At 71.6% G+C, this 57671-nt stretch carries 47 protein-coding genes and 2 pseudogenes (1 of these 49 running past the window's edge); 21 read left to right on the top strand and 28 right to left on the bottom strand.

The window, feature by feature from the left end; genetic code table 11:
• The 3 genes in view from V1633_RS33045 to V1633_RS33035 are tightly spaced (at most 4 nt apart) and all read left to right on the top strand, a layout consistent with a single transcriptional unit that may run on beyond the window.
• A protein-coding gene (locus tag V1633_RS33045) for an ABC transporter permease (RefSeq protein WP_331218249.1) crosses the window boundary here: on the top strand, positions 1 to 698 show its 3' portion. 220 nt of this gene lie to the left of the window's left edge; only the last 698 of its 918 coding nucleotides appear in the window; its start codon lies off the left edge, out of view; it ends in the stop codon at positions 696 to 698.
• A 4-nt stretch (positions 699 to 702) separates the two neighbouring features.
• Positions 703 to 1770, top strand: coding sequence for an ABC transporter ATP-binding protein (locus tag V1633_RS33040; protein ID WP_331218248.1), 1068 nt, complete (start codon positions 703 to 705; stop codon positions 1768 to 1770).
• Positions 1757 to 2818: an ABC transporter ATP-binding protein gene (locus V1633_RS33035; protein WP_331218247.1), complete on the top strand. Its 1062-nt coding sequence runs from the start codon at positions 1757 to 1759 to the stop codon at positions 2816 to 2818. The genes V1633_RS33040 and V1633_RS33035 overlap by 14 nt, the downstream gene beginning before the upstream one ends.
• 116 nt (positions 2819 to 2934) lie before the next feature.
• On the opposite strand, the gene purH is transcribed toward V1633_RS33035, so the two are convergent.
• On the bottom strand, positions 2935 to 4515 hold the full coding sequence (purH, locus tag V1633_RS33030) for a bifunctional phosphoribosylaminoimidazolecarboxamide formyltransferase/IMP cyclohydrolase (RefSeq protein ID WP_407952154.1): 1581 nt from the start codon (positions 4513 to 4515) through the stop codon (positions 2935 to 2937).
• Positions 4516 to 5133 (bottom strand): annotated as a pseudogene (purN, locus tag V1633_RS37100) (phosphoribosylglycinamide formyltransferase); the annotation flags it as partial.
• Positions 5134 to 5374: 241 nt separating this feature from the next.
• Between purN and V1633_RS33025 the strand changes: the two are divergent.
• Positions 5375 to 5680: a CD225/dispanin family protein gene (locus V1633_RS33025; protein ID WP_331218245.1), complete on the top strand. Its 306-nt coding sequence runs from the start codon at positions 5375 to 5377 to the stop codon at positions 5678 to 5680.
• A 27-nt stretch (positions 5681 to 5707) separates the two neighbouring features.
• Positions 5708 to 6334 carry a DUF4190 domain-containing protein gene (locus tag V1633_RS33020; RefSeq protein WP_331218244.1) on the top strand — a complete coding sequence of 209 codons (627 nt, stop codon included), beginning with the start codon at positions 5708 to 5710 and terminating at the stop codon, positions 6332 to 6334.
• A 151-nt stretch (positions 6335 to 6485) separates the two neighbouring features.
• Here V1633_RS33020 and V1633_RS33015 read toward each other — a convergent pair whose 3' ends face one another.
• The 4 genes from V1633_RS33015 to V1633_RS33000 all read right to left on the bottom strand — a co-directional run bounded on the left by V1633_RS33015 (position 6486) and on the right by V1633_RS33000 (position 10985).
• Positions 6486 to 7712 carry a cell division protein PerM gene (locus tag V1633_RS33015; protein WP_407952151.1) on the bottom strand — a complete coding sequence of 409 codons (1227 nt, stop codon included), beginning with the start codon at positions 7710 to 7712 and terminating at the stop codon, positions 6486 to 6488.
• A 417-nt stretch (positions 7713 to 8129) separates the two neighbouring features.
• Positions 8130 to 9017 (bottom strand): succinate--CoA ligase subunit alpha, encoded by an 888-nt coding sequence (sucD, locus tag V1633_RS33010; protein ID WP_331218243.1) that lies wholly within the window; start codon positions 9015 to 9017, stop codon positions 8130 to 8132.
• A 1-nt stretch (position 9018) separates the two neighbouring features.
• Entirely contained in the window at positions 9019 to 10197 is a 1179-nt protein-coding gene (sucC, locus tag V1633_RS33005) for an ADP-forming succinate--CoA ligase subunit beta (RefSeq protein ID WP_331218242.1), read from the bottom strand.
• Positions 10198 to 10577: 380 nt separating this feature from the next.
• Positions 10578 to 10985: a cobalamin B12-binding domain-containing protein gene (locus V1633_RS33000; RefSeq protein WP_331218241.1), complete on the bottom strand. Its 408-nt coding sequence runs from the start codon at positions 10983 to 10985 to the stop codon at positions 10578 to 10580.
• 446 nt (positions 10986 to 11431) lie between these two features.
• Between V1633_RS33000 and V1633_RS32995 the strand changes: the two genes are divergently transcribed.
• Together V1633_RS32995 and V1633_RS32990 are read left to right on the top strand one after the other, a co-directional pair.
• Positions 11432 to 12154: a M23 family metallopeptidase gene (locus V1633_RS32995; RefSeq protein WP_331218240.1), complete on the top strand. Its 723-nt coding sequence runs from the start codon at positions 11432 to 11434 to the stop codon at positions 12152 to 12154.
• A gap of 267 nt (positions 12155 to 12421) precedes the next feature.
• On the top strand, positions 12422 to 13300 hold the full coding sequence (locus V1633_RS32990) for a M23 family metallopeptidase (RefSeq protein WP_331218239.1): 879 nt from the start codon (positions 12422 to 12424) through the stop codon (positions 13298 to 13300).
• A 62-nt stretch (positions 13301 to 13362) separates the two neighbouring features.
• On the opposite strand, the gene V1633_RS32985 is transcribed toward V1633_RS32990, so the two are convergent.
• Positions 13363 to 14478, bottom strand: coding sequence for an FAD-dependent monooxygenase (locus V1633_RS32985; RefSeq protein WP_331218238.1), 1116 nt, complete (start codon positions 14476 to 14478; stop codon positions 13363 to 13365).
• A gap of 155 nt (positions 14479 to 14633) precedes the next feature.
• Here V1633_RS32985 and V1633_RS32980 point away from each other — a divergent pair, with 155 nt between their 5' ends.
• Positions 14634 to 15719, top strand: coding sequence for a GntR family transcriptional regulator (locus tag V1633_RS32980; RefSeq protein WP_331218237.1), 1086 nt, complete (start codon positions 14634 to 14636; stop codon positions 15717 to 15719).
• Positions 15720 to 15737: 18 nt separating this feature from the next.
• Here the strand turns inward: V1633_RS32980 and pcrA are convergent, their stop codons facing one another.
• Complete coding sequence (pcrA, locus tag V1633_RS32975; RefSeq protein WP_331218236.1) at positions 15738 to 18140, bottom strand: DNA helicase PcrA; 2403 nt, start codon at positions 18138 to 18140, stop codon at positions 15738 to 15740.
• A 404-nt stretch (positions 18141 to 18544) separates the two neighbouring features.
• Here pcrA and V1633_RS32970 point away from each other — a divergent pair, with 404 nt between their 5' ends.
• The gene (locus V1633_RS32970; RefSeq protein ID WP_331218235.1) at positions 18545 to 18874 is read left to right on the top strand and encodes a chorismate mutase; all 330 of its coding nucleotides are present in this window, start codon (positions 18545 to 18547) and stop codon (positions 18872 to 18874) included.
• Between the two features lie 158 nt (positions 18875 to 19032).
• Here the strand turns inward: V1633_RS32970 and V1633_RS32965 are convergent, their stop codons facing one another.
• The 7 genes from V1633_RS32965 to V1633_RS32935 all read right to left on the bottom strand — a co-directional run bounded on the left by V1633_RS32965 (position 19033) and on the right by V1633_RS32935 (position 27164).
• Positions 19033 to 20061, bottom strand: coding sequence for an ABC transporter ATP-binding protein (locus V1633_RS32965; protein ID WP_331218234.1), 1029 nt, complete (start codon positions 20059 to 20061; stop codon positions 19033 to 19035).
• The gene (locus V1633_RS32960; protein WP_331218233.1) at positions 20042 to 21088 is read right to left on the bottom strand and encodes an ABC transporter ATP-binding protein; all 1047 of its coding nucleotides are present in this window, start codon (positions 21086 to 21088) and stop codon (positions 20042 to 20044) included. Before V1633_RS32960 ends, V1633_RS32965 begins: the two co-directional genes overlap by 20 nt.
• 8 nt (positions 21089 to 21096) lie before the next feature.
• The gene (locus V1633_RS32955) at positions 21097 to 22026 is read right to left on the bottom strand and encodes an ABC transporter permease (protein WP_331218232.1); all 930 of its coding nucleotides are present in this window, start codon (positions 22024 to 22026) and stop codon (positions 21097 to 21099) included.
• An 81-nt stretch (positions 22027 to 22107) separates the two neighbouring features.
• Positions 22108 to 23034 (bottom strand): ABC transporter permease, encoded by a 927-nt coding sequence (locus tag V1633_RS32950; protein ID WP_331218231.1) that lies wholly within the window; start codon positions 23032 to 23034, stop codon positions 22108 to 22110.
• Positions 23035 to 23218: 184 nt separating this feature from the next.
• Entirely contained in the window at positions 23219 to 24850 is a 1632-nt protein-coding gene (locus V1633_RS32945) for a peptide ABC transporter substrate-binding protein (RefSeq protein WP_407952150.1), read from the bottom strand.
• Positions 24851 to 25158: 308 nt separating this feature from the next.
• Positions 25159 to 25839 (bottom strand): response regulator transcription factor, encoded by a 681-nt coding sequence (locus tag V1633_RS32940; RefSeq protein WP_331218230.1) that lies wholly within the window; start codon positions 25837 to 25839, stop codon positions 25159 to 25161.
• Between the two features lie 5 nt (positions 25840 to 25844).
• A complete protein-coding gene (locus V1633_RS32935; RefSeq protein WP_407952149.1) occupies positions 25845 to 27164 on the bottom strand; it encodes an ATP-binding protein in 1320 nt (439 codons plus the stop codon).
• A gap of 118 nt (positions 27165 to 27282) precedes the next feature.
• On the opposite strand from V1633_RS32935, the gene V1633_RS32930 reads away from it, so the two are divergent.
• From V1633_RS32930 to V1633_RS32920, 3 genes are all read left to right on the top strand, one after another.
• Entirely contained in the window at positions 27283 to 29031 is a 1749-nt protein-coding gene (locus V1633_RS32930; protein ID WP_331218229.1) for a PspC domain-containing protein, read from the top strand.
• Positions 29028 to 29471: a phage holin family protein gene (locus tag V1633_RS37095; protein WP_407952148.1), complete on the top strand. Its 444-nt coding sequence runs from the start codon at positions 29028 to 29030 to the stop codon at positions 29469 to 29471. Before V1633_RS32930 ends, V1633_RS37095 begins: the two co-directional genes overlap by 4 nt.
• Before the next feature lie 179 nt (positions 29472 to 29650).
• A complete protein-coding gene (locus V1633_RS32920) occupies positions 29651 to 30904 on the top strand; it encodes a phosphatidylserine decarboxylase (protein ID WP_331218228.1) in 1254 nt (417 codons plus the stop codon).
• A 161-nt stretch (positions 30905 to 31065) separates the two neighbouring features.
• Here V1633_RS32920 and V1633_RS32915 read toward each other — a convergent pair whose 3' ends face one another.
• The 3 genes from V1633_RS32915 to V1633_RS32905 all read right to left on the bottom strand — a co-directional run bounded on the left by V1633_RS32915 (position 31066) and on the right by V1633_RS32905 (position 34347).
• Positions 31066 to 31995: a CDP-alcohol phosphatidyltransferase family protein gene (locus tag V1633_RS32915; RefSeq protein ID WP_331218296.1), complete on the bottom strand. Its 930-nt coding sequence runs from the start codon at positions 31993 to 31995 to the stop codon at positions 31066 to 31068.
• 364 nt (positions 31996 to 32359) lie between these two features.
• Complete coding sequence (locus tag V1633_RS32910) at positions 32360 to 33277, bottom strand: NUDIX domain-containing protein (protein WP_331218227.1); 918 nt, start codon at positions 33275 to 33277, stop codon at positions 32360 to 32362.
• A gap of 98 nt (positions 33278 to 33375) precedes the next feature.
• On the bottom strand, positions 33376 to 34347 hold the full coding sequence (locus V1633_RS32905) for an NUDIX domain-containing protein (protein WP_331218226.1): 972 nt from the start codon (positions 34345 to 34347) through the stop codon (positions 33376 to 33378).
• Between the two features lie 210 nt (positions 34348 to 34557).
• Between V1633_RS32905 and V1633_RS32900 the strand changes: the two are divergent.
• A pseudogene (locus tag V1633_RS32900) lies at positions 34558 to 34860 on the top strand (PspC domain-containing protein); the annotation flags it as partial.
• A gap of 153 nt (positions 34861 to 35013) precedes the next feature.
• On the opposite strand, the gene guaA reads toward V1633_RS32900, so the two are convergent.
• Positions 35014 to 36567: a glutamine-hydrolyzing GMP synthase gene (guaA, locus tag V1633_RS32895; RefSeq protein WP_331218225.1), complete on the bottom strand. Its 1554-nt coding sequence runs from the start codon at positions 36565 to 36567 to the stop codon at positions 35014 to 35016.
• A gap of 102 nt (positions 36568 to 36669) precedes the next feature.
• Entirely contained in the window at positions 36670 to 38316 is a 1647-nt protein-coding gene (locus V1633_RS32890; RefSeq protein WP_331218224.1) for a GMC family oxidoreductase, read from the bottom strand.
• 173 nt (positions 38317 to 38489) lie between these two features.
• Here V1633_RS32890 and V1633_RS32885 point away from each other — a divergent pair, with 173 nt between their 5' ends.
• A complete protein-coding gene (locus tag V1633_RS32885) occupies positions 38490 to 39644 on the top strand; it encodes an LCP family protein (protein WP_331218223.1) in 1155 nt (384 codons plus the stop codon).
• Positions 39645 to 39696: 52 nt separating this feature from the next.
• On the opposite strand, the gene V1633_RS32880 is transcribed toward V1633_RS32885, so the two are convergent.
• Genes V1633_RS32880 through guaB form a run of 4 tightly spaced genes read right to left on the bottom strand, consistent with a single transcriptional unit; the run spans position 39697 to position 44467 of the window.
• Positions 39697 to 40251: a pyridoxamine 5'-phosphate oxidase family protein gene (locus V1633_RS32880; RefSeq protein WP_331218222.1), complete on the bottom strand. Its 555-nt coding sequence runs from the start codon at positions 40249 to 40251 to the stop codon at positions 39697 to 39699.
• Between the two features lie 44 nt (positions 40252 to 40295).
• A complete protein-coding gene (locus V1633_RS32875; RefSeq protein ID WP_331218221.1) occupies positions 40296 to 41711 on the bottom strand; it encodes a M1 family metallopeptidase in 1416 nt (471 codons plus the stop codon).
• Between the two features lie 21 nt (positions 41712 to 41732).
• Positions 41733 to 42851: a GuaB3 family IMP dehydrogenase-related protein gene (locus tag V1633_RS32870; RefSeq protein ID WP_331218220.1), complete on the bottom strand. Its 1119-nt coding sequence runs from the start codon at positions 42849 to 42851 to the stop codon at positions 41733 to 41735.
• A 53-nt stretch (positions 42852 to 42904) separates the two neighbouring features.
• A complete protein-coding gene (gene guaB / locus V1633_RS32865) occupies positions 42905 to 44467 on the bottom strand; it encodes an IMP dehydrogenase (RefSeq protein WP_407952147.1) in 1563 nt (520 codons plus the stop codon).
• Positions 44468 to 44733: 266 nt separating this feature from the next.
• Between guaB and V1633_RS32860 the strand changes: the two genes are divergently transcribed.
• Positions 44734 to 45153 carry a DUF5319 domain-containing protein gene (locus tag V1633_RS32860; protein ID WP_331218219.1) on the top strand — a complete coding sequence of 140 codons (420 nt, stop codon included), beginning with the start codon at positions 44734 to 44736 and terminating at the stop codon, positions 45151 to 45153.
• 71 nt (positions 45154 to 45224) lie between these two features.
• On the opposite strand, the gene V1633_RS32855 is transcribed toward V1633_RS32860, so the two are convergent.
• Positions 45225 to 46331, bottom strand: a complete 1107-nt coding sequence (locus V1633_RS32855; protein WP_331218218.1) for a response regulator transcription factor — start codon at positions 46329 to 46331, stop codon at positions 45225 to 45227.
• A gap of 259 nt (positions 46332 to 46590) precedes the next feature.
• Between V1633_RS32855 and V1633_RS32850 the strand changes: the two genes are divergently transcribed.
• Both V1633_RS32850 and V1633_RS32845 read left to right on the top strand, forming a co-directional pair.
• Positions 46591 to 46971: a WhiB family transcriptional regulator gene (locus V1633_RS32850; RefSeq protein ID WP_331218217.1), complete on the top strand. Its 381-nt coding sequence runs from the start codon at positions 46591 to 46593 to the stop codon at positions 46969 to 46971.
• A gap of 168 nt (positions 46972 to 47139) precedes the next feature.
• On the top strand, positions 47140 to 49335 hold the full coding sequence (locus V1633_RS32845; protein WP_331218216.1) for a peptidase M6 immune inhibitor A: 2196 nt from the start codon (positions 47140 to 47142) through the stop codon (positions 49333 to 49335).
• Positions 49336 to 49426: 91 nt separating this feature from the next.
• Here V1633_RS32845 and V1633_RS32840 read toward each other — a convergent pair whose 3' ends face one another.
• From V1633_RS32840 to groES, 3 genes are all read right to left on the bottom strand, one after another.
• Complete coding sequence (locus tag V1633_RS32840) at positions 49427 to 51034, bottom strand: molybdopterin-dependent oxidoreductase (protein WP_407952153.1); 1608 nt, start codon at positions 51032 to 51034, stop codon at positions 49427 to 49429.
• A gap of 333 nt (positions 51035 to 51367) precedes the next feature.
• Positions 51368 to 53014 (bottom strand): chaperonin GroEL, encoded by a 1647-nt coding sequence (gene groL / locus V1633_RS32835; protein WP_331218215.1) that lies wholly within the window; start codon positions 53012 to 53014, stop codon positions 51368 to 51370.
• A 79-nt stretch (positions 53015 to 53093) separates the two neighbouring features.
• A complete protein-coding gene (groES, locus tag V1633_RS32830) occupies positions 53094 to 53408 on the bottom strand; it encodes a co-chaperone GroES (RefSeq protein ID WP_089012574.1) in 315 nt (104 codons plus the stop codon).
• A gap of 260 nt (positions 53409 to 53668) precedes the next feature.
• Between groES and V1633_RS32825 the strand changes: the two genes are divergently transcribed.
• The 4 genes from V1633_RS32825 to V1633_RS32810 all read left to right on the top strand — a co-directional run bounded on the left by V1633_RS32825 (position 53669) and on the right by V1633_RS32810 (position 57642).
• Positions 53669 to 54868 (top strand): class I SAM-dependent methyltransferase, encoded by a 1200-nt coding sequence (locus V1633_RS32825; RefSeq protein ID WP_331218214.1) that lies wholly within the window; start codon positions 53669 to 53671, stop codon positions 54866 to 54868.
• Between the two features lie 195 nt (positions 54869 to 55063).
• Positions 55064 to 55666, top strand: a complete 603-nt coding sequence (locus tag V1633_RS32820) for a VOC family protein (protein WP_331218213.1) — start codon at positions 55064 to 55066, stop codon at positions 55664 to 55666.
• Positions 55667 to 55771: 105 nt separating this feature from the next.
• Positions 55772 to 56254 carry a Cys-tRNA(Pro) deacylase gene (gene ybaK / locus V1633_RS32815; RefSeq protein WP_331218212.1) on the top strand — a complete coding sequence of 161 codons (483 nt, stop codon included), beginning with the start codon at positions 55772 to 55774 and terminating at the stop codon, positions 56252 to 56254.
• A gap of 299 nt (positions 56255 to 56553) precedes the next feature.
• Positions 56554 to 57642 carry a sugar ABC transporter substrate-binding protein gene (locus V1633_RS32810; RefSeq protein ID WP_331218211.1) on the top strand — a complete coding sequence of 363 codons (1089 nt, stop codon included), beginning with the start codon at positions 56554 to 56556 and terminating at the stop codon, positions 57640 to 57642.
• The last annotated feature ends 29 nt before the right edge of the window (positions 57643 to 57671 follow it).

Genomic DNA, 57671 nt, shown 5'->3' with positions numbered 1-57671 from the left:
CCGGCCCCGGCAACGGCGCCCTCTTCGGTTACGACTTCCAGGGCTGCGACGTCTACGCCCGGTCCGTCTACGGCGCCCGCGCCTCCCTGCTGGTCGGCGCGCTCTCCGCGGTGCTCACCGGCGTGATCGCCGTGGTGGTCGGCATGCTCGCCGGCTACTTCGGCCGCTGGATCGACGCCGCGCTGTCCCGGGTGATCGACATCGTCCTCGGCATCCCGCTGCTGCTCGCCGCGATCGTGCTGCTCAAGCGGATCAGCAGCGACAGCCCCAGCGTCCGGATCGCGGCCGTGATCTTCGTACTGGCGGTCCTGGGCTGGACCACCGCCGCCCGGGTCATCCGCTCCTCGGTGATCAGCGCCAAGCAGCAGGACTACGTGGCCGCGGCCCGGATGCTCGGCGCCGGCAACGGCCGGACGATGTGGCGGCACATCCTGCCGAACTCGCTGGCCCCGGTCATCGTGGTGCTCACCATCGGGCTCGGCTCGTTCATCGCCGCCGAGGCGACCCTCTCCTTCCTCGGCATCGGCCTCAAGGCCCCGACCATCTCCTGGGGCATCGACATCGACAGCGGCCGCACCCACATGCGCGAGTCGGCGGTCCCGCTGATCGTCCCCTCGACCTTCCTCGCGCTGACCGTACTGGCCTTCATCATGCTGGGCGACGCGATCCGCGACGCCTTCGACCCGAAGCTGCGGTGATCACATGAGCAAGCACAGTGCCGGCAACGGCGTGCGGGTGACCGAGCGGGCCAGCCGGCCCGAGTGGCAGGGTTCCGGCGACGACGGCGGCCACCTGCTGGAACTGCGGGACCTCTTCGTCGAGTTCCACACCCGGGACGGGGTCGCCAAGGTGATCAACGGCGTCTCGTACCACCTGGACGCCGGGGAGACCCTGGCCGTACTCGGCGAGTCCGGCTCCGGCAAGTCCGTCACCGCCCAGGCGATCATGGGCATCCTGGACATGCCGCCGGCGGTCATCCCGTCCGGCCAGATCCTGTACCGCGGCACCGACCTGCTGAAGCTCTCCGAGGACGAACGGCGCAAGATCCGCGGCAAGCAGATCGCGATGATCTTTCAGGACGCGCTCTCCGCGCTGAACCCGGTCTTCCCGGTCGGCTGGCAGATCGGTGAGACGCTGCGGCTGCGCGAGGGACTCTCCCGGGCCGACTCCCGACGCCGGGCCATCGAACTGATGGAACTGGTCAAGATCCCGGCGGCCCGGCAGCGGGTACGCGACTACCCGCACCAGTTCTCCGGCGGTATGCGGCAGCGCGTCATGATCGCGATGGCGCTGGCGCAGGACCCGGCGGTGCTGATCGCCGACGAGCCGACCACCGCGCTCGACGTGACCGTGCAGGCGCAGATCATGGACCTGCTCGGCGAACTGCGCCGGGAACTCAACATGGCGATGATCCTGATCACCCACGACCTCGGCGTGGTCGCCGACGTGGCCGACCGGATCGCCGTCATGTACGCCGGCCGGATCGTCGAACACGCCGACGTGCACTCGCTGTACGAGGCGCCCGCGCACCCGTACACCAAGGGGCTGCTGGAGTCGATCCCGCGCCTGGACCACAAGGGCCAGCAGCTCACCACCATCAAGGGGCTGCCGCCGAACCTGATGCGCATCCCCAGCGGATGTCCGTTCCACCCGCGCTGCCCGTTCGCCCGGCAGGAGTGCGTCGACGTCGTGCCGACCGTGCACCAGCTCGGCAACGACCGGACCAGCGCGTGCCACTTCGCCGAGGAGGTCCTCGATGGCCGCATCTGAGCGGAACACGTCCACACCGGCCGCCGGCACCGCGACCAAGCAGCGCGGCGAAACCGTGCTGCAGGTCGAGAACGTCGTCAAGCACTTCCCGATCACCCAGGGCATCGTCTTCAAGCGGCAGATCGGCGCGGTGAAGGCCGTCGACGGGGTCAGCTTCGACCTGAAGCGGGGCGAGACCCTCGGCATCGTCGGCGAGTCCGGCTGTGGCAAGTCCACCCTGGCCAAGCTGCTGATGCGGCTGGAGACCCCGACCTCCGGCCGCGCCGTGCTGGAGGGTCGGGACATGTTCTCGCTCTCCGGTTCCGCACTGCGGCGGATGCGCCGCAACGTGCAGATGGTGATGCAGGACCCGTACACCTCGCTGAACCCGCGGATGACGGTCGGCGACATCATCGGTGAGCCGTTCGACATCCACCCCGACGCGGCACCGCGCGGCGCCCGCCGGCAGCGGGTGCAGGAGCTGCTCGAACTGGTGGGCCTGAACCCGGAGCACATCAACCGGTACCCGCACCAGTTCTCGGGTGGCCAGCGGCAGCGGATCGGGATCGCCCGGGCGTTGGCGTTGAAGCCGGAGATCATCGTCTGTGACGAACCGGTGTCGGCGCTGGACGTGTCGATCCAGGCCCAGGTGATCAACCTGCTGGAGAACCTGCAGGACGAGCTGGGGCTGTCGTACATCTTCATCGCGCACGACCTGTCGGTGGTGCGGCACATCGCCGACCGGGTGGCGGTGATGTACCTCGGGAAGATCGTGGAGATCGGTACCGAGGACGAGATCTACGAGCGGCCGACGCATCCGTACACCCAGGCGCTGCTCTCGGCGGTGCCGGTGCCGGACCCGAAGGCCCGCGCCCACCGCGAGATCATCCGGCTGGACGGCGACGTGCCGTCACCGGCGAACCCGCCGTCGGGCTGCCGGTTCCGGACCCGTTGCTGGAAGGCGCAGGACATCTGCGCCACCGAGGAGCCGAAGCTGGAGCTGCGGGCCGCCGACCCGCACCTGTCGGCCTGCCACTTCGCGGAGCAGAAGACGCACGTCGTCGCCTGACCACACCCCAGCCGTGGGCGGGGGGGGGGGCCCCCCCCCCCCCCGGGCCCGGGCGCCCCCGCCACGGCGTACCGGCCATCGGTGCCGGCACGGACGTCGGTGCGACGTCGAGGACGTCAGTGGAAGAAGTGCCGGGTACCGGTGAGGTACATGGTGATGCCGGCGTCCCGGGCCGCCGCGACGACCTCCTCGTCGCGTACCGAGCCGCCGGGCTGGACCACGGCCCGCACCCCGGCCTCGGCCAGCACCTGCAGCCCGTCCGGGAACGGGAAGAACGCGTCCGAGGCCGCCACCGCCCCCCGGGCCCGGTCGGCGCCGGCCCGGTTCACCGCGAGGTGTGCCGAGTCGACCCGGTTGACCTGCCCCATCCCGACCCCCACGGTCGCCCCGTCGGAGGCGAGCAGGATCGCGTTGCTCTTCACCGCGCGCACCGCCCGCCAGGCGAAGACGAGGTCACGCAGCACCTCGTCACTCGCCGGCGTACCGGTGGCGAGCTGCCACGCGGCCGGGTCGTCGCCGGGCGCGTCGACCCGGTCGGCCATCTGCACCAGTACGCCCCCGCTGACCTGACGCCACTCGGCCGGCAGCGGTGCCCACCCGGGCGCCCGGAGCAGGCGGATGTTCTTCTTCCCGGACAGTACGTCGACCGCGCCCGGCTCGAAGTCCGGCGCCACGACCACCTCGGTGAAGATCTCCGCGACCTGCTCGGCCAGCTCCACCGAGACCGGCCGGTTCACCGCGATCACGCCGCCGAACGCGGAGACCGGGTCACAGGCGTGCGCCTTGCGGTGCGCCTCGGCGACGTCGGCGCCGACCGCGATGCCACACGGGTTGGCGTGCTTGATGATCGCCACCGCGGGCTGGTCGGCGAAGTCGTTCGCGGCCCGCCAGGCCGCGTCCGCGTCGACGTAGTTGTTGTACGACATCTCCTTGCCGTGCAGCTGCTCGGCCTGGGCCAGCCCGGCCGGCGCCGCCGGGTCGACGTATAGCGCGGCCTGCTGGTGCGGGTTCTCGCCGTACCGCAGCGGGGTGCTGACGTTCAGCGCCAGGCCCGCGAACGGCGGCCACTGCTGGTCGGCCGGCCCGGCCTGCACCGCGAACCAGTTCGCCACCGCCACGTCGTACTCGGCGATGTCGGCGAAGGCACGGGCGGCCAGGGCGCGCCGCTGGGCGAGGGTGAAGCCACCGTCGGCCAGCGCCGCGAGCACCGTCGGGTACGCCGACACCGAGGTCGCCACCGCCACCGAGGCGTGGTTCTTCGCCGCCGCCCGGACCATCGCCGGCCCGCCGATGTCGATCTGCTCGACGCACTGGTCGAAGTCGGCGCCGGAGGCGACCGTCTCGGTGAACGGGTAGAGGTTCGACACCAGCAGGTCGAACGGCGCGATGCCGAGCTCGTCGAGCTGGCTGACGTGCCGGTCGGACCGCAGGTCGGCCAGGAGCCCGGCGTGCACCTTCGGGTGCAGCGTCTTGACCCGGCCGTCCAGCGTCTCGGGGAACCCGGTCAGCGCCTCGACCGGGGTGACCGGCACGCCGGCCTTCTCGATGGTCGAGGCGGTGCTGCCGGTCGAGACGATCTCGACCCCGGCGGCGTGCAGCGCCTGGGCCAGCTCGGTCAGCCCGGTCTTGTCGTAGACGCTGACCAGGGCGCGCCGAACCGGGCGCCGGCCCTCCGCCGCGGAACTCGTGTCGCTCACTCCGATCGTGACCTTCCTTCCAGTGATCTTCCAGCCCTCGCGGACCAGCCGGCCGACGTACGTGACGAGCTGCTGCCGCTCGGCCACCTTGATCCGTTCGGTGAGGGAGTCCTCGTTGTCGTCGTCCAGCACCGGCACCGCCACCTGGGCGATGATCGGGCCGGTGTCCACCCCGGCGTCGACGAAGAACAGTGTGGCGCCGGCGAGGCGTACCCCGTAGGTGAGCGCGTCGCGCGGGCCGTGGATGCCGGGGAAGGCCGGCAGCAGCGAGTTGTGGGTGTTGACGTACCGGTCACCGAAGGCGGCCAGGAAGTGCGGGCCGACGAGCTTCAGGAAACCGGCGGAGACCACCAGGTCGGGTCGGTGCTCGGCGACCCGGGCGGTGAGCGCCCGGTCCCACTCCTCCCGGCTCGGATGCGCCGGGACCCGTTCGACGAACGTGGGTACGCCAGCGGCGGCGGCGCGGTCGAGCCCGGCGATGTTGTCCCGGTCGGCACCGACGGCCACCACCTGGACGCCGTACCCCGGGTCGGCGCACGCGTCGAGCAGCGCCTGCAGGTTGCTGCCGGAACCGGAAAGGAGGACGACGACGCGGGCCGGCGACACAGGCTCAGTCACCCCCGCACCCTATCGGGCACCTGACGCCGACTTTCCCGGGGCGCGGCCGGAATCCCGCAGGTCACACCGGAGCGGGACGACCGGAGTTCGCCGCGCGGCATGTCGGAGAAGGGAAAGACCCCCCGACGTTGCGTTGATTAGGTACGCTCCCGGTCGCTCGCGGCGCTGACGAGCTGCGGAAATTCCACCCCCAGTAACCGCTCCACTGCGGTACGTGCAATGATCGAGGAGTTCGGACTCAATGCAACCTGGCTACCCCTCACAGCCACCGCAACAGATCGATAACAACATGACGATGTCGATCGTCTCGATCTTCCTCTTCTGGCCGCTGGCGATCCCCGCCATCATGGCCGCCTCGAAGGTCAACCCGCTGCTGCAGCAGGGCGACTTCGCCGGGGCGCAGGCCGCGGCCGCCGAGTCGAAGAAGTGGTCGAAGCTCGCGATCATCATCGGTTGTGTCTGGATCGGGCTGTGGCTGATCTGCTGCATCATCGCCTTCGCGGCAGGCATGCTCGGCGGCGGCACCGCCGCGACGTCAAGCTACTGAGCCACCCCGGATAGGGAGTTCTCTGTCATGCAGCCGGGTTACCCGGGCCAGGACCCGTACGGGCAGCAGCAGCCCCCGTCGGATCCGAACGCCCCGCAGCACCAGGACCCGTACGCCCAGCCGACCTCCGGCCAGCCCGGTTACGGCCAGCCGACGTCGGGACAGCCGTACGGGCAGCCGACGTCCGGCCAGCCGTACGGGCAGCCGACGTCCGGCCAGCCGTACGGACAGCCGACGTCGGGACAACCGTACGAGCAGCCGACGGGGCAGCCCGGGTATCCGCCGCAGTCGCCGTACCAGGATCCGTACGCCCAGCAGCTCATGCCGGGGCAGCCGTACGCCGTGACGCCCGGCTATCCCGGGGCGGGGTACGGGCCGAGCGGCGGGCGGGACAACACGTTCGGGCTGATCTCGATGATCCTCGGCATCATCTCGCTGCCGATCCTGCTCTGCTGCAGCCCGCTGTCGATCATCGGTGGCGTCGCCGCGATCGTGCTCGGCATCCTGGGTCGGGGCAAGGCCAGCAGGGGCGAGGCCAGCAACCCCGGCCAGGCCCTGGCCGGGCTGATCTGCGGTGCCGTCGCCGTCGCGCTCTCCGCGGCGGCGCTGATCTACTCCCTGGTCGCGCAGGCAAGCCTCTACTGGCAACCCTGAGCAGGTCGGACAGGGCCGGGCCGGTGACCGGTGCGGCAGCACAACCGTCCGGCGGCCACCTTCGCCAGCGGGGCGTCCCGAGATCGTCCGGGGCGCCCCTCGGCGTTTCCGCGCCGATCAGGGTACCCACCAGGGGGCGGGCCGGTCGCCGTCAGGCGCGGGTGACCACCCGGCTGGCCACCGCGCCGATCAGGGTGCCGACCAGCACGACGACGGTCGCCCCCGCCGCCACCTGCCAGTAGCTCGGGCCGATCTCGGCGAGCCGTCCGCTGCCGAGCGGGCCGCCGGAGAAGAACGCCGCCCCGCCCATCAGCATCCCGGCCACCGGGCCACCGACCGCGGCGGCACCGAGCAGGTTGGCCCAACCGGGTGGCGGCGCCTGCCGGACGGCGGCACTCAGCACCATCCGACGGGCGAGCAGCCAGCCCGCCCCCATGCCGGCCAGCACCGGCACGGCGAGCACCGCGCCGCCGACCCCGCCGAGCGGTCCCTCGGGAAGCGCGGCGAACAGGGGTACGGCGGGCAGCGCACCGATCGACACCTCGGTGGTCCGGACCACCGTGTCGGTGCCGACCGCGAATCCCGGCCCGAGCAGGAAACTCACCGCCCAGATCGCGGCGTTCGGCGCGTAGCCCAGGCTGACCAGGGTGATCCCGGCCTGGCCCACCACTCCGGTCCGGTACGCCCCGATCATGTCGCCGGCCTCACCGCCACCGGTCGCCACCGCCAGTCCGGCGACCCCGGCACCGGCGGCGAACAGCAGGAAGGCCGCGACGACTCCGGCCCGTACCCCGTCCCGGAGCACCGGCGGGGTACGTCGGGCCAGCGAACCCAGCGCGCCCGTCGTCCGCAGCGCGCCGACGAGGGCGGCGAGCGCACCGAAGGCGGCCAGGGTGAGCAGCGCCCGCAGCGGTGCGGCGGTGGGCCCGTCGCCGCCGAGCGCCAGTGCGGCGAGCCCGCCGAGTACCCCGTACCCGGTCCCGACCGCGGCCGCGACCACGAACGCCCTACCCAGCGTCGGATGGTGCCGGGCGCCGATCGCCCGACTGACGTGTACGCCCGCCCGGGCGAGCCGCCACGCGGCGAACATGGCGAGGGCCAGCGGCGCCAGGCCGAACGGCCCGGCGTCGGTCTGCAGCGGTACGCCGTGCCCGAGCAGCCACCCGGCCAGCCCGAGCCGGGCGGCGGCACCGAACGAGCCGGCGTCCTCGGCGAACCGGGCCCCCCCGAGCACCAGCGCGACCGGCAGGTAGGAGACGACGGCCGCCCAGAGCGTGGCCACCGCGGCGGCCACCGGCAGCGGGGCCCGGCCGGACGGTCGGCGCTCCCGCGGTCGGGGGACGTCCCCGGGATCGTCGCCCGGTCGGGGCGTGGGCACCCGACCGCCGCCCGGCGCCGGTCCCTCCCGGCGGGGTCTGGTGCGCCGGTGCTCCGTCCGGTCACGTCCGTCCCGCTCCGGAGGCCCGGCCGACGTTTCCAGGTCGGTTTCCGGGGAGTTGTCCGAAGCGTCGGTACGGCGTGGCCGGTCAGAGAAGGTGGGTGGCATCAGCGCCTACTCTGACACGGCGGCGGGACGGGCCGGTTCACGACACCACGGTACGGACCACCGCCGCCCCGCGACAGTCGCCGGCCGCGCCTTCGCCCGGGGTCCACGTCGGACCTCCGGCCCCGGACCCGGTCGGGCAGCCCACCGGCACCATGGCCGTACCGCGTCCGGCAGCCCACCGACACCTTCCCTGGATACGCGTCGGGGTGGCCGGCAGCGCCGACCACCCCGTGCATGCCGTCTGCCGGCTCAGTTGCCGGACATGACCTCGCGCATCAGTCGTGCGGTCTCGCTCGGCGTCTTGCCGACCTTGACCCCGACCGCCTCCAGCGCCGCCTTCTTGGCCTCGGCGGTGCCGGCCGAGCCGGAGATGATCGCGCCGGCGTGCCCCATCGTCTTGCCGGGAGGCGCGGTGAAGCCGGCGATGTACCCGACGACCGGCTTGGTCACGTTGGCCTTGATGAACTCGGCGGCCCGCTCCTCGGCGTCGCCGCCGATCTCACCGATCATCACGATGGCGTCGGTCTCCGGGTCCGCCTGGAACGCCGCGAGCGCGTCGATGTGCGTGGTGCCGATGACCGGGTCGCCACCGATGCCGACGCAGGTGGAGAAGCCGATGTCCCGCAGCTCGTACATCATCTGGTAGGTCAGGGTGCCGCTCTTGCTGACCAGACCGATCCGGCCGCTGCCGGTGATGTCGGCGGGGATGATGCCCGCGTTGGAGGCGCCCGGCGAGGCGATGCCGGGGCAGTTCGGCCCGATGATCCGGGTCCGCTCCCCCTTCGTCACGTTGTACGCCCAGAACGCGGCGGTGTCGTGCACCGGCACGCCCTCGGTGATCACCACGGCGAGCGGGATGCCCGCGTCGATCGCCTCGACCACCGCGCCCTTGGTGAACTGCGGCGGTACGAAGATGACGCTGACGTCCGCCCCGGTCTCCGCCATCGCGTCCGCGACGGTGGCGAAGACCGGCAGCTCGGTGCCGTCGAAGGCGACCTTCTGGCCGGCCTTGCGCGGGTTGACCCCGCCGACGATCGTGGTGCCGGCGGCGAGCATCCGCTTCGTGTGCTTCATGCCCTCGGAGCCGGTCATCCCCTGGACGATGACCTTCGAGTCCTTGGTCAACCAGATTGCCATCTCAGACCCCCGCAGCCGCGAGCTCGGCGGCCCGCCGGGCCGCCCCATCCATGGTGTCCACCCGCTCGACCAGCGGGTTGGCGGCGGCGTCGAGGATCGCCCGCCCCGCCTCGGCGTTGTTGCCGTCGAGCCGTACGACGAGCGGCTTGTCGACCGTCTCGCCCCGCTCGGTCAGCAGGGCCAGTGCCTGCACGATGCCGTTGGCGACCTCGTCGCAGGCGGTGATGCCACCGAAGACGTTGACGAAGACGCTGCGTACCGAGGGGTCGGAGAGGACGATCTCCAGTCCGTTGGCCATCACCGCCGCGCTCGCCCCACCGCCGATGTCGAGGAAGTTGGCCGGCTTCACGCCGCCGTACGACTCACCGGCGTACGCCACCACGTCGAGGGTGGACATGACCAGGCCGGCGCCGTTGCCGATGATGCCGACCTCGCCGTCCAGCTTGACGTAGTTGAGGTCCTTCTCCTTGGCCCGCTGCTCCAGCGGGTCCACCGCCGCCTGGTCGACCAGCGCCTCGTGGTCGGGGTGGCGGAAGCCGGCGTTCTCGTCCAGCGTGACCTTGGCGTCGAGGCAGAGCACCTCGCCGCTGTTCGTCTTCGCCAGCGGGTTCACCTCGACGAGGGTGGCGTCCTCGGCGATGAACGCCTGCCACAGGCGTACCGCGATCGGGACCACCTGCTCGGCGACCTCGGCCGGGAACTGGGCGGCGCTGACGATCTCCCGCGCCTTCGCCTCGTCGACCCCGGTGTTGGCGTCGATGGCGACCTTGGCCACCCGCTCCGGGGTCTCGGCGGCCACCTGTTCGATGTCCATCCCGCCGGCCACGCTGGCGATGCAGAGGAAGGTGCGGTTCGCCCGGTCGAGCAGATAGGAGAAGTAGTACTCCTCGGCGATGTCGGCGGTCACCGTGATCATGACCTTGTTGACCGTGTGGCCCTTGATGTCCATGCCGAGGATGTCGGTCGCCCTGGCCACCGCCTCGTCGGCGCCCTCGGCGAGCTTGACCCCGCCCGCCTTGCCCCGGCCACCGACCTTCACCTGAGCCTTGACGACCACCCGGCCGCCGAGGCGCTCGGCGATCGCGCGGGCCTCGTCGGGGGTCGTCGCGACACCGCCGGCGAGCACGGGCAAACCGTGCCGCTCGAACAGCTCACGCCCCTGGTATTCGTACAGGTCCACGATTGCGCGTCCCGTCCCGTCTCCGCGGCGCGCCTTCGCACCGCCGCCAGCGTGTTGATGAGTTGACGCCTGTCTGAGTACAAACAGGCCATCTGGCGCAGCCTAGCGAGGTGACCACGGGGGGCATCCACGTGGGTGCTCGGTGTGTGGTATCGCACAGCCGGTCGCCGGGGCCGGGAAAACTTTCCGGTGGCCGGCGTAACCCGAGGTTGGGGCGGTCGTTGAGTCTGATGTCGGAGCGCTGAGCGCGACGATGGGAGCGGCCGATGCCCTGTCGGTCGAGGGGTGGCGGCGGGGCATCGTGCATAGAGAGGCCGGACGTGTGAGGGGTGCGTCCGGCCTCTCCCCTTCCCCGCGGAGCCTCGTCCCGGGACCGGGGGTCAGCTGACCGCCGGCTGCCCCACGTTGGCCCGAACCCATTGGACGATCGACTGGGTGGTCGCCCCCGGCGTGAAGATCCGGGCCACTCCCAGCCGTTCCAGTTCGGGGATGTCGGCGTCCGGGATGATGCCGCCGCCGAAGACCACCAGATCCGCGGCGTCCCGCTCGCCGAGCAGTTCCAGCACGCGCCGGAACAGGGTCATGTGCGCGCCGGAGAGCACCGACAGGCCGATCGCGTCGGCGTCCTCCTGGATCGCGGTCTCGACGATCTGCTCAGGCGTCTGGTGCAGGCCGGTGTAGATGACCTCCATGCCCGCGTCCCGGAGCGCCCGGGCGACCACCTTGGCACCACGGTCATGGCCGTCCAGGCCGGGTTTGGCGACGACGACCCGGATCCGAGAACTCATCAGCGTTACACCTTTCCAGGACACCGCCGGATTTTCCTTAACGAACGGTAACCCGGCTGCCGGCGGCGCCGAAACTCCCGGCCCCGGCAGCCCGCGCGGAGCCGTTCCGGGATTGGGGAGACGGCCTCCGAAACCCCTAGGGGATCTTCCCCGGAGACCCGACGACCGGGACCGCCCCGATAACCCTCTGCTGGACGGAGCGTAACCGAGCGCGACTAACGAGGCCACCTATAAAAGGTTACGAGATATGGCATTTCGCAACGGACAGCCGCACACCGTACCGACAATTTGGCGGTGCGACTTGTGGCGCGCCTAGGGGTTGGTTACCGTGGCCCACGGTTGTCATCAGGTCCACGGCCCGGTGACAACGCGGTCAGCCGGAGTTCATCTCGACCTTCCGAACCCCGGCGATGGTCGCAACACTGACCCGACAACGGAGGGTGTGCGTGCGCCAGCGCCTGTCGTCTGAGCCCGATCGCTATCGAGGGCGACGTCGCGTCCCCACACCCCCACGCAGCCGTTACGCCGCCGTCGTCACCACCGCCTTCGTCGGTGCCGGTGTCGTCGCGCTCGGCGCCGGCGCCCTGCCGGACGCCAAGGTGGTCAGCCCGTCCGCGTTGGCGGATCTGGAGAAGGCCGCCGCCACCAGCGAGGACCTCAACTCCCGCGCGACCGACGCGGAGCGTTCGTCCCGGGACAGCGACCGGGGCGGGCTGGCGTCGACGCTGGCCGAGGCACCGGACGTCTGGCGGCTGCCGCTCGAGGGCTACGACCTGACCGCGCCCTACGGCATGCAGTGGGACAAGCTGCACCCCGGCATCGACCTGGCCGCGCCGGAGGGCACGACCTACCACGCCGTCCACGCGGGCACGGTGACCAAGGCCGGCTGGTTCGGCGGGTACGGCTACTGCGTGATCGTCGAGCACCCCGACGGCACCGAGTCGATCTACGGGCACTCGTCCAAGGTGCTGGTCGCCGAAGGCCAGGAGGTCAAGGCCGGCGACGAACTCGGCCTGGTCGGCAACACCGGCCACTCCTACGGCTCGCGACTCCATCTTGAGCTGCATGTCAACGGCAAGCCGACGGACCCGATCCCGTACCTGAAGGAGCGGGGCGTGGACCTCGCACTCCAGGTTGACGAGTTGTACGCCGACGTGGTCGGTTCCTGACTCCCGGTAACGCCAGCTTCCCGCCCAGCCCTCCGGGGTTGGGCGGTTTTTTCTGTCCGGTCATCCGGGAGCGGGGTCATGAAGTTGTCTCGGTCACATCGACAAATGTAGCCGAGACCACAGTCGATGGGTTCCTCGTATCGGTCATCGCCTCCGATTCCCGACACGAAACAGCAGGTCACGGACGGTCTTCCGGGCCGTCGGACGGACCCGGCGGAGGCGGCGGGCCGCGGCCCCGGACACGATTCCGGAGTCCATGGCCCGACCGTGAAGGGACCCGCAGTGCCGGAGAACGACCCGATCCTGCCCGAGACGAACGCCGACCCGGCCACGACCGGAGCCGCCGATGACCCGGCCGCCGGTGAGCGCCCCGCCTACCCGACGGTCCGACGGCTCCCCGGCGTACTCGCCGGCCGACTCGGGTTCCGGATCGCCGGTCAGCGCGGGCTCCGGGTCGCCGGACTGGTCGGCCTGCTCGGGCTGGCGATCGTCGGCGTCTCCACCGCGACGCTGGTCGGAGCAGATGGCGGCGACACCCCGTCCCGGGTGACGGTGGCACAGGACGAGGCGGCCCGGGCCGCCGCCGCGCAACGGGCCGACCGCTCCGCCCGGGAGGCGCCCACCACCGGCGTACCGACCCCGGCCCCGACCGCGAGCCCCTCGGCGACCGCGACGGCGCCGACCACCCCCCGGGCGACCCGGAAGGCGTCGAAGGCCAGCAAGGCGTCCACCGCCAAGCCGAAGCGGCCCGCCTGGGTCAACCCGATGCCGGGCGCGCCGGTCACCTCCTGCTACGGGATGCGGTGGGGCGCGCTGCACGCCGGCATCGACCTCGCCATGCCGTCGGGCACCCCGATCCACGCGGCCGGCGCCGGGACCGTGGTGACCGCCGGTCCGGCCTACACCGGGTACGGCATCTCGGTGGTCATCGACCACGGCAACGGCTACCTCACCCACTACGCCCACCAGAGCCGGGTCGCGGTCAGCGTCGGGCAGAAGGTCAGCGCCGGCCAGGTGATCGGGTACGAGGGTGCGACCGGCGACGCCACCGGGCCACACCTGCACTTCGAGGTGCACAAGGGGCTGTGGAACCAGGTCGACCCGGCTCCCTGGATGCGGGCCCGGGGCGTGGACCTCGGCTGCTGACGGGCGCCGCACCGGCCGGGCCGACACCGGCCTCCCCACACACCGGCCTCCGGGGCAGCGGATCAGGCGTCGAGAGTGATCGCGTTCTTGGCCCGCTCGACCGACTCCTCGGCCGGCCCGGCACCCGGGTTCTCGGTGGCGAGCGCCTGGTTGACGTCCACGAACGGACGCATCCGCCGCTCGTACCGGTCGAACGCGGCCTGGTGGTCGGCACCGGCCCGGCCGAGTTCCTCGGCGAGGACGTAGGCACCGACGAGCCCGAGGCTGGTGCCCTGGCCGGAGAGCAGTGCCGGGGCGTATCCCGCGTCGCCGAGCAGTGTCACCCGCCCTCGGGACCAGGTCGGCATCCGGACCTGGGCCACCTGGTCGAAGTAGAAGTCCGGCGCCGACCACATGGCCTTGAGCAGTCTCGGCACCTCCCACCGCAGCCCGGCGAGCCGGTCGGCGAGGAGTTGTCGTTGCTGGTCGAGGTCCCGGCGGTCGTACGTCAACGGTTCCGATCCGAAGCCGAGGTAGACCCGGAGTTCCGTGTTGTCCCGGGCCGACATGACGGCTCCGCCGACCCCGTTGGCCGGGTCCTGGATCCACACCTGCCAGTTGTCCAGGTCGAGGAGGTTCTCGGTGGTGAAGACCGCCAGGTACATGCCGAGGTGGTGGACGTACGGCTGCTCCGGGCCGAAGGCCAGCCGCCGTACCGTGGAGTGCAGGCCGTCGGCGCCGACCACCAGGTCGAAGGTGCGGCGCTCGCCCCGCACGAAGCCCACCTCGACACCGGATCCGGTCTGGGTCAGCTCGGCGATCGAGTTGCCGAAGAGGTACTCGACGTCGTCGCGGGTCCGCGCGTAGAGCAGTTCCACCAGGTCCTCGCGCAGCACCTCGACATCGTCGCTGTCGAGCCGCCCACTGCTCCGCACCCTCTCGGTCGAGCGCATCAACTCGTTGCCGTCCCCGTCGACCACCGACATGCCCCGCATCCGGGTACGCGCCTCGCGCAGCGGCGCGGACAGGCCCATCCGGTCCACCACCTCCAGCGCCGTACCCCGGACGTCGATCGCCTGGCCGCCGGCACGCAGGCCGGGTGCCCGCTCGACCACGGTGGGCTCGAACCCGTGACGGCGCAACCAGTACGCCAGAGCCGGTCCGGCGACGCCGGCTCCGGAGATCAGTACGGATGTCATGGCTCACGCTCCCTCTATACGCTGTATCAACCAGGAATGTACGGCGTATACGCATGGAGTACAAGCAAATTCTGCTCATCTGTCCTAGTACAGGCAACAGGTGAGGCGCTGCCCGGCTAGGATCTGTACTAGGACAGGTCCCGTGGAGGTGTGTGGTGCCAGCTGACCCGCCGTACCGGCGCATCGTCGCCGACCTCCGGCGACGCATCGCGACCGGCGAACTCGCCCCCGGCGACCGGGTGCCGTCGACCCGGCAGATCGCCACCGAATGGGGCGTCGCCCTGGCCACCGCGACCCGGGCCCTGAGCACCCTGCGCGAGCAGGGTGTGGTGCGGGCCCGCCCCCGGGTCGGCACGGTGGTGGCCGAGGCACCGGCCGCGCCGACACCACCACGGTCCGCCCGACAGCCGACCCGGCACACCACGCGGCAGCCCACCCGGCAGCCGACCGAACGGCCCGGTGCCGACCGGTCAGACGCGGCACAGCCGGGTCGGGAACCAGAGCTGGGACCATCCGGTCGGCGGCCGGCGGCCCGGGTCTCCGCACGCCCGGAAGCCGACGTGAACCGGGACCGGATCGTCCGCGCCGCCATCGAGATCGCCGACGCCGAAGGACTGGACGCGCTCTCCATGCGTGCCGTGGCGTCCCGGCTCGGAGTCTCCACCATGTCCCCCTACCGGTACGTCGGCAGCAAGGACGACCTCGTCCGGCTGATGGCCGACACGGCGTACGGCGAGCAGTACCCGCCCGAGTCGACGCCGGCGGGCTGGCGCAGCCAACTCGAACTCGGCGCGCGGGTGCTCTGGGAGCTGCACCGACGTCATCCCTGGCTGGCGCATACCGGCCCACTGAGCCGGCCACTGCCGCTGCCGAACCTGCTGGTCCACAGCGAGCGGATGCTCAGCGCCCTCGACGCCCTGGGCCTCGACCCGACGACCATGCTGGACGTGACCGTCCTGATCTACAACCACGTGCAGGGACTCGCCGTGCACCTGGAACGGGAGGCGCAGGCCAGGGCGGCCACCGGGCTCTCCGACGAGCAGTGGATCGACACCCAGGCGCCCGCGATGGACGCGCTGGCCACCGCCGGCCCCTACCCCACCTACGCCCGGATACTCGGCAGCTTCCGCCGGACCGGCTACGACCTGGACCTGACCCGCCTCTTCGAGCTGGGACTGCACGCCCTGCTGGACGGGCTCGCGGTACGGCTCGGACAGCGGACCGGGGCGGGACCCCGCTGAGGCCCGCCCCGGCGTCGCTCAGAGCTTGTCGATCGGGGCGTGCCGCAGCACCAGCCACAGCGTCTGGTCGCCGAAGTTGATCTGCGCCCGGGCGCCCGGTCCGTGCCCCTCGACCGCGAGCACCCGGCCGAGGCCGTACCGCTGGTGGTTGACCCGGTCCCCGACCTCGACCTTGGGCGGCTGCTTCAACTCGCTCGCGGTGCTGAGCCGGCTGGCGTCCACGCCCAGCCGCGAGGCGAGTTGGGCGGCCTTCGGCGTACCCCCGGTGAAGCCGCTCGGGCGTCGTTCGGTGCCGCGCCCGCCGACCCCGCCCCCGGTGCCGGACCACGACGTGTACGCCCCCTCGGTCCGCTCCCAGCGGACCAGGTCGGTCGGCAGCTCGTCCATGAACCGCGACGGCGGGTTGTACGACGGCTGCCCCCACGCCGAGCGGGTCACCGCCCGGGACAGGTAGAGCCGCTGCCGGGCCCGGGTGATCCCGACGTACGCCAACCGGCGTTCCTCCTCCAGCTCCCGGTTGTCACCGAGGGCCCGCAGGTGCGGGAAGACGCCGTCCTCCAGACCGGTCAGGAACACCACCGGGAACTCCAGGCCCTTGGCGGTGTGCAGGGTCATCAGGGTGACCACGCCCTGGTGGTCGGGATCGTCCGAGGGGACCTGGTCGGCGTCGGCGACGAGCGCGACCTGCTCCAGGAAGCCGGCCAGCGTGGCACCCGGCCCGCCCTCCTCCGCCAGCGCCTCGGCCCGCTCGGTGTACTCCCGGGCGACGCTGACCAGTTCCTGGAGATTCTCCACCCGACCGGCGTCCTGCGGGTCGAGGCTCTCCTCCAGCTCGGCGAGGTAGCCGGAACGGGTGAGCAGTGCCTCCAGCACCTCCTCCGGCAACGCGGTCCCGGCCAGCTCGCGTACCCCGTCGAGCAGGTTGACGAACTCGGCGATCGCGTTGGCAGCCCGGGTGGAGATGCCCGGCGCCTCCGCCGCCCGGTGCAGCGCGGCACCGAAGGAGATCCGGTCCCGGGTGGCGAGCGCCTCCACACACGCCTCGGCCCGGTCGCCGATCCCACGCCGGGGCGTGTTCAGGATGCGCCGGATGCTCACCGTGTCGTCGTCGTTGACCACCGCCCGCAGGTAGGCCAGGGCGTCCCGGACCTCCTTGCGCTCGTAGAACCGGACCCCACCGACCACCTTGTACGGCAGGCCGACCCGGATGAAGACCTCTTCGAAGACCCGGGACTGGGCGTTGGTGCGGTAGAAGACCGCCACGTCACCGGGGCGGGTCTGCCCGGCGTCGCAGAGCCGGTCGATCTCCCGGCCGACCCAGTCCGCCTCGGCGTGCTCGGTGTCGGCGACGTACCCGACGATCTGCTCCCCCAGGCCCTGCTCACTCCAGAGCCGCTTCGGCTTGCGGGAGGAGTTGCGCTCGATCACCGCGTTGGCGGCGTTCAGGATGGTCTGGGTCGAGCGGTAGTTCTGCTCCAGCAGGATGGTCCGGGCGTCGCGGAAGTCCCGCTCGAACTCCAGGATGTTGCGGATCGTCGCGCCCCGGAAGGCGTAGATCGACTGGTCGGCGTCACCGACCACGCAGAGTTCGGCCGGCTCGATGTCGCCACCGCTGCCGACCAGCTCCTTGACCAGCGTGTACTGCGCGTGGTTGGTGTCCTGGTACTCGTCGACCAGGACGTGCCGGAACCGACGGTGATAGCGCTCCGCGACGTGCGGGTGCGACTGCAGCAGATGCACCGTGGTCATGATCAGGTCGTCGAAGTCGAGGGCGTGCGCCTCGGTGAGCCGTCGCTGGTAGAGCGTGTACGCCTCGGCGAGGGCCCGCTCGTTCGGCCCGCTCGCCCGCGCGGCGAACGCCTCCGGGTCGACCAGTTCGTTCTTCAGGTTCGACACCTGGGCGGTCAGCCCCCGGGCCGGGTAACGCTTCGGGTCCAGGTCGAGTTCCCGGGCCACCAGCTGCATCAGCCGACGCGAGTCGTCCGCGTCGTAGATGGAGAACGTCGACTTCAGCCCGGCGTGCTCGTGCTCGGCCCGCAGGATGCGTACGCAGGCGGAGTGGAACGTGGAGACCCACATGAGCCGGGCCCGGGGCCCGACCAGGGCGGCGACCCGGTCCTTCATCTCCCCGGCCGCCTTGTTGGTGAAGGTGATCGCGATGATCTCCCCCGGGTGGACGTCCCGGGCGGCGAGCAGGTAGGCGATCCGGTGGGTGAGGACACGGGTCTTGCCCGAACCGGCTCCGGCGACGATGAGCAGCGGGGAGCCGGAGTGGGTCACCGCGTCCCGCTGGGGGCCGTTGAGCCCGTCCAGCAGGGCCTGCGGATCGAGGTGCGCCGGGCGGTGCCGGGGCGTGCCCGGGGCCGACTGGGCGTCGGGCGGCGGGGTCCCGAACGGTGGGGGGTCGAAGAGTGATTGCATCGCCTCGCGAGTCTATGCCGCCGGGCGGACAACAACCCCGCCGCACACGGCCCCTCGATCTGACGGCCCGCGCGATCCACGACCCGGCCCCCACCCCCACCGCCACCCCCGCGCACCCACGAGACCAGCCCCGCGCACCCCACGAGACCAGGCCCGATCGCCACCCGGGCATCTGCCGCCGCCCTGGTCACGGCTTTGCCGAACCGCTTGCCAAAGCACCGCCGGCTGGGCATACTCGACCCGTGATCCATCAGGCGCACTACTACTTTTACTACGGCACCGGGAGTCCGGCAGCCGTGGGTCGCGCCTGATCAATGACCTACGAAAAGCCCCGGGCTCCTGGAGCCCGGGGCTTTTCGCATCGGGATCCAGACACCGGGGACCGAACCGGCAGGGAGGACCCCATGAGCGCAGAACTGGCCGCGGATTCCGTCGAGGCCGTCGGGTCAACCGACGAGGCGGCCCACGAGACGGGCACCACCGCACCCGCGGCGTCGGAGCACATCCTCGGGTTGCGGGAGCGGATCGACCAGATCGACCGTGACCTGATCGCGCTCTGGAAGGAGCGGGCGGCCATCTCGCAGGAGGTCGGCCGGACCCGGATAGCGTCCGGCGGCACCCGGCTCGTCCTGTCCCGGGAGCGGGAGATCCTGGAGCGCTTCCGCCAGGAGTTGGGCGCGGACGGCACCCAGCTCGCCCTGCTGCTGCTGCGGGCGGGTCGCGGCCCGCTCTGAACCGCCGCGCCCTCGCCCGGGACGGACGCGAGCCCGGGAAAGACGCGAGCCCGGGACGCCGGCCGCATGGATGACGGCCCGCGCCCCGGGCAATGAGGAGGCGTTTCTACTCACTGGTGGTACAGCCGGGTCAGGCTGTCCACCAGCGCCTGACCGGTCTACTCGACCGCGTGCACCACGTTGCGCTCCTCCGCGAAGTGGCACGCGCTCGGGTGTGCCGAGTGCTCCCGGGTGACCAGCGCCGGCTCCTCGGTGGCGCAGATGTCCTGCGCCTTCCAGCAACGGGTCCGGAACCGGCAGCCCGACGGCGGGTTCGCCGGCGACGGCACGTCGCCCTCGAGGACGATCTGGTCCCGCTGACCCCGCAGCGTCGGGTCCGGCACCGGCACCGCCGAGAGCAGCGCCTGGGTGTACGGATGCGTCGGCCGCTCGTAGATCTCGTCCTCGGTACCGATCTCCACGATCTTCCCGAGGTACATCACCGCCACCCGGTCGGCGATGTGCCGCACCACCGACAGGTCGTGCGCGATGAAGATGTACGACAGCCCCAGCTCGTCCTGCAGACCCTCCAGCAGGTTGATCACCTGGGCCTGGATCGACACGTCCAGCGCCGACACCGGCTCGTCACAGACGATGATCTCCGGCTTCAACGCCAACGCCCGGGCGATCCCGATCCGCTGCCGCTGACCACCCGAGAACTGGTGCGGGTACCGGTTCAGGTGCTCCGGGTTCAGGCCCACCAGTTCGAGCAGCTCCTGCACCCGCCGCTTCCGCTCGCCCCGGGGGGCCACCTCCGGGTGGATGTCGAACGGCTCACCGATGATGTCGCCGACCGTCATCCGCGGGTTCAGCGAGGTGTACGGGTCCTGCATCACCATCTGGATGTTGCGACGGGCCCGACGCAGTGCGGCGCCGGTCAGCTTCGGCATGTCCTGGCCGCGTACGTTGATCGCTCCGTCGGTCGGCTTCTCCAGGCCGACCAGGAGCTTGGCCAGGGTGGACTTGCCACAGCCGGACTCGCCCACCACGCCGAGGGTCTCTCCCCGGCGCAGTTTCAGGTCCACCCCGTCGACCGCCCGGACCGCGCCGATCTTCCGCTGGAAGACGATGCCGCGGGTGATCGGGAAATGCTTGATCAGTCCCGTGGTCTCGAGCACGATCTCTTTGTCACTTGACGGCTGGCTCATCGCCGACCACCTCCGTCCAGAAATGGCACCGCGCGGTCCGGCCGGCCGCCACGTCGTACTGGGGCGGTGGCGGATCGGCCCGGCAGACGTCCCGGGCGTACGCACAGCGCGGGTGGAACGGGCAACCCGCCGGGATGCGGGTCAGGTTCGGCGGCAGACCCTTGATCACATTGAGCTGCTGGCCCTTCAGGTCCAGCCGCGGAATCGACTCCAACAGAGCCTTGGTGTACGGGTGCGCCGGCCGGGCGTAGATGTCCAGGACCGGCGCCTCCTCGACCACCTTGCCGGCGTACATCACCGAGATCCGGTCGGCCACGTCCGCGACCACCCCCATGTCGTGGGTGATCAGGATCATGCCCATGTTCCGCTCGCGCTGCAGTTCGGCGAGCAGGCTCATGATCTGCGCCTGCACGGTCACGTCGAGCGCGGTGGTCGGCTCGTCGGCGATCAGCACCCGGGGGTCCAGGGCCAGCGCCATCGCGATCATCACGCGCTGCCGCATGCCGCCGGAGAACTGGTGCGGGTAGTCGTTGATCCGCTGCCGGGCGGCAGGGATCTTGACCATGTCCAGCAGTTCGATCGAGCGCCGCTTGGCGTCCTGGCGGGAGGTACCGCGGTGCATCCGGAACAGTTCACCGAGCTGGAACCCGACCGAGAAGACCGGGTTCAGCGCGGAGAGCGCGTCCTGGAAGATCATCGCGATGTGGTTGGCGCGTACCTTGCGTCGCTCCTCCTCCGGGAGCTTCAGCAGGTCGACGCCGCGGTAGCGGATCTCACCGCCGGTGACGAAACCGGGTGGCGAGTCGAGGATGCCCATGATCGCCTGGGCGGTGACGGACTTGCCGCAGCCGGACTCGCCGAGGATCGCCAGGGTCTCGCCCGGGTCCAGCGCCAGGTTGACGCCGTTGATCGCCTTGGCCACGCCCGCCTGGGTGCGGAACTCGACGTGCAGGTTCTCGACCTCGAGCAGCCGGGCGCTGGAGTCCAGCCCCGGCAGGACGTCGATCTCAGCCTTGATGTCGGTCATGGCTCAACTCACCGCAGCCTCGGGTCGAAGGCGTCGCGGATCGCGTCGCCGAGCATGATGAACGCCAGTACGGTCGCGGCAAGGAACACCGACGGCCAGACCAGCGGGGTGGCCGTCTCCCGGACGAACGGCGCCGCCACCGAGATGTCGATGCCCCAGGAGATGGCGTTGCCGCGCAGGCCGACACCGAGGAACGTCAGGGTGGCCTCGGTGGCGATGTTGATACCGAGCAGGATGGTCAACACCACCACGAACGGCGCGGCGGCGTTCGGCAGGATGTGCCGGAGCATCAGCCGGCCGTGACCGGCACCGAGCATCCGGGCCGCCGCGACGTAGTCCTGGTTCTTCGCCGAGATGACCGACGAACGCATGATCCGGGCAGCGGTGGTCCAGGTCAGTACGCCCAGCGTGAACACCACCGCCCAGAAGCCCGAGTTCTGCGGGTCCGACGCCAGCCGGCGGGCCAGCACGATCGCGGCCAGCAGGGTGGGAATGCCCAGCACGATGTCGATGCCCCGGGCCAGTACGGCGTCGACCCAGCCGCCGAAGTAGCCGGAGGCCATTCCGATGACGAGCCCGATCAGCCCGGCGATGATCGTGGCGAAGAGTCCGATCAGGACCGAGTTGCGGGCGCCGTAGACGGTCCGGGCGTAGACGTCGCAGCCCTGGAAGTTGTAGCCGAAGATCGCCCCGCCGCTCGGCCCGGCGTGCTGCCGCGAGAGCTGGCAGAGGCCCGGGTCGGCGGAGGTGAACAGGCTCGGGAAGGCGGCCATGGTGACGACCAGGAGGACCAGCACCGAGGCGGCCCAGAAGATCCAGTTACGCCGGAGGTCCTGCCAGGCGTCGCCGGCCAGGCTGCGTGGCTTCTCCGGGCCGTCGTCACCCGCCGCGGCAATGGTCGGAGTCTCGGTCTGTGCGACTGATTCCATGTTACTCATCGGACGCCTCGCTTACTCACGTCGCCACCATGCCCGGACCGGCGCCGCCGTGACGCACACACACAGAGCGGAAGGGTTTGTTCACTCATAACGGATCCTCGGGTCGAGGACCGCGTACAACAGGTCGACGATCAGGTTCACGACCAGGAAGACGATCACCAGGATGCTGACGAAGCCGACCACCAGCGGGCCGTCCTCGGTCCGGATGCCCCGGAACAGGTTGAAGCCGACCCCGGGGATGTTGAACACGCCCTCGGTCACGATCGCGCCGGCCATCAGGCCGCCGAGGTCGAGGCCGATCAGCGTCACCACCGGGATCAGCGAGTTCCGGAGCACGTGCACGCCGATCACCCGGCGCTTCGACAGGCCCTTGGCCCGGGCGGTCCGAACGTAGTCCGACCGGAGGTTCTCCGCCACCGAGGCGCGGGTGACCCGCAACTGGGTGGCGATCACGAGGCTGGCCAGCACGAGCGCCGGCAGCATGAGTTGGTACAACCCGGGTTCGGCGCCGGCGGTCGTCGGGAACCACTTCAACTGCACCCCGAAGAGGAGCTGGGCCAGCGGCGCCAGCACCACGATCGGCAGGGCGAGCAGCACCAGCGTGATGAAGAGGGTGACGGTGTCGAAGGGGCCGCCCCGACGGATGCCGGAGACGACGCCGGCGGTCACCGCGACAAGCACCGCGATGATGAGCGCGAAGAGGGCGAGCCGGAACGTCACCGGCCACGCCTGCTGCATCATGTCGGAGATCTTGCGGTTGGTGAGCGAGATGCCGAAATCACCGGTGAGCAGGCCACGCATGTAATGCCCATATTGGGCGATGAAAGGCTCGTCCAGGTGATACCTTTCGGTGAGCGCCTGCCGGACGTTCGGTGCCAGCGGCTTCTCACCGGCCAACGCCTGGAGCGGGTCGTCCTGGTTGGCGAACATCAGCGCGTACACGATGAAGGTGGCCCCGAAAAACGTCAGGACCCCTTGCAGCACGCGCCGCACGAAGTAGCGGAACATATCCCAAGTCCTCTGCGGATACGAGCACCGGCGGCTGCCTGGAGGGCAGCCGGACCGTGATGCCCACGGTGGCGAGCACAGCCCCCACCGGCCCGGGTCGGGTCGGTGAAGCCCGCACGAACGGTCCGGTCCGACCCGGAGTGACCGGGGGGAGGACCGGACCGTTCGCCGCTCAGCGGTCAGATCAGCTCGCGGGCTCGAGCTTCAGCAGGTCGACCTTCGAGAACTTGTCGAGCTCGACGTTCTTGACCTTCTCGGAGTGCCCGAAGACGTTCTGGCCGAGACGCAGCGGGATCACCGGCATGTCGCGGGCCAGGATGTCCTCGGCCTGCTGCCAGATCTTGATGGCCTCCTCCGGCGTCTTCGCCGCCGAACCCTGCTTCACCAGGTTGTCGAACTCCGGGTTGCTGTAACCGTAGTAGTTCGACGAACCACCGGTGCCGTACAGCGGGCCGAGGTAGTTCTCCATCAGCGGGTAGTCCATGATCCAGCCGAGCCGGATCAGGCCGACGTCTTCCTTGTTCTCGACCTTGGTCAGCAGGTCCGCGAACTTCGGCTCGCCGACACCGACGCAGTCCACGCCGAGGTTGGTCTTGAGCTGGTTGCAGGTCGCGTCGACCCACGGCTTGTGGCCACCGTCGGCGTTGTAGGTGAACTTGATCTGCTTCGGACCGCCGGCGGCCTCGTACTGCGCCTTGGCCTTGACCGGGTCGTACACGCACGCCTCGCCGCAGGTGTTCTCGCGGTAGCCGGCGACGGCCGGGGAGACGAACGAGGTCGCCGGGGTCTGGGCGCCCCGGAAGATGGTGTCGGTGATCTCCTTGCGGTTGATCGCCATGGAGATCGCCTTGCGGACCTCGACCTTCGAGTACTGCGGGAGGAAGGTCGGGAAGCCCATGAACTGGAAGGTGGAGTTCGGGCTGGTCTTGAACCGGTCACCCAGTTCGGCCGGCGCGCTGGCCAGGTTCTCGATCGGGATCTGGGTCATGATGTCGAGCTGGCCGCTCTGCAGGTCGGCGTAGGCCGTCGTCTGCTCCTGGTAGATCTTGTAGAGCACGCCACCGATCTTCGGCTTCTCACCCGTGTAGCCGTCGAACGCCTCGACCTCGACCTTGGAGTCGTGCTCCCACTTGCCCTTGATCTTGAACGGGCCGTTACCGATCGGCGCCTGCTCGAAGTCCTCCTTGAGCACACCGTCGGACGCCCACGCCGCCTCGGGCAGCGGGTAGAACGTGGTGTAGCCCATGACCGAGCGCCAGCCGGAGAAGGGCTCCTTCAGCGTCACGGTGAAGGTGGACTCGTCGACCTTCGCCAGACCGGTCATGGTCTTGGCCGCCGGCTCCGGAGCCTTCTGCGGGCCCTCCTCGCCGTCCGGGTCCGTGGACTGCAGCGCGTCGTAGCCCTCGACCCGCTCCAGGAAGTAGGAGCCGCCGTTGCCGTTCGGCCCGTACGCCGCGTGGTTCCAGGCCTTGATGTAGCTGTCGGCGGTGACCTTCTCGCCGTTGTGGAAGGTGTAGCCGCTCTTGAGCTTGACGGTCCAGACCTTGTTGTCCTGGGACTCGACCGACTCGGCGGCCACCAGGACCGGGTTGTTGTTGGCGTCGAAGTCGATCAGGGGGGTGTAGAGGGCGGCGAGCACCTCCGCACAGTTGGACTCGGTGCAGTTGGACGGGATCATGTGCTGCGGCTCGCCGATGTTGATCGAGACCACCAGCCCCTGGGCTTCGGCCTCGTCACCGCCTCCGCTGCAACCTGCCGCCAACAACATTATGGCGGTCGCTCCGACCGCCATCTTGAACGGGAAATGCCCGCGCATGAGTAGAGCCTCCTCAGGGCGCTCACGAGGGACTGTGAGGTGACTGACACTGTGACACTGAGCTGCCTAGCGCGGAAAGGTGCCGTTATCAACCCGTTAGTTGCCGGCCATGTTTCAGGCCGGTTGACGGTCATCCACAGTCCATCCGGAGCCCACGACTGAGCAGCTCAAACACCTGTGACATGGTCATCTCCACCGATGCCTGGCGGGCCCGTTGTGACCTAGCCCGCGTCCCCCTCGATGCCCTGCGATGTCAAGCGAGTACCGTCCGTCGCCATCCGCCGGACGTCCGGAACCGCGCCGGGGCCTCAGACCAGACGCCGGTCGGCGGCCCACCGGGACAGCTCGTAGCGGTTGGACATCTGGAGCTTGCGGAGCACGTTCGAGACGTGGGTCTCCACCGTCTTGATGGAGATGAACAGCTCCTTGGCGATCTCCTTGTACGCGTACCCCCGGGCGAGCAGCCGGAGCACCTCACGCTCCCGGTTGGTGAGCTGGTCCAGCTCCGGGTCGGCGACCGGCGCGTCCGGCCGGGCCGCGAACGAGTCGAGGACAAAACCGGCCAGCCGGGGACTGAAGACCGCGTCGCCGTCCGCGACCCGGCGGATCGCGGCGGTCAGCTCCTCGGGCGAGATGGTCTTGGTGACGTACCCCCGGGCACCCGCCCGGATCAGACCGATCACGTCCTCCGCCGCGTCCGAGACGCTCAGCGCCAGGAACCGCACCTCGGGCTGGGTACGCCGGACCGCGTCCAGCACCGCCCGACCACCGCCGTCCGGCATGTGCACGTCGAGCAGCACCACGTCCGGTGCGGTCACCCCGATCCGGGTGATCGCCTCGGCCACGGTGCTCGCCTCGCCGATCACCTCCACGTGGGCGCCCAGCTCGGCGCGTACCCCGGCCCGGAACATCGCGTGGTCGTCGACGAGAAAGACCCGCAGCGGCCGTGGCTCGGGCGTGCCCTCCCCGACCGATCCCATCTCGACCATGATCGCTACCTGTCCTTTCCTGGTGTCGCACTCTCCCGGGACAGCGGCAGGAACAGCCGCACCTCGGTACCGTCTCCCGGTGTACTGCGGATCTCGGCCCGACCGCCGTGCCGCTTCATCCGACCGATGATCGAGCCCCGTACGCCGTGCCGGTGGTCTTCCACCGTAGACAGGTCGAAGCCCGCTCCGCGATCGCGGACGAAAACACTGAGCTGGTCCGGCTCGACCTCGGCGTAGAGCGACACGGTCTGCACCTTGGCGTGCCGGGCCGCGTTGACCAGCGCCTCCCGGGCGGCGGCGACCAGCGCGCCGACCCGCTCGTCGGTCTCCCGGTCGCCGACGACCACCGTCTCCACCGTGATCGCGAAGGTGTCCTCGACCTCGGCGGCGGCCTGCTCCAGCGCGGCCGCGAACCGCTCGGTCGGGGACGCGGTCGGCTTGTAGAGCCAGTTCCGCAGCGACCGCTCCTGCCCCCGGGCCAGCCGCTGCACGGTCTTGACGTCGGTCGCGTTGCGCTGGATCAGGGCGAGGGTGTGCAGCACCTGGTCGTGCACCATGGCGGCGAGTTCGGCCCGTTCCTGCTCGCGGATCCGCCCCTCCCGCTCGGCGCGCAACTGGTTGTACGTCCGCCACAGCGCGGGAGCGGCCACCACCGCGACTCCGGCGAGCGCGACCAGGGCGAAGATCACCCCGTTGACCACCGCGTCGAAGTTGCCCTGCGGGCGGTACACCGCCACGACCCCGATCAGGCCGATCGCGACCAGCAGCCCACCGCCGATGAACCGGAGGATGAAGGCCCGCCGGTCGCTCTCCTCGACCACCGCGCCGAGCCACGGCACGGGCGACTCACGCCAGTGCCACCGGCGCTCCGGCGCGGACTGGTGCCAGATCACCCCGGCACCGACCGCGATGATCGACACCAGCCAGCCAGCCGTTCCGGACACACCGCCGGACTTCAACAGCATGACCTCGATCAGGATCACGCCGAGCCCGATGGCCACGAACGGCAGCAACTGGAAGACGTTGCGGCGCGGCGGGGGCTCCGTACCACCGGGCTGGGGCGGCACCACCGCCCAGAACGCCGCGTAGAGCAGCAGGCCCAGCCCGCTGAACCCGAGCAGCAGCACGAACACGACCCGGACCAGGACCACCGGAATGCCCAGATGTCCGGCTATGCCGGAGGCCACGCCGGCGACCATACGATGGTGGCGGGCGCGGTAGAGGCGGGGTGGTTCGGCGGTACGGATCAGCTGCTCCTTGTCGTGGTGCCGGCGGCGACGGACGACCGGTCGGGTCATCCGGGCGACCGCCGCTCCGATCGTCACACGTGCGGCCGGTCCTCAGCCATCGGGACTCCCCGGACATCGGGCCAGGAGATATCTCAGGGTGGGTTCAGGGTCGCTGCCTGAGGTAGCTGACCGGGGGACGGAGCAGGATCGGAGCATGACCGACGACGCTGCCGCCGCCCGTGGGAGACCACGTCCGGAGGGCGGCCCCGAGCACCCGGATGATCAGGACACCATGCCGCTGACCCCACCCGCCGCACCGCGACCGGATTCCGAGACTCCCCCGGGTTCCGTTTCCGGCCCGGGGGCGTACGCCGCCTCCGGCACCGGCGCCGACCCGTACGCCGCGTCCGGCACCGGCGACCCGGCCGCCACCGGCTGGCCCCCGCCGGGATCGGACCGGAACCCGCCGCCGGACCCCGGCCGGACCCCGCCCGGCGCGTTCACCTACCGGTACGGGCTCGTCCGGCCCACCGAGGGCCGCTACCTGGCCGGCGTCTGCGCCGCGATCGGCCGGGCCACGAACAGCGACCCGATCCTCTGGCGGGTCCTGCTCGCCGTCCTCGGCTTCTTCGGCGGAATCGGCATCCTGGTGTACGTCGCCGCCTGGCTGATCATCCCGTCCGAGGGAGACAGCGCGTCCCCGGTCGAGTCGATGCTGGGGCGTGGCCGGTCCAGCATGTCCCCGGTCACCGTGCTCGTCCTCGGCATCCTCGTCGCGGTCATGTTCGGTTTCATCGTCACCGACCCGTACCGGGCGGTGCTGCTCGGCCTGGCCGTGCTGATCGGCGGAGCACTGCTGCTCAACCGGCACCCGGACCGGAGTGGTCCGGGACACGCGCCGCCGGAGGGCGGCGCCGGCCCGTACCCGCCCCAGCCGCCGTACCCCGTCCCGGGCTACCCGCCGGCGGCACCGGTCCCGCCGGTGGCACCGGCCGGGTCCGGCCAGCCGGGCTGGGTCGGTGCCCCCGCCGGCGCGCCCGGATGGCCGCCCCCGGCCCCACCCGTACCCGGCTGGCCGGCCAGCCAGGTACCCGCGCCGGCCTGGTCCGCCGGCCAGGTCCCGGCGGCCGTCCGGCTCCCGGGGCCGGTCTCCGGCGCACCTGTCGCGCCGCCGGTACCGCCAACCGGTCAGCAGCCGCCGTTCGTGCCGCCGTCGCGCGGCTCGGGCCTGCCGCCGGCGGGACCGGCGACGCCGTCCGGTTACCGGCCGCCGTTCGCGCCGCACGGACCGTACGCCGGCAGCGGGGTCGGTCCGGTTCCGCCGGCGCGTGCCCCGAAGGCGCCGAAGAAGCCCCGGGAACGCTCCGCGTTGGGTGCCGCCACCTTCTCGCTGATCTTCGTGGCGATCGGTCTGGTCGCCATCCTGGACCTGACCGACCTGGTCGGGGTCAGCGCCTCCACGTACTTCGCGGCCGCGCTGGTGACCATCGCGCTCGGGCTGCTGGTCGGCACCTGGTTCGGCCGGGCACGCTGGCTGATCGCGCTCGGTCTGGTCGCGGCCTGCGCACTCGGCATCTCCACCGTCGCCGAATCATCCACCAGCAGGTACAGCAACGAGTCCGTGGTCTGGGCACCGGCCAGCTACTCGGCGCTCGCCGACAGCTACCAGACCCGGCTCGGCAGCTCGACACTCGACCTGACCCGGGTCGACTTCACCGGCCAGGAGGCGAGGGTACGGGTCGACGTCAACCTCGGCGAGGTACGCGTACTCCTGCCACCCGAGGTCGACGTGACCGTACGGGTCGACGTGCAGGCGGGCGACGCCGACGTCCTGGGCCGGCGGCACGGCGACTTCGGCGGAACCACCCCGGAGGTGGTCGACCTCGGCGACGACGGTACGGGGGGCGGTCAGCTGACGCTTCTCCTGACGGTCAACGCCGGATACGCGGAGGTGACTCGATGAAGGCGCACCGTACCGACGGGGTGTCCCTGACGTTCGCCCTGATCTTCCTCGCCATCGCGGCGTGGTGGCTGCTCGCCCGGCTGATGAACCTGGCCCTGCCGGCGGTCGGCTGGATCCTGGCCCTGGCCCTGATCGTGGTCGGCGCGCTGGGGCTGATGGGCGCGCTGCGCTCCAGCCGATCGGCGCCGACGGCGGCCGAGCCGGCCCAGCGCGCCACGGTGACCGGGCCGGCCCAGCAACCGACGGCGGCGGAGCCGACCCAGCACCTGACGGTGGCGGAGGACTACGACCGAGCCGCCGACGACACGCCGACCACCGAACTTTCCCGGAGCGGGCGGATCGCGGACGGCTTCGACGACACGGCGGAGTACCACCGGACGACCGGGGAGGACACGATCGGCGACCCGGACCGGCCGGACCCGGAGGACCAGCGGCGTTGACGATCGGTGCGGCCGCGGGAGGCGGTGCCTAGACTGGCCGGCGAAGGTTTCCGCCTCCGCCGGCCGGTACCGCCGGGGACGGCGGGAAGTTGTCCGCCGCGGACGGCGGAAAGTTGTTCGCCGCGCCCGCGCCGGTACCGGCAGCCGTCCGTCCTGACCTCGCGAGGAGCCCTCCCGACATGACCCAGTCCCCCGCCGTACGCAGCACCGGCCCAGGCCGTCCGGTCCGCGTCGGCGAGCGCGCCGCCCGCGTCCTCACCACCGAACTCGCCCGTCACCAGGGCGCGAAGCACGCCCTGCTGGTCGGTACCACTCCCGACTCGCCCGTACTGACCGCGGCGATCGACGCGTTGATGCCCGGCGACACGCTCACCCTGGTGGCGGCGGAGACGTCCACTGCGGAGCAGTTGCGGCAGCACCTCGGCACGCTCGGACAGTGGGTCGCCCGCCGGGTACGTGTCGCCGGCTCGCTGACCGAGGTCGAGCCGGCGGAGGTGGTGATCGCCGCCCAGCCGCTGGCCGGCAGTGCCGACGAGGCCCGGACGACGGTGGACGGACTGGCGAAGTACCTGACCGAGGGCGGCGTGCTGAGCGTGGCGGTGGCCGCACTGCCCGGCCAGGGTTCCGGGGCCGTCGGCGAACTCGAACGGCAGAGCGCGCTCTTCGGGGTCGGCACCGACCTCGTGCTGGTCAACCGGCCGCCGCTGCGCGTGCACCGGCTCCGGTTCACGCTGGCCGAGGTCGGGATGGCGGCCCAGCTGACGCCCGCGTACCGCACGTCGAGTGTGCCGCTGACCCGGAACATGCACATCGACTCGAACGGCGTCGCCGCGGCCGGAATCGCGCTCGGGCTCGCCGCCCTCACCCGGATCGCCCGCCCGAAGTCCCGGCTCTGGCTGCTGCCCGCGCTGGCCGCCGGTCCGGTCGCCGCCTTCTTCCGGGATCCGGAACGGGACGTCCCGGAGGACGGGTCGGCGATCGTCGCCGCCGCCGACGGCCAGGTGCTGTCGGTGCAACGGCTGCGCGACGAACGCTTCGGTGACGGCGAGTTCCTGCGCGTCGCGGTTTTCCTCTCGGTGCTGGACGTGCACGTCAACCGTGCCCCGGTGGCCGGACGGGTGGTCGACTACTTCGTCGCGGACGGCGGGTTCGCGGCCGCGATGAAGCCGGACGCCGAGCACAACGTGGCGGCGTACACGGTGCTGGACACCGAGCACGGCACCGTGGTGGTGGCCCAGCGCACCGGCCTGATCGCCCGCCGGATCGTGCAACGGGCCCCGATCGGCGCACTGCTCGCCCGGGGCGAACGGTTCGGTCTGATCCGGTTCGGCTCCCGTACCGACGTCTACCTGCCGGCCGACGCGGCCGAGCCACTGGTCGGTCCGGGCGACCGGGTCGTCGGCGGGTCGTCGGTGATCGCCCGCTGGCGCTGAGCGGCGACATACGACAGGCCCGGCGGAGGTGTCCGCCGGGCCTGTCGTCGTTCGGTACGCGTACGGGCCTTTGTCGTTCCCTGCGCGAGACGGTGCCGGACCGGCTCGCGGGTCGTACCGGCCCGGGCGCCGTCAGGTGGCGCGACGGGACCGGCCCGGGATCAGACCGCCCGGCGCTGACGCAGCCAGAGCAGCGGGCCGCTGACCAGGTAGCCGACCACCAGGACGGCGAAGGTGAGCCGGACGTCGAGCAGGGCGCCGATCACCGGGGCCAGCCACACCCACGGCGGCAGTTTGATCAGCCGGGCCAGCTTGGCGTACGGGAAGCTGGAGACCATCGCGAAGGCCAGCAGCGCGACGCCGGCGACGTGGACGGTGCCGGAGACCGGCAGACCGATCAGCACCGCCAGGGCGAGCACCGCGGCCGCCATGGTGGTCGGCACCCCGCAGAAGAACCGGCCGTCCTTGGGCGAGACGTTGAACCGGGCGAGCCGGATCGCGGCGCAGGCGGCGACCAGTGCGCAGGCGACGGTGGCCGCCGGGGTGGAGACCGAGCCGACCAGCGAGGCGTAGACCACGACCGGCGCGGCGAGGCCGAAGGAGCACATGTCGGCCAGCGAGTCCATCTGCGCGCCGAACGGACTCGCCACGCCCAGCCGACGGGCCAGGGCGCCGTCGAGGCCGTCGAAGGCGACACAGGCGATCAGGCAGTACGCCGCGACCCGCACGTCGCCGTGCATGGCCTGGAAGATCGCCAGCAGGCCGAGGATCAGGCTGGCCACGGTGCAGGCGTTCACCAGCGCGAACTTGAGCCGGCGGGCGGTGCTCCGCTCGCCGGGCAGCAGCGGGATGGACATCGCCGGGCCGTCGGCGTCGACCGCCCCGGTCGGGCCGATCGCCGGGCTGACCGGCACGACGGCCCCGAGCTCCGCGGTGGTCAGCCGACCCAGGCCGTACGACTCCTCGGGACGGAAGTCGTCCAGGTAGTGGGGTTCGGGCCGGACCAGTGCGCCTGCGCTCTCCACCTGTGGGTCGCGGCGCCCCACGCGGACCAGCAGCACCTGGCGGGCGAACGCACCACTGCGGCGCAACTGCCCCGCCCAGCGGCGCCCGGCCGGGCGCGGGCTGTCCGACGTACGACGCCGACGCCATGGGGCTCTCGGCACGTTTCCTCCATCACCGGATCGACTTTGTCCGCCACGGGTGCCGGGTCGCCCGGCCATCGAGTGCCGGGTCTGCTCGCCGGCAACCAATTGCGGCCTACACCATTGCACAGACGGAGGGGATTCGCGATAGCCGCGTTGGGGTATTCTTCCCAAACCTCGCGGTACACTCAGACCTTCCCATCTCGGGACGCCGCGCCCTCCGGGCACCGAATCGTGCTCCCCCAACTCTAGCCGAACCAGTCACAAGGGTCGTTTGACCCGGACCCCGGTGCCCCGCCCGGCCGGGGGCTCAGCCCGCCAGCAGCGGTAACACCTCGGCCACCACCTCGGTGGTGGCCGGCGGCGCCGGGGCATCGAGCGGGGTGAACCAGGCAGCCTCCGCGGTCGATCCACCCGCCGCCTCGGTGACCTTCGCCTCGGTGGGGGCGTCGACCACGATCCGGTAGACCACCCGGACCCCGTGCCAGTCCAGCGGACGCCCCTCGGGGCCGTACTCGGCCGGACTGTGCCGGTGCGACACGTGCACCAGGTCGGTGACCCGGCCCAGCTGCCCGGTCTCCTCGACGAGTTCGCGGAGCAGGGCGGAGGCCGGCTGCTCCCCGTGGTCGGTGCCACCGCCCGGCAGGTGCCACAGTCCGGCACCCGGGTAACCGTCGGCGATCAGGGTGAGCAGGACCCGCCCGGCCGGGTCGGTGGCCAGCCCGTACGCCGCGAAGCGCTGGCGACGGTCGACCGGCGCCGGGGACGACTCGGCGCCGACCGGGGGCGGCCCACCCTCCGGCAGCGGGTTCACCGGCTGGCCGAGCAGTTCGGCGGTGAACGGCATCAGCGGCAACCCGGGCAGTTCCGCCGGAGTGAGCCAGGCGACCGCGTCGGTGCCGCCGTCGGACTCGGCGCGCGGCACCCCGTCCGTCGTGGCGACGTCGTAGACGATTCGGTCGGTGTGCTCCGCGACCGGCCCGTCGGGGCCGGTCAGCCGGACCACGTCGGCAACGGCGGCCCGGAGCCCGGTGGCCTCGACGGCCAGTCCGGTCTCCGCACGGAACTCGCGCAACAGCGCCGCCGTCGGATGCTCGCCGTGCGCCACTTCCCCGCCGGGGAGCCGCCAGTATCCCGGGAACGGTGAAGCGCCGGAGCCCCGGGTGAGCAGCACCCGCTCCCCGTCCCGGCACAGCCCGTACGCCCCGATCCGCCGTCGCCGATCCACACCGCTCCCTTCCCGCCCGCTGTATCGATCATGCAGGGCGGGACCACCGCGCTCGCGCCCGGGGGCGGAGACGGCGTACCGGAGGGAACGGCTGCCGGTCAGCCCGCCCGGGCCGGCTGGGGAGGCAGCACCTGGGCGGCCCGTACCGCCTCGGCGGTCACCTCGGTGAGCCGCTCCGGGGGCAGGGCCTCAAGCTCCTCCGGACCGAACCAGCGGGCCTCGGAGGTGGAGCCGCCGACGTCGCCGACGATCGGCGGTGCCGGCCGGTCGACCACCACCCGGTAGAAGGCGCGTACGCCGTGCCAGTCGATCGGGTAGCCCTCGGGGCCCAGCGAGGCGGCGTCCCGGTGGCTCGCCACGCCGATCAGTTCGACCAGTCGGCCGCGCTGACCGGTCTCCTCGACGAGTTCCCGGATCAGCGCGGTGCCCGGCTGCTCGCCGTAGTCAGTGCCGCCGCCGGGCAGATGCCAGCAGCCCGCGCCCGGATAGCCGTCGGCGACCCGGGTCAGCAGCACCCGGCCGGCCGGGTCGGTGGCGACCGCGTACGCCGCGAACCGCTGGGCCCGGTGCAGCCCGTCCGGACCGGGCACCGCGTGGAACGACGGGAACTCGGGTGCCTCCTCCGGATGGAGGTCGATCGGCCCGCTCGGCAGGTCCAGTGCCCGGGCGGTGAACGGCCGCAGCAGCAGTTTCCCGGCCTCCTCCAGGGTGTGCCACCGGGCCAGGTCGGTCGGCTGGCCGACCCGGTCGCAGAGCGTCCCACCCCGGACGGAGACCCGGTACAGCAGTCGGTCGGTGTGGATGGTGACGCCCCGGTGCGGCAGCGACCTCATGTCGGCGAGTACGTCGTGCAGCCCGGACACGGCGACGGAGAGGCCGGTTTCCGCGGCCGTCTCGCGTACCACCGTGTGGTTCGGGTCCTCGCCGTGGTCGACGGCACCGCCGGGCAGCGACCATACGCCGGGCGTTCCGGACCGGGACGAAGCCCGGACCAGTAGCACCCGACCGGTTGACTCGGTGCAAATCGCGTACGCCGCGATCCTGCGGATCGGTTCCAACGCGGTGGTCACGGATCCGAATTCTCCCTTGATCATCTGAGTGCTCGGGGAAAAGAGTCGGATTCCTGACAGTAGACCGACAGGCCGGCCACCCGGCGCACCGGAACCAACGGATCCGCCGACGGCGGTCGGCGGAACGCCGTCGATGGTCAGGGGCCGGTCAGGGTCGGGATCGGGGCGGTCACCGAGGACGCCGACGGCCGACAGCCGGACCGTGGAGGTATGACACACACACCACCCACCCAACCCCCGTACCGGCAGCTCCGCCGGCCGACCACGGACCGGATGATCGCCGGGGTCGCCAGCGGACTCGGACGTTATCTCAACGTGGACCCGACCCTGGTCCGGGTGATCTTCGCCGTACTGGTGATCTTCACGGGAGGCTTCGCGCTGCTGGCGTACCCGATCCTGTGGTTCCTGATGCCGGAGGAGCCGGCCGGTGCCCCCGCCTGGCCGCACCCGCCGTCCGCCCCCGCCTGGCCGACGGGCGGCCCCGCCGGGCCGACCAGCCACCCGACGGCGGGCACTCCGGGCGCCTACCCGGCATCGGACGTCGCGAGCGGACCGCCGGCCGGCGGCACCACGCCGCCGACGGTCACCCTGCCGACGGCCAGCACACCACCGGCCCCGGTCACCCGACCGGACGGGCCGACGAACGCCGGGTGAGAGCGGCGGACGTCACTCCCACTCGATGGTGCCCGGAGGCTTGCTCGTCACGTCGAGGACCACCCGGTTCACCTCGGCCACCTCGTTGGTGATCCGGGTGGAGATCCGGGCGAGCACGTCGTAGGGCAGCCGGGACCAGTCCGCGGTCATCGCGTCGGAACTGGAGACCGGACGGAGCACGATCGGGTGCCCGTAGGTGCGGCCGTCGCCCTGCACCCCGACACTGCGGACGTCGGCCAGCAGCACCACCGGGAACTGCCAGACGTCCCGGTCGAGGCCGGCGGCGGTCAGCTCCTCCCGGGCGATCAGGTCGGCGGCCCGGAGCAGGTCGAGCCGCTCCCGGTCCACCGCGCCGATGATCCGGATGGCCAGCCCCGGCCCGGGGAACGGGTGCCGCCAGACCATCGCCTCGGGCAGCCCGAGAGCCAGGCCGAGCTGGCGTACCTCGTCCTTGAAGAGCGTGCGCAGCGGCTCGACCAGCGAGAACTTCAGGTCCTCGGGAAGCCCGCCGACGTTGTGGTGGGACTTGATGTTTGCGGTGCCGGTGCCGCCGCCGGACTCCACCACGTCCGGGTAGAGCGTGCCCTGGACCAGGAACTCCACGTCTCCCGTGGCGGCCACCTCGCGGGCCGCCGCCTCGAAGACGCGGATGAACTCCCGGCCGATGATCTTCCGCTTCTGCTCCGGATCGGTCACCCCGGCCAGCGCGCCGAGGAAGCGCTCCTCGGCGTCGACCACCTTCAGCTTGATCCCGGTCGCCGCGACGTAGTCCTGCTCCACCTGCTCGGCCTCACCGGCCCGGAGCAGCCCGTGGTCGACGAAGACGCAGGTGAGCTGGTCACCGACGGCCTTGTGGACCAGCGCGGCGGCGACCGCCGAGTCGACCCCGCCGGAGAGGGCGCAGAGGACCTCCTTGTCGCCGACGACGGCCCGGATCTGCGCCACCTGCTCGTCGATGATGTTCTCCGGCGTCCAGGTCGGCTCGATCCCGGCGACGTCGTAGAGGAAGCGCTCCAGCATCCGCTGGCCGTACGCGGTGTGCTCCACCTCGGGGTGGAACTGGGTACCGGCCCGGCGGCCGACGATGTCCTCGAACGCGGCGACCGGCGCACCGGACGACTCGGCGGTCACGGTGAACCCGGCAGGCGCTTCCGTCACACAGTCACCATGGCTCATCCAGACCGACAACTCGTCCGGAAGTTCCCGGAACAGGACGGTGTCCTCGACCCGGGGGCGCAGGTTCGTGCCGCCGTACTCCCGGCCGCCGGTGTGCGCGACCGTGCCGCCCAGCGCCTGGGCCATCGCTTGGAAGCCGTAGCAGATGCCGAAGACCGGTACGCCGGTGTCGAAGAGCTTCGGGTCGACCTGGGGGGCGCCGGGCGCGTAGACGCTGGCCGGACCGCCGGAGAGGATGATCGCGGCCGGGTCCTTCGCAAGCATCTCGGCCACCGGCATCGAGTGCGGGACGATCTCCGAGTAGACCCTGGCCTCCCGCACCCGACGGGCGATGAGCTGGGCGTACTGGGCTCCGAAGTCCACCACCAGGACCGGGCGCGGCGTGTTCATGTGTACGAAGCCTACCGAGCCGGCGTCGGGCCCCGGTAACCGCCGTGGCTGGTGTTGAAAGGGGGCCCTTGTTATGCAAAAAGCGATAACAGGGGCCCTTCCTTACAGCTGGGGTGGGCGGGGGTCGGGGGCACCGCGCCTCGGCCAGTGCGAGAGGGCGCGTTCGGCCAGGGCGGCGATGGTGAGCGACGGGTTCGCGCCGAGGTTCGCACAGACCGCCGCCCCGTCCACGACGTGCAGGCCGGGATACCCGAAGACCCGGTGGTACGGGTCGACGACCCCGTCGTCCGGGGTGGCCCCGATCACCGCCCCGCCGAGCAGGTGGGCGGTGATCGACACGTCGAACGGCTGGGTCAGCGGCCCACCCGGGACACCGCCGATCTCCTCGGCGAGCAGCCGGGCGGCCTGGTTCGCGGCCGGGATCCAACTCGGGTTCGGCGCGCCGTGGCCCTGACTGGTGACCAGCCGGTCCCCACCGAACCAGGTACGCCGGCGGTGCACCGTCACCGAGTTGTCGATCGACTGCATGACCAGGGCGATCACGCTGCGTCGGGACCAGTCCCGTACCGACCACGGCGGCAGGTAGCGCAGCGGCCGCCGGACCAGCGCCGCCAGCCAGCGGAGACGCTGACCCGGGCCGCCGTCGACGAGGGCGGTGAGCAGCAGCGCCATCGCGTTGGCGCCCGGACCGTACCGGACCGGTTCGACGTGGGTCCGCCCATCGGGGTGGAAGGAACTGGTGATCGCCGCGCCCTCGGTGAAGTCGACGCCACCTTGCCGGACCGCACGGCGCGGTACGGCGGCGCCGACGATCGCCTCCGAGTTTGTCCGGGTGAGCGCGCCGAGCCGGGGCGAGAGGTGCGGCAGTGCCCCGGTGGCCCGCATCCGGTGCAGCAGCCGTTGGGTGCCCACCGCCCCGGCCGCGAAGACCACCTGTCCGGCGGGGATCACCCGCCGACGGCGTACCGGCCAGGCCCCGGTGCGTACCGTCTCGACCTGGTAGCCGTCGCCGGACGGCGCGGGCCGGACCGCGACCGCGGTGGTCAGCGGCAGCACCTCGACCCCGAGCCGCTCGGCCAGCCAGAGATAGTTCTTCACCAGGCTGTTCTTGGCGCCGTGCCGGCAACCGGTCAGGCAGGCACCACAGTGCAGACAGCCGGTGCGCTCCGGTCCGGCACCCCCGAAGTAGGGGTCGGGCACCCGTTCGCCCGGTCGGCCGAGGTAGACCCCGACCGGGGTGGGTCGGAAGCTGTCACCCACCCCCATCCGGTCGGCCACCGCCCGCATCGCCCGGTCCGCCGGTGTCCGGACCGGGTACGTCGTGACGCCGAGCATCCGCTTCGCCGTCGCGTAGTGCGGGGCGAGTTCGGCCCGCCAGTCGGCGATGTCCCTCCACTGAGGATCGTCGTAGAACGCGGCCAGCGGCTCGTACAGCGTGTTGGCGTAGACCAGTGACCCGCCGCCGACCCCGGCACCGTGCAACGCCAGCACTCTCGCCGGTACGGTGCCGGGCCGCCGGCCGGCCGAACGGAGCAGGGTGAGCCGCTGGATGCCGTAGCAGCCGAGCGCCGGCGCCCAGAGGTACCGGCGCAGCCGCCAGGAGGTCTTCGGCAGTTCGTGGTCGGCGAACCGTCGCCCCGCCTCCAGAACGACGACGGAGTAACCCTTCTCGGCCAGCCGCAAGGCGGCCACACTGCCACCGAACCCGGAGCCGATGACCACCACGTCGTACCCGGTGGGGTTGCCCATGCCGGTCATCATTGGCCGATCGGTCCCTGTCGCGCCAGACACGGGTCGGTGATCATCTCCTCCGGCCGTCCGACCGCGCCGCCTCGCGGTGCAACGCCGACGTGCCACCGAAGCGTCTTGAGTTACACGGGCCGGTCCTCGCGGACCGCCGGTGCCGAAGGGAAGTGGGACGGGTGGCAGGCAGCGGGGGAACCGGCGGGGAGAACGTTTCCGGCAGACCGGGCCGGCGACGCCGGATCGTCCGGGTGGCGGCGACCGTGGTGGTCGCGGTGCTGCTGGCCGGCGGCGCGTACGCGGCCGACCGGCAGTGGGGCGGCGGGACGGAGTCGCCGAAGGCGGCCTCACCGAGCGGTGCGGTGTCACCGGCCGTGGCGCCGACGCCGGCCCCGAGTCCCACCCCGGAACCGGGGGCCGACATCACCGGCCCGCTCAACCTGCTGCTGGTCGGGGTGGACACCCGGGTCAGCGTGCCGGGCTGGGAGCCGCACGCCGACGCGGTGCTGATCCTGCACGTCACGCAGGCCCTGGACCAGGCGTACCTGTTCGCCCTCCCCCGCGACCTGGTGGTGCAGATCCCGGCGTTCAAGAAGGCGAACTTCCCCGGCGAGCGGACCAAACTGACCCACGCGATGAGCTACGGCAGCCGGGTACCGGGCAGGGAGAAGGAGCCGAGCACCACCCAGGGCTACGAGCTGCTGGCCCGTACGGTCAGCGACTACACCGGCATCAAGCGGTTCGACGCGGGCGCGGTGCTGACGTTCGGCGGCTTCGACAACCTGGTCGACACGCTCGGCGGCGTCGAACTCTACATCGACCAGCGGGTGGTCTCCCGGCACCGGGAACCGGACGGCAAGCACCGGGTGCTGCGCGGCGGCGGGTACGTCGGCCCGCAGATGGTGTACGAGAAGGGCACCCGGAAGCTGAACGGCTGGCAGGCGCTGGACTACGCCCGGCAGCGTTACACCGAAGGCGGCGGGTACGCCCGGCAGCGGCACCAGCAGCAGCTGATCAAAGCCCTGGTCGGGAAGATCCTCAGCCAGAACCTGGCCCGGGACCAGGCCCGGCTCGGCCAGGTGGTGACCGCGCTGGACGACGCGCTCACCTTCCAGGGCAACGGCCGTGAGATCGTCGAGTTCGGATACGCGCTCAGCCGGCTGCGCCCGGAGGCGATCACCCTGGTCGACCTGCCCGGCGGCGGGCTCGGCACCGGCGGCGGGTACCGGGGTGAGCAACTCACCTCGACCAGCCGCAGGTTCATCTCGGAGCTGCGCGCCGGCCGGGCCGCGGAGTTCCTCGCCGACAACCCGAAACTCGTCGTCAAGCGGTGACCGACGACCGTCGGGAGTGGACGGCGCCGGAAGCCCCCGGGCCGAGACACGGTCATCCGTCAGCAGCGCCCCCCGCGGCCGCGGGTGCCGGCCCGACGGGGCGGGTCCAGAACTGGCGCGGGGCGTAGCCGTCGCGGCGCAGCCAGTGTTCGGTGTAGACGATCCGCTCGGCGTCCACCACGACCAGCGGCCCGGTCGGCGGTTCGGCCAGGTCGCGGGAGCGCTCGACGTGGTCCGACTGCCAGCGGTACGCCGGCCAGTGCTGCCCGAACTCCGGGTCGTCGGCGGTCAGCACCCGGGCCCGGCCGAAGAGCTGGGCGCCCCGGCTGCTCGCCTGGCCGACCAGCGGCGCGAAGACGCCCAACGACACCCGTGGGTCGGCGGCGATGTTGCGCATCTTCGGTGACGACGTCTCGGCGGTGAACAGCAGCGCGAAGTCGAGGTGGAAGTAGCGGACCGGGGTGGCCAGCGGGCCGTCCGGGCCGGCGGTCGCCAGTACGCACATGTTCTGCGACGACAGCAGGTTGAGGATCCGCTCCTCAAGGCGCCCGCGGGGCAGCCGCCGCTTCGGCGCCGGGCCGGCCAGCCAGGGGTTCGTGACGGGCATGATCGACCCTAACAGCCCAGGCCAGCACCGCTGACAACGGACGATCAGGGCAGCGGCGGCGCGGTGGTACCGGTCAGCCAGGCGTCGAAGAGGTCGTCCAACTGCCGGCCGGAGACCTGCTCGGCGTACGCGACGAACTCGGCGGTGTCCGCGTTGGCGTCCCGCTTGCGCTCCGTCCAGCCCCGCAGGATCCGGAAGAACGTCTCGTCGCCGACGGTACGCCGCAGCGCGTGCACGGTCAGCGCCCCACGTTTGTAGACCGCCCGGCCGAACAGCGCCTCCCGTCCCGGGTCCAGCGTCGGCTGGGACCAGTCGGTGGCGGCGTACTCCCGCGCGAAGGCGGACCGCGTCGACTCGCCGCCGTCGTGCTCGGTCCAGAGCCACTCGGCGTAGCTGGCGAAGCCCTCGTTCAGCCAGAGGTCGGCCCAGCCGCGGACCGAGACGCTGTCCCCGAACCACTGGTGGGCGATCTCGTGCGCCACCACCGTCGGATTCGGCCCGGTGGTGAAGAACGCCGGGCCGTAGACCGGTCGGGACTGGGTCTCCAGGGCGTACCCGATCCGGCTGTCGTCGACCGCGATCCCGCCGTACGCCTCGAACGGGTACGGCCCGAACAGACCGGCGAGGAAGTCGGCGATCTCACCGGTCCGGGCCAGCGAGCGTTCCGCCGGACCGCCGCTCGGCAGGCTCTCCGGGACCGCGGTGACCAGTGGCCGCCCGGCGTGGCTGCCGATGCTGACCCGGTACCGCCCGATCACCAGTGTGGTCAGGTAGCTCGCCATCGGCGACCGCTCGGCCCAGCGCCAGGTCGTCCAGCCGTCGGCCCCCGACCGGTCGCCCGGCACCCCGTTGCTCAGTGCGGCCAGGCCGTCCGGCACGGTGATCTCGATCTGGTACGTCGCCTTGTCCAGCGGGTGGTCGTTGACCGGGAACCAGGTGCTCGCCGCCTCGGGCTGGCCGAGCGCGATCGCCCCGTCCCGGGTGTGCAGCAGGCCGCCGGTACCCAGGTCGGAGCTGTCGATCAGGGCGGGTTTACCGGCGTAGTCGACCCGGACGGTGAACCGCCGGCCGTCCGGCAGCCCGGCCGGCGGGGTGACCACCAGTTCGGCGCCGTCCCGGGTGTGGGCGGCCTCGACGTCGTCGACCCGTACCGACGCCACGGTCAGCCCGGCCAGGTCCAGGTTGAACCGGGACAGGTTCTGACCGGCGGTCGCCACGATGGTGGCCTCGCCGTCGAGCCGGTCGGTCGCCGGCTCGTACCGGAGCTTCAGGTGGTAGCTGGCCACGTCGTAGCCACCGTTGCCGGCCGTCGGCAGGTACGGGTCACCGAGGCCGGCCGTCCCGGGACGGAACGCGTCGGGATTGTCCGGGCCGGTCCGGCGGCTGCCGGTGCAGCCGCCGGTCGACACCGCCAGCAGCGCCGCGACCAGCGCGCCGGCCAACGTACGTCGGGTCTTCATCACCGGTTCAACGACCAGGGGTCACCGGTCGAGGACCAGACCGACCTTCTGGAACTCCTTCAGGTCCCGGTAGCCGCACTTGGCCATCGCCCGGCGCAGCCCGCCGAAGAGGTTGAGCTGCCCTTCCGGGTCGTCGGCCGGGCCGAAGAGCAACTGCTCCATCGGGCCGAGCGGCTCACCGGCCACCCCGTACGCGCCACGCGGCAGCTTCGGGTGGCTGGCCGCCGGGTGCCACCAGGCGCCACCGGCCGGTGCCTCGTCGCAGAGCGAGAGCGGCTCGCCGAGCATCACCGCGTCGGCACCGCAGCCGAGCGCCTTGGCGACGTCGCCGGAGGTCTGCAGGTCACCGTCGGCGATCAGGTGCACGTACCGGCCGCCGGTCTCGTCGAGGTAGTCGCGGCGGGCGGCCGCCGCGTCGGCGATCGCGGTCGCCATCGGCACCCGGATGCCGAGCACCGACTCGGTGGTGGAGAAGTCGTCGCCGCCGAGGCCGACGATGACCCCGGCCGCGCCGGTCCGCATCAGGTGCAGCGCGGTCTTGTAGTCGGTGCAGCCGCCGACGACGACCGGCAGGTCGAGGTCGGCGATGAACTCCTTGAGGTTCAGCGGCTCGTCGGTGGTCGAGACGTGCTCGGCGGAGACGATCGTGCCCTGGATGACCAGGATGTCGACGCCGGCGTCGAGGATGACCGGGGCGAGGGCGAGGGTGTGCTGCGGGGAGACCCGGACCGCGACGGTGACTCCGCCCTCCCGGATCTGCCGGACCCGCTCGGCGATCAGCTCCGGACGGATCGGTTCGGCGTACACCTCCTGGAGTCGGCGGGTGGCGGCCCGGCCCTCCTCCAGACTCGCCAGCTCCTCAAGGATCTTGGTCGGGTCCTCGTAGCGGGTCCAGAGTCCCTCGACGTTCAACACCCCGAGCCCGCCGAGCCGGCCGAGGGCGATCGCCGAGGAGGGGCTCATGGTCGCGTCCGACGGGTGTCCCACGCAGGGGATCCCGAACGGGTACGCGTCGAGCTGCCAGGCGGTGGAGACGTCGTCGACATCCCGGGTACGGCGGCTCGGCACGATCGCGATGTCGTCCAGGTGGTAGCCGCGCTGTGCGGTCTTGCCCAGCCCGATCTCGACCACGTCACGCATGGGTCACTCCAGGGTTGAAGGGGGTGTAGGCGGTGCGGGGGCGCCGGGGAGGGTCAGCGGGTGTGGTAGTTCGGTGCCTCGACCGTCATCTGGATGTCGTGCGGGTGGCTCTCCTTGAGACCGGCGGCCGTGATCCGGATGAGCTGGCCACGACGGTGCAGCTCGGGCACGGTCTCCGCGCCGACGTACCCCATCGCCAGCCGCAGCCCGCCGATGAGCTGGTGGGCGACCCGGGCGAGCGGCCCCCGGTACGGCACCTGACCCTCGACGCCCTCCGGCACCAGCTTCTCCTCGCTGGTCACGTCGTCCTGGAAGTAGCGGTCCTTGGAGTAGGAGCGGGCCTGCCCGCGCGACTGCATCGCGCCCAGCGAGCCCATCCCCCGGTACGCCTTGTACTGCTTGCCGTTGATGAACATCAGCTCGCCGGGGCTCTCCTCGGAGCCGGCGAGCAGGCTGCCCAGCATCACCGTGTCGGCGCCGGCGACCAGGGCCTTGGCGATGTCGCCCGAGTACTGGATGCCGCCGTCGCCGATCACCGGCACGCCGGCCGGGCGGGCGGCCCGGGCCGCCTCCATGATCGCGGTGATCTGCGGTACGCCGACCCCGGCGACGATCCGGGTGGTACAGATGGCGCCCGGCCCGACCCCGACCTTGACCGCGTCGGCACCCGCCTCGACCAGTGCCTTCGCCCCGGCGTACGTCGCCACGTTGCCGCCGATCACGTCGACGGTGGTGTCCTTCTTCAGCCGGCCGACCATGTCCAGCACGGCCCGCTGGTGTCCGTGCGCGGTGTCGACGATCAGCACGTCCACGCCGGCCTCGACCAGGGCCCGGGCCCGCTTGTAGGCGTCCTCGCCGACCCCGACCGCGGCGGCGACCCGCAGCCGACCGGCGTCGTCCTTGGTGGCCAGCGGGTACTGCTCGCTCTTGGCGAAGTCCTTGACGGTGATCAGGCCGCGCAGCCGGTTGTCGGCGTCGACGATCGGCAGCTTCTCCACCTTGTGCCGGCGCAGCAGGTCCAGCGCCTCGTCCTTGGTCACGCCGACCCGGGCGGTGATCAACGGCATCCGGGTCATGATCTCGCGGACCGGGGTGTTGACGTCGGTGACGAACCGCATGTCCCGGTTGGTCACGATGCCGACCAGGGTCCCCTCGGCGTCGGTCACCGGCACACCCGAGATCCGGTAGCGGCCGCAGAGCGCGTCGACGTCCCGGAGGGTGTCGTCCGGTCCGCAGGTGACCGGGTTGGTGACCATGCCGGCCTCGGAGCGCTTGACCAGGTCGACCTGGAGCGCCTGGTCCTCGATCGACAGGTTGCGGTGCAGCACGCCGATGCCGCCCTGCCGGGCCATCGCGATGGCCATCCGGGCCTCGGTCACGGTGTCCATCGGGCTGGAGACCAGCGGGATGGCGATGCTGACGTTGCGGCTGAGCCGGGTGATGGTGTTCACCCGGCTCGGAATGATCTCGGACTCGCCGGGCTGCAGCAGCACGTCGTCGAAGGTCAACCCGAGCGGCACCACCCGGGCGGAGCCGGCGGGCAGTTCAGGCATGTGCCCGGCGATCTGCTCGACGTCGGCACCCAGCGGAAGGTCGTTGGCGGGTCGATTCTCCACGATGTGTCCCCTGCTGCTGTCGGTGTGGGCGGTCTGCTGTCGGTCTGGGCGATCCGCACCGACGGTCCGGCGACGTCGAACCGGTCGGTTGTGTCGTCGGACGGGCCAGGTCGGCACCGTGGGCACGTCAACGCCCTCGCCCAGGCTGGCGGCGCGATGGTTCATCGTACCCACTGGCCGGCCCGACGGGCGTGGGCGCGGGCGGGGCGGCGGCACAGGCCACAACGGGTGACCACGCCGACGGGTGTTGGGACTACGGTGGAGGGGTGCACGAGGAGCCGATCGACCCGTTCAACGGTGACCCCGCCGATCCCTCCGCCGGCCTGAGCGACCCGGCCGAGGAGGCCGAGCTCGACCCGCTCAGCGAGGTCGAGCGTCAGGACGTCCTCGAAGACCTCGCCGACCTGGAAATTTACCAGGCGCTGCTGGGTCCGGTCGGGGTACGCGGCCTCGTGATCGAGTGTGAGGACTGCCGTGAGCCCCACTACTTCGACTGGGATCTGCTCCGGGGCAACCTGCGTCACCTGTTGAACTCGGGCCGGCCCCGGGTGCACGAGCCGGCGTACGACCCCGACCCCGACCACTACGTCACCTGGGAGTACGCCCGGGGTTACGCCGACGGGGTGCACGACACCCTCACCGAGACCGCCGACGACAGCGACGCCGAGAGCGACGCCGAGCAGTGAACCGGCCCGCCGCCGGACGTCGGGGCTGACCCGACGCGTCCGTCCCGACCGACCCGCCGGTCGGCCGGCGCTCAGGCGACCAGTCCGGCCCGGAAGCCGGCCGCCACGGCGTGTGCCCGGTCCCGGGCGCCCAGCTTGCGGAACAGCCGACGGGCGTGGGTCTTGACGGTGTCCTCGGAGACGAACAACTCCCGTCCGATCTCCGCGTTGCTCTTGCCGTCGGCCATGCCGACCAGTACCTGCATCTCCCGTTCGGTGAGCAGCGGGCGTCGGGGCGGACCGGCCCGTTCCGGCTCGGGCCGCCCGGGGTCGCCCGCGCGGGACTCGGCGCGCGGTTCCGGACCGCCGCGTCCCCGGGGATCCGGAGCCGCCCGCCCGGGCGGGTCGGACGCCGTCGGAGCACCACCGGTCGAGCCGGCCGCCCCGCCGGGGACCGTCGACCCCGGCTCGGCGGAGCTGTCCGGATCGTCGCCACGCTGTGCCGGCACCATCGCCGGCCCGGTCGGTTCACCCGGCGTACCGCCGGGGCCGCCGCGTGGTCCCGGGTCGTCGGTGCCGGGCCGGTCGGCGGTCGTGCCGTCCGGCGTCGGGACGGGCGGGTCCGCGCCGGGTCCGCCCGGGGCCCGCAGCACGCTGCCGAGCCGGTGACCGCTGGCGGCGGCGCCGCCCTGGCCGGGTTCGCCGGGGCGCGCCGGTCCGGCGGCACCGGGCACGCCGGCGTTGCCCGCCGGCAGGGCCCCACCGGCCGAGACGGCACCGCCGGCCACGCCCGCGCCGGCGGCCGGTGGTCCACCGGACCGTCCGGCCCGGCCCGTGGTGCCGAGCAGCAGGATGGCCTTGGCCACCACACTCACCAGGTCGTTGTCGCCGCCCTGGATCAGTCCCCGGGCCCCGGCGGCGATCGCCGCCGCGGCCGCCGCCGGCTCCTCCGCGCCGAGCAGCAGGATCGCGGCTCCGGGTGAGCGGGCGAGGACCCGCCGGGTGAACCCGACGCTGTCCGGGCGGGTGAGGGCGGTGTCGGCGAGCACCACGTCCACCGGACGTTCGGCGAGCCGGAGCATCGCCTCGGGATCGGACACCGCGGTACGGACCGCCGAGGCGACCCCGAGCCGGGCTGCCGCGGCCGCGACGTTCTGCGCGGCGAGCGGGGTCCGGACGCAGACAAGCACGGTACGCACGCTGCTTCCCTCCTCTCCGCAACGAGGAGACCACGGCGGCGAATGATCATGATGAGTTTCAGCGGATGAACCACAAACTTTTTGGACGATTCACCCCAGTGAACGCCTCCGGCGGAAGAACTTCGCGATCAAGTACGTGTGAGCCGTCGACGGGTGGGGTACCGGGAGGCCCTAGGTCGGATCGGTGCGCCTGCGCGGCCCGCCGCCCGGACTCCGACCCGGCCGTGTAGTCGCGGTGCCGCGCGGAGGGAGGGTGCTGATGTCGAACGTACGCAGGCTGCCTGGACCGATCGTCGACCTCTGGGACTGGCAGCGCCTCGGCGCCTGCCGGGGACGTGACACCGCCCAGTTCTTCCACCCGGACGGTGAACGGGGATCGTCGCGCAACCGCCGGGAGGCCGGCGCCAAAGCGGTCTGCGGGACCTGCCCGGTCCGCGCCGAGTGTGCCGCCCACGCCCTGACCGTCCGGGAGCCGTACGGCGTCTGGGGCGGGTTCAGCGAGTCCGAGCGGCTCCGGCTGCTCGCCGTCGGCTGGGAGGACCTGGCCGACCGCCGGCGCAGCCGGGTGGACGTCGGCCGGTTGGAGGCCCGGCTGGGCCGCCCGTTCCGGTCCGCCATGCCGGAGCAGCGCTCGGCCTGACCGGTCGCCGGCATCTCACCGCGTCCTCGTGGCCCCGTCAACCGGCGGGGCCACGGGCGTTCGGTTATCTTCCGCACCTTTCGTCGTAACGTCCTGGTGATCAACCGGCCATAAGATCAACTTGTCCGACCCGGTGCGCAAGCCGGGTCATGGCCAGGAGGAACACCCTTGACGACACGACAACGCGTCCTGGCGGCGACCGGTGCGCTGACCCTCGTACCGGGTCTCGCCCTGATCGCCGTACCGACGTCGGCCGGTGCGGCGCCCACCCCGGCGGCGACCGTCCGGCCGGCCTCCCCCGGCGAACCGAGGATGGGGCTGACCAGCGACAAGTTCACCTTCAACGGTGAGGCGCTCGACCAACTGGCGGCCCCACAGCGCGCCGCCCGCCGGGCCGGCGCCGCCGTCGAGACCCCGCCGGTCGGCACGGTCCGCTCGTGGCCGGCCCGGGACGACACCGACGGCTCGCTGTACCTGAAGAACTACACGCTCCGGGCGATCGGTCAGAAGATCGAGGTCTGGGTGGCGGACGACCTGGCGTTCCCCGAGGGCGACTGCCGCAACGCCGTCCCGGGCACCACCGACGTCACCGACGCCCAGGTGCGGTCTCTGGTCACCGAGTTCGACACGAACATGTACCCCAAGGAGACCGCCGCCTTCAGCACCCCACCCGACCGGGACGGCACCAACGCCCAGATCGCGGGTGACTTCACCGGGTACGGCGACCGGACGGTGACCCTCGTCGACAACGTGCGGGACGACAACTTCTACAACTTCCCCGCCGCCAGCTCGTACATCGCCGGCTTCTTCTCCAGCCAGCTGAACGAGTACTTCGACCGCAACATCATGACCATCGACGCCTTCGACTGGGCACACCGCACCGGCGCCGCACCGGCCGACGAGCCGACCAGCGACCCGTGCACCAGCCGCCCCGCGCGGCCGCACAGCTACGAGGGCACCTTCGCCCACGAGTGGCAGCACCTGCTGCAGTACTACACCGACCCGGCCGAGACCGCCTGGATCAACGAGGGCCTCTCCGACTACGCCCAGACGCTGGTCGGCTACGTCGACGGCACCAAGACGGTCGAGGAGTACGGCTACGACGGCCACCTCGCCTGCTTCCAGGGCTTCGGCACGGTGCAGACGCCGTACAACCCGAACCCGCGGGACTGTGGCGGCCCGGAGAACTCGCTCAGCCTGTGGGGCGAGTCGCCGAACCCGACCGCCGTACTGGCCGACTACGGCAACGCGTACGAGTTCATGCTCTACCTGAAGGACCGCTTCGGCGCCGGCTTCCTGACCCAACTGCACCGCGACGGCGAGCGGCAGGGCCTGGCCAGTCTGGCCGCGCTGCTCAAGACCAAGGGTGAGCCGGACGTCCACGAGTTCCTGCACGACTACCAGACGATGGTGCTGACCGACCGGATCGTCGGGAACAGCCGGCTCGGCATCTCGCTGGGCATCGACCGGAAGAAGGCCACCTCGGCCAGCCTGAACTCGACGGTCAACCTGGCCAACCCGGCCGCGTACGCCACCCCCGGGGCGGCACCGAACGGCGCCGACTACGTGGCGCTGACCGGCGCCAAGGGGCGGGTACTCAAGGGCACGGAGCTGCGCTCGCTGCAGTTCACCGGCGACAGGACGCTGCCGGCCGTACCGCTGGCCTGGACCGTCGCCACCGACGACCCGGACCGGCCCGGCAACCCGGTGCTCTTCTCCGGCAACGAGAACAACACCGACGCCAGCGCGGTCGTCCCGGTGACCGTGCCGGCCGCCGACCCGACCCTGACCTTCCAGGCCAAGTACGGCGCCGAGGAGGGCTACGACTACGGCTACGTGATCGTCTCCACCGACGGCGGCGCCAGCTACACGGCGATCCCCGGGGACCGGACGGTCGACGGGCCGCGTGGTCCCGCGGTCAACGGTGCCACCGACGGGTTCGAGGCGCACCGCTACGACCTCTCCGCGTACGCCGGCAAGGCGATCCTGCTCGGCTTCCAGTACGTCAGCGACGGCGGGGTCAACGAGGGCGGCTGGAAGATCGACGACATCACGGTCGGCGGCACGACGGTCAGCGACGGCTCCGACCTCGCCCCGTTCGACTCGATCACCGAGGTCAAGCCGGTCTCGGTGGCGGGTTGGAACCTGCGGCTGGTCGGCCTCGACGCCAAGCACTCGATCGTGCTGCAGCGGGACTTCGGCTCCCGGAGCACGGTGAAGCTGGGCCTGCTCGAACTGGCGCCGCTGATGCTGTTCCCCGAGGTCGTCGCGATCGTCACGTACGACGAGCCGACCGAGCAGGTCGGCCAGTACGCGGCGTACAACCTGACGGTGAACGGGGTCACCCAGCCGGGCGGCCACTGACACCCCTGCAAGGAAGGGCCCCTTCTTATCGCTTTCGGTTGTGGAAGGGGCCCTTCCTAACAGCTCAGCAGGGCGGCGGCCCGGCGCGCGCTCAGCGCACCGACACCTCGACGGTGTGCCAGCCGGTGGCGCCGTCGGGATCGACCGGACGCCGCTGCGCGGTCTGCACCGCGCCGGTGGCGTCGGTGGCCCGTACCTGGAGGGTGTGCGTACCCGGGGTCGCGGTCCAGCGCCACGACCACTGCACCCAGGTGTCGGTGGAGACCGTCGCGGCCAGCGTCGCCGGCTGCCAGTCCCCGTCGTCGACCCGTACCTCCACCCGCTGGATGCCGGTGTGCTGGGCCCAGGCCACCCCGGCGACGGTGACCGTTCCGGCGGTCAGCGGCCGGCCGTCGCGCGGGGTGTCGATCCGGGACTGGGTCTTGACCGGTCCCCGCGCCGACCAGCCCCGGGGCACCCAGTACGCGTCGAAGTCGGCGAAGCTGGTCAGCTCCAGTTCCACCACCCACTTGCAGGCGGAGACGTAGCCGTACAGTCCGGGCACCACGACCCGGACCGGGAAACCGTGCACGATGGGCAGCGGCTCGCCGTTCATCCCGACCGCCAGCAGCGCGTCCCGACCGTCGGTGAGCACCGAGGTCGGACTGCCGCAGGTCCAGCCGTCGACGGAACGCGCCACCACCTGGTCCGCGCCGTCCAGCGGCCCCGCCTCGGCGAGCAGCGGACCGAGCGGTACGCCGAGCCAGCGGGCGTTGCCGATCAGGTCGCCGCCGACCTCGTTCGAGACGCAGGCCAGCGTGATGTGCCGTTCGACCATCGGCCGGGCGAGCAGGTCGGCGTAGCTCAAGGTGATCGGGTTGCGGACCCGGCCGTGGATCCGCAGCCGCCACCCGTCCGGATCCACCCGGGGTACGACCAGCGCGGTGTCGATCCGGTAGAAGTCCCGGTTCGGCGTGACGTACGGCGCCAACTGCGGGACGCCGAGTTCGGCGCCGGCCGGCACGGGTGCGGCCGGGCTGGCCGGGGCGGGCAGCCGTATTGCCGCGCGGGCCTCGGTGACGCCGCGCCGGGTGGCCGCCCAACGCCCGCCGAAGCCGGCCACCGCCGCCGCGCCGAGGGCGAAGCCGACGCCGGTCAGGAACCGACGCCGCCCCTCCCGGTCCACCCCCGCCGGCGGGGAGTCGACGGCGGGAGCCTCTAACGGCGGGGTACCGGCGGCCGGCGCCCGTACCAGCGGGCTGCCGAGCGGGCCGGTGAGCAGCAGTCGGAGCAGACCGGCCGCCAGGGCGGCGCCGATCAGCGTGGGCAGCGCGGCGGCCGGGCCGGCACCGGGCCGGGTCAGCGCCGCCGCCACGCCGAGTACGGCGAAGGCACCGATGCCGGCGTACCCGAGTCGCGGGGACCGGATCGCGACCAGCCCGATCAGCGCGGCGAACCCGCCGAGCAGCACGGCGGTACCGATCAGCAGGGCGATCTTGTCGTAGACGTAGAAGACGTCCGTGGCGAACTGCTTGAGCGGGGCGGGGGCGAGGTCGACCACCGCGCCGCCGACCGCGACCAGCGGTGCGGAACGCGGCCCGGTCAGTACGGCCACCGCCTCGGCGGTGCCGACCGCCACGGCGGCGCTGGTCACCCCGGCCAGGGCGGCGAACCACCCGGAACCGGACGGTCGTGCCCCGGACGACCCTGTCCCGGCCAGCCCTGTCCCGGAATCGTCGTCCGGGTCCCGCCTCGACGTCGCGTTCACCGCACCAGTGTTGCCGGCCGGATGCCCCGACCGGTAGCCGGCGTCAGCGGCGGCGGGTCTTGGGATCAGGGCGCGCGGACCAGGCGTCGGCGTACGGGTGTCCGGTTCGTGGCGCCACCCGGGCGGACGACGTACCCCTGTACCCAGGACGGCTCCGGGGCACCACCCGTCGGGTGGCGCCCCGGAGCCGTACCGCTGGGCACGTGGATCTCGGAACTGTGCGCTCGGAGCGCCCGCGGCGACGCCGACCCTCGACGGATCGCCGGGCCGCGGGGACGCCGACCGTCAGAAGCCGGGGCCGTGCTGGTGGCCGTGGCCGTGACCGTGGCCGTGGCCGTTGCCGGCGGCCGGCTCGGCCTTCTCCGGCTTCTCCACCACCAGGCTCTCGGTGGTGAGCAGCAGACCGGCGATCGACGCCGCGTTGGTGACCGCGTTGCGGGTCACCTTCACCGGGTCGATGATGCCGGACTTGACCAGGTCGACGTACTCGCCGACGGCGGCGTCGAGGCCGGTGCCCCAGTCGCTCTCGGCGACCTTCTGCACGACCACGTAGCCGTCGTGTCCGGCGTTCTGCGCGATCCACCGCAGCGGCTCGACGAGCGCCTTGCGGACGATCGACACCCCGACCTTCTCGTCGCCGGTCAGGCCCAGGTCACCGTCGAGCACCGAGGTGATCTGCGCCAGCGCGGCGCCGCCGCCCGGCACGGTGCCCTCCTCGACCGCGGCCTTGGTGGCGGCGATCGCGTCCTCGATGCGGTGCTTGCGCTCCTTCATCTCGACCTCGGTCGCCCCGCCGGCCTTGATGACGGCGATGCCGCCGGAGAGCTTCGCCAGCCGCTCGGCCAGCTTCTCCCGGTCCCACTCGGAGTCCGACGCCTCGATCTCCTTGCGGATCTGGGTGACCCGGTCGGTGACCTCGTTGGCCCGGCCGCCGCCGTCGACGACGGTGGTGTTGTCCTTGTCGACCACGACCCGCCGGGCGCTGCCCAGCACCTCGACGCCGACCGACTCCAGTTTGTAGCCGAGCTCGGGCGCGACAACCTCGCCACCGGTGAGGATCGCCATGTCCTGCAGCATCGCCTTGCGACGGTCACCGAAGCCGGGGGCCTTCACCGCGCAGACCCGCAGGGTCTTGCGGATCGAGTTGACCACCAGGGTGGAGAGGGCCTGGCCCTCGACGTCCTCGGCGATGATCAGCAGCGGCTTGCCGGCCTGGACGACCTTCTCCAGCAGCGGCAGCATCTCCTCGATCGAGGAGATCTTCTGGGTGGTGATCAGGATGTACGGGTCCTCGAGCACCGCCTCCTGCGCCTCGGTGTCCGTGACGAAGTTCGGCGAGATGAAGCCCTTGTCGAACTGCAGGCCCTCGGTGACCTCCAGCTCGGTGGCGAGGGTGGAACCCTCCTCCACGGTGATCACACCGTCCCGGCCGACCTTCTCCATCGCCTCGGCGATCAGGTTGCCGATGGTGGCGTCCTGGGCGGAGATGGTGGCGACGTTCGCGACCGACTCCCGGCCGCCGACCTCGACCGCCTTCTCCAGCAGCGCCGCGGACACCTTCTCGGCGGCCGCGTCGATGCCCCGCTTCAGCGAGGCGGGGCCGGCACCGGCCGCCACGTTGCGCAGACCTTCCCGGACCATCGCCTGGGCGAGCACGGTCGCGGTGGTGGTCCCGTCGCCGGCGACGTCGTTGGTCTTCGTCGCCACCTCCTTGACCAGCTGCGCGCCGAGGTTCTCGTACGGGTTGGTGAGCTCGATCTCCTTGGCGATGGTCACGCCGTCGTTGGTGATCGTCGGAGCACCGAACTTCTTGTCCAGGACGACGTTGCGCCCGCGCGGGCCGAGAGTGACCTTGACCGTGTCCGCGAGCGTGTTGACACCGTGCTCAAGCAGGTGCCGGGCGTCATCCGAGAAGCTCAGAATCTTCGCCATCTGTTAACAGGGTCCCTTCACGCAGCGCTGCCCCGGCCCGGCGGGGCCGGTCCGGGGCAGCGTCACTGGATCGGTCAGATCACTTCTCGATGACGGCGAGGACGTCGCGGGCGGAGAGCACCAGGTACTCCTCGCCGGCGTACTTGACCTCGGTGCCGCCGTACTTCGAGTAGATGACCGTGTCGCCGACCTTGACGTCAACCGGGATCCGGTTGCCCTTGTCGTCGACGCGGCCCGGGCCGACAGCGAGGACGGTGCCCTCCTGCGGCTTCTCCTTGGCGGTGTCGGGAATCACGATGCCCGACGCCGTGGTCGTCTCAGCCTCGTTCGCCTGGACCAGGATCCGGTCCTCGAGCGGCTTGATCGCAACCTTGGTCGCGGTAGTCACGGGCATACCCTCCTGGGGTACTTGGTTTCTGTGCCGGTCGGCACGCCGACCGGCGTTGATCTGCCACATGCCACCGGGCGGGTCCGTCGTCGCGGGTGCCGGTCCGCCTGGCGTTCAGCTTCCGGACCAGGGCCCGGAAACTGGCACCCTCGGCTTGAGAGTGCTAACCGGAGGTTATGCCGGCAACTAGCACTCCGTCAAGGAGAGTGCCAACCCGACACACTCCGGGGGCACGCCGGCCAGGGCCGGACCGCCACAATGATCCGGTGGATCTCGACCAGCTCGCCGCGCTGCGTACCCCGGAGGGAGAAGCCGCGCTGGTCGCGGCGGCGGAACTGACCGACGGTGATCCGCTGGTCGCGGCGGCCACGCTGCGGGCCGCCGGGATCCCCGCCGGGCTGGCCGCCGCCGCGTTGACCCAGGCCGAGCTGCGGCGCCGCGCGATCGGCAAGTTCGGACCGGACGCCGCCGGCATGTACTTCACCCGGGCCGGCCTGGAGCAGGCCACCCGGGGCCGCGTCGCGCGGCGCCGGGCGGCCCGGTTGCGCGACGCCGGGGTGCACACCATGGTTGATCTTGGTTGCGGTCTCGGCGCGGACGCCATCGCCGCCGCCCGGTCCGGCATCCGGGTGTACGGCGTGGAAGCCGACCCGGTCACCGCCGCGATGGCCGCCGCGAACGCCCGGGCGACCGGGGTGGCCGACCGGTTCACCGTCATCCCGGGCGACGCCACCCGGTTCGACGTCACCCAGGTCGACGGGCACCCGGTCGACGCGGTCTTCTGCGACCCGGCCCGGCGCCGGGCCGGCACCGGTCGCCGGATCTTCGACCCGGCCGCCTACTCCCCGCCCTGGGACTTCCTGCTCGGCCTCGCCGAACGGGTCCCCCGGACGGTCTTCAAGGTCGCTCCGGGAATCGACCACGCGGTGCTGCCGGCCGACGCGGAGGCGGAATGGGTCAGCGTCGGCGGCGACCTCGTCGAGGCGACCGTCTGGTGCGGCCCGCTCGCCGCCGTACCGCGCCGGGCCACCCTGCTCGGCGGTCCGGTCGCACACCAGCTCACCGGAACCGGCGTCGGCCGGCCGCCGGTCGGCCCGGTCCGGCGCTACCTGTACGACCCGGACGGCGCGGTGGTCCGGGCCCACCTGGTCGCCGAGTTCGCCGCCACGGTCGACGGCAGCCTCGCCGACCAGGAGATCGCGTACGTCTACGCCGACACCCCGACGCCGACCCCGTACGCCCGCTGCCTGGAGGTGGTCGAGGTCCTGCCGTTCTCGCTCAAGCGGCTCCGCGCCCTGCTCCGGGACCGGGGCGTCGGCCGGCTGGAGATCCTGAAACGCGGCTCCGCGCTGGAACCCGAGCGGCTCCGCCGCGATCTGCGGCTGAGCGGTCCGGAGTCGGCCAGTCTGGTGCTCACCCGGGTCGCCGACGCCCCCACCGCCCTGCTCTGCCGCCCGGTCCGGTAGCCGGTCCCCCGATCGGGCCGGCCCGGTTAGCCGGTCCCCCGATCGGGGCGCTCTCCGGAGGTTTGACCCGGGCGGATGCCAGGGACTCCGTCCGGGGGCGACGGGACCGTCGGTCCCGCGATCGTGAGCAGCGGACGTCGCACGGCGTACGGACAGACGTCGCACGGCGTACGGACAGCGGAGGAGCTGCGGACCATGGACCTCAAAGTCGAGATCGTCGTGCTGCCGGTCACGGACGTCGACCGGGCCAAGGAGTTCTACACCCGGCTCGGCTTCCACGAGGACATCGACTACGTCGGCCCGGACGGCTTCCGGGTCGTGCAGTTCACCCCGCCCGGCTCGACCGCCTCGATCACCATCGGCAACGGGATCACCGACGCCGCGCCCGGCTCGTCCCAGGGCGTCCACCTAGTCGTCGACGACATCGTCGCGGCCCGGGCGGAACTCGTCGCCCGGGGGATCGAGGTGAGCGAGGTCTTCCACGACGCAGGTGGCGTGTTCCACCACGCCGGCACCCGCGACCGGGTCGCCGGCCCGCACCCGGACCGGCAGTCGTACGCCTCGTTCCTGTCGTTCGCGGACCCGGACGGCAACGGCTTCGTGCTGCAGGAGGTCACCTCCCGGTTGCCGGGACGGACCAGCCACGTCGTCTACGGCTCCCGGGAGGAGCTGACCCGGGCGCTGCGTGACGCGGCCGACGCGCACGGCCGGTACGAGGCGGAACTCGGTCACGAGGACGCCGACTGGCCGACCTGGTACGCCGACCACATGGCCCGGGCGGCCGGGCTCGGCGATTGAGCGACCGGCACCGGTCTGCGGCCGGCGGCCACGCGCCGACCACCCCACCGACCGGGACGACCTGTCGCCGCCAGCCCGTCGGCCGGGCGGCGGTAGGGTACGGCCGTGGCGGGCAAGGGGACTCCGGCGACCGCGCTGCTGACCCGGCAGCGGGTCCCGCACACGCTGCATCCGTACGACGTCGCACCGGACACCCCGAACTACGGTGCCGAGGTGGCCGCCGCGCTCGGCGTACCGCCGGAACGGGTTTTCAAGTCGCTGGTCGCCGAGGTCGACGGCGGGTTGACCGTGGCGGTCGTACCGGTGACCGGTGAACTGGACCTCAAGTCGTTGGCGTCGGCGGTGGGCGGCAAGCGGGCCGCGCTGGCCGACCGTACGCTCGCCGAGCGGACCACCGGGTACGTCCGGGGTGGAATCAGCCCGTTGGGCCAGCGGAAACGGCTGCCGACCGTGGTCGACGCCTCCGCCGAGCGGTTTGCCACGGTCTACGTCTCGGCCGGTCGTCGGGGTCTCCAGTTGGAGATCAGCCCGGCGGATCTGATCCGGCTCACCGCCGCCGTCACCGCACCGCTGGCCGCCGCCGACTGAACCGACGGCGACGGGCGACGGGACGCCCGGCGACCACACGTATCGATCTTCATCGTCAGACACCTCCCGGGCCGCCCTGACCGCCCGGGATGTCGGCCGCGTTGCCGAATTGTTATCGCCTACAACAAACTCACGGCCGTGGTTCTCTTGCCCCCGCCACCTCGGGCGCCATACGTTGCCGGACACAACAAAAGTGAGGCGGACCGACCGCCGCCACCCACCGGGGCGGCATCGGTCCGATCGGGGTACCACCGCACAGCCTGACCTGAGACACCACCCACCCCGAAAGGACCCGTGCAATGCGCAGAGGGATCCTCACCATCGCCACAGTCGGCCTGCTGACCACGGGTGGCCTCGCCGCCTGTAGCGACGACCCCGACACCGGCGGTGAGAATGCCAAGCCGAAGATCGGCGTCATCCTTCCGGACAGTGCCTCCTCCGACCGCTGGGAAACCGCGGACCGCAAGTACCTGAAGGAAGCCTTCGACGCTGCCGGCGTCGAGTCGATCATCCAGAACGCCCAGAACGACAAGACGCAGTTCCAGACGATCGCCGAGCAGATGATGACCGACGGCGTCAACGTGCTCATGATCGTCAACCTGGACTCCGGCACGGGCAAGGCGGTGCTGGACAAGGCCAAGAGCCAGGGCGTGCTGACCATCGACTACGACCGGCTGACCCTGGGCGGCTCGGCGGAGTACTACGTCAGCTTCGACAACGAGAAGGTCGGCCAGCTCCAGGGCGAGGGCCTGGTCAAGTGCCTCACCGAGAAGAACGTCCAGAACCCGGTGATCGCGACGCTGAACGGCGCCGAGACCGACAACAACGCCACCCTGTTCAAGAACGGCTACGAGGGTGTCCTCAAGGCCAAGTACGACGCCAAGGAATACGTCAAGGGCCCGGACCAGTGGGTGCCCGGCTGGGACGGTGCCCAGGCCAGCACCATCTTCGAGCAGATGCTGACCCAGCAGAACGGCAAGATCGACGGTGTGCTCGCCGCGAACGACACGCTGGGCAACTCGGCCATCTCGACCCTGAAGAAGAACAAGCTCAACGGCAAGGTCCCGGTGACCGGCCAGGACGCCAGCACGCAGGGCCTGCAGAACATCCTCGCCGGTGACCAGTGCATGACCGTCTACAAGGCCGTCAAGCAGGAGGCGGACGCCGCCGCCGAACTGGCGATCGCGCTGGCCAAGGGCGAGCGGAAGCAGACCAGCCAGACGGTCAAGGACCCGCAGGGCAACCGGGACGTACCGGCGGTGCTGCTCGAGCCGAAGGCGATCTACAAGGACAACGTCAAGGACGTCGTCGCGGACGGTTACGTCACCAAGGAAGAACTCTGCGCCGACAACTTCGCCACCCTCTGCGCCGAGGCCGGCATCAGCTGACCGACCCCCGTCGGCCCAGCCGGCCCGCT

It is taken from the genome of Plantactinospora sonchi (assembly GCF_036422035.1).
GTDB classification, from domain to species: domain Bacteria; phylum Actinomycetota; class Actinomycetes; order Mycobacteriales; family Micromonosporaceae; genus Plantactinospora; species Plantactinospora sonchi.
The sequence above is the reverse complement of the archived record's forward strand: the minus strand, read 5'-3'. Positions and strand labels throughout refer to the sequence as shown.

Coding starts and splice junctions, on each gene's coding strand:
- groES (WP_089012574.1), bottom strand. CDS start 53,408: ATGCCCGTGACTACCGCGACCAAGGTTGCGATCAAGCCGCTCGAGGAC.
- V1633_RS32985 (WP_331218238.1), bottom strand. CDS start 14,478: ATGACATCCGTACTGATCTCCGGAGCCGGCGTCGCCGGACCGGCTCTG.
- V1633_RS32960 (WP_331218233.1), bottom strand. CDS start 21,088: ATGACCGACATCAAGGCTGAGATCGACGTCCTGCCGGGGCTGGACTCC.
- V1633_RS32955 (WP_331218232.1), bottom strand. CDS start 22,026: ATGAGTAACATGGAATCAGTCGCACAGACCGAGACTCCGACCATTGCC.
- V1633_RS32890 (WP_331218224.1), bottom strand. CDS start 38,316: ATGGGCAACCCCACCGGGTACGACGTGGTGGTCATCGGCTCCGGGTTC.
- V1633_RS32880 (WP_331218222.1), bottom strand. CDS start 40,251: ATGCCCGTCACGAACCCCTGGCTGGCCGGCCCGGCGCCGAAGCGGCGG.
- sucD (WP_331218243.1), bottom strand. CDS start 9,017: ATGGCAATCTGGTTGACCAAGGACTCGAAGGTCATCGTCCAGGGGATG.
- V1633_RS33035 (WP_331218247.1), top strand. CDS start 1,757: ATGGCCGCATCTGAGCGGAACACGTCCACACCGGCCGCCGGCACCGCG.
- pcrA (WP_331218236.1), bottom strand. CDS start 18,140: ATGCAATCACTCTTCGACCCCCCACCGTTCGGGACCCCGCCGCCCGAC.
- V1633_RS33000 (WP_331218241.1), bottom strand. CDS start 10,985: ATGAGTTCTCGGATCCGGGTCGTCGTCGCCAAACCCGGCCTGGACGGC.
- V1633_RS33025 (WP_331218245.1), top strand. CDS start 5,375: ATGCAACCTGGCTACCCCTCACAGCCACCGCAACAGATCGATAACAAC.
- V1633_RS37095 (WP_407952148.1), top strand. CDS start 29,028: ATGAAGGCGCACCGTACCGACGGGGTGTCCCTGACGTTCGCCCTGATC.
- V1633_RS32930 (WP_331218229.1), top strand. CDS start 27,283: ATGACCGACGACGCTGCCGCCGCCCGTGGGAGACCACGTCCGGAGGGC.
- V1633_RS32965 (WP_331218234.1), bottom strand. CDS start 20,061: ATGAGCCAGCCGTCAAGTGACAAAGAGATCGTGCTCGAGACCACGGGA.
- V1633_RS33040 (WP_331218248.1), top strand. CDS start 703: ATGAGCAAGCACAGTGCCGGCAACGGCGTGCGGGTGACCGAGCGGGCC.
- V1633_RS32870 (WP_331218220.1), bottom strand. CDS start 42,851: ATGCGTGACGTGGTCGAGATCGGGCTGGGCAAGACCGCACAGCGCGGC.
- V1633_RS32875 (WP_331218221.1), bottom strand. CDS start 41,711: ATGAAGACCCGACGTACGTTGGCCGGCGCGCTGGTCGCGGCGCTGCTG.
- V1633_RS32970 (WP_331218235.1), top strand. CDS start 18,545: ATGAGCGCAGAACTGGCCGCGGATTCCGTCGAGGCCGTCGGGTCAACC.
- V1633_RS32940 (WP_331218230.1), bottom strand. CDS start 25,839: ATGGTCGAGATGGGATCGGTCGGGGAGGGCACGCCCGAGCCACGGCCG.
- V1633_RS32950 (WP_331218231.1), bottom strand. CDS start 23,034: ATGTTCCGCTACTTCGTGCGGCGCGTGCTGCAAGGGGTCCTGACGTTT.
- V1633_RS32920 (WP_331218228.1), top strand. CDS start 29,651: ATGACCCAGTCCCCCGCCGTACGCAGCACCGGCCCAGGCCGTCCGGTC.
- V1633_RS33020 (WP_331218244.1), top strand. CDS start 5,708: ATGCAGCCGGGTTACCCGGGCCAGGACCCGTACGGGCAGCAGCAGCCC.
- V1633_RS32850 (WP_331218217.1), top strand. CDS start 46,591: ATGTCGAACGTACGCAGGCTGCCTGGACCGATCGTCGACCTCTGGGAC.
- guaA (WP_331218225.1), bottom strand. CDS start 36,567: ATGAACACGCCGCGCCCGGTCCTGGTGGTGGACTTCGGAGCCCAGTAC.
- V1633_RS32810 (WP_331218211.1), top strand. CDS start 56,554: ATGCGCAGAGGGATCCTCACCATCGCCACAGTCGGCCTGCTGACCACG.
- V1633_RS32945 (WP_407952150.1), bottom strand. CDS start 24,850: ATGCGCGGGCATTTCCCGTTCAAGATGGCGGTCGGAGCGACCGCCATA.
- groL (WP_331218215.1), bottom strand. CDS start 53,014: ATGGCGAAGATTCTGAGCTTCTCGGATGACGCCCGGCACCTGCTTGAG.
- V1633_RS32820 (WP_331218213.1), top strand. CDS start 55,064: ATGGACCTCAAAGTCGAGATCGTCGTGCTGCCGGTCACGGACGTCGAC.